General features: G+C 43.1%; 39 protein-coding genes and 1 riboswitch (2 of these 40 only partly in view). Of the genes, 16 read left to right on the top strand and 23 right to left on the bottom strand.

The window, feature by feature from the left end; all coding sequences use genetic code 11:
• From R7035_RS00975 to R7035_RS00995, 5 genes are all read right to left on the bottom strand, one after another.
• Nucleotides 1–733, bottom strand: partial view of an HlyD family type I secretion periplasmic adaptor subunit gene (locus R7035_RS00975; RefSeq protein WP_021033865.1) — the 5' portion only. The gene continues 581 nt to the left of window position 1, outside the view; 733 of the gene's 1,314 nt are visible here — the first part of the coding sequence; its start codon is at nucleotides 731–733; its stop codon lies off the left edge, out of view.
• Complete coding sequence (locus tag R7035_RS00980) at nucleotides 730–2,901, bottom strand: type I secretion system permease/ATPase (RefSeq protein ID WP_318145925.1); 2,172 nt, start codon at nucleotides 2,899–2,901, stop codon at nucleotides 730–732. The genes R7035_RS00975 and R7035_RS00980 overlap by 4 nt, the downstream gene beginning before the upstream one ends.
• Entirely contained in the window at nucleotides 2,898–15,038 is a 12,141-nt protein-coding gene (locus R7035_RS00985; protein ID WP_318145926.1) for an Ig-like domain-containing protein, read from the bottom strand. The genes R7035_RS00980 and R7035_RS00985 overlap by 4 nt, the downstream gene beginning before the upstream one ends.
• 152 nt (nucleotides 15,039–15,190) lie before the next feature.
• Nucleotides 15,191–15,466, bottom strand: coding sequence for a hypothetical protein (locus R7035_RS00990; RefSeq protein WP_262602234.1), 276 nt, complete (start codon nucleotides 15,464–15,466; stop codon nucleotides 15,191–15,193).
• A 15-nt stretch (nucleotides 15,467–15,481) separates the two neighbouring features.
• Nucleotides 15,482–16,624, bottom strand: coding sequence for a sulfatase-like hydrolase/transferase (locus R7035_RS00995; protein ID WP_318145927.1), 1,143 nt, complete (start codon nucleotides 16,622–16,624; stop codon nucleotides 15,482–15,484).
• 247 nt (nucleotides 16,625–16,871) lie between these two features.
• Here R7035_RS00995 and R7035_RS01000 point away from each other — a divergent pair, with 247 nt between their 5' ends.
• Nucleotides 16,872–18,389, top strand: coding sequence for an arylsulfatase (locus R7035_RS01000; RefSeq protein ID WP_005377761.1), 1,518 nt, complete (start codon nucleotides 16,872–16,874; stop codon nucleotides 18,387–18,389).
• Nucleotides 18,390–18,496: 107 nt separating this feature from the next.
• Here R7035_RS01000 and R7035_RS01005 read toward each other — a convergent pair whose 3' ends face one another.
• From R7035_RS01005 to R7035_RS01015, 3 genes are all read right to left on the bottom strand, one after another.
• Nucleotides 18,497–19,495, bottom strand: a complete 999-nt coding sequence (locus tag R7035_RS01005) for an HAD family hydrolase (RefSeq protein WP_213971271.1) — start codon at nucleotides 19,493–19,495, stop codon at nucleotides 18,497–18,499.
• 162 nt (nucleotides 19,496–19,657) lie between these two features.
• Nucleotides 19,658–20,755, bottom strand: a complete 1,098-nt coding sequence (locus R7035_RS01010; RefSeq protein ID WP_132936628.1) for a hypothetical protein — start codon at nucleotides 20,753–20,755, stop codon at nucleotides 19,658–19,660.
• A 53-nt stretch (nucleotides 20,756–20,808) separates the two neighbouring features.
• Entirely contained in the window at nucleotides 20,809–22,134 is a 1,326-nt protein-coding gene (locus tag R7035_RS01015) for an anaerobic sulfatase maturase (protein WP_318145928.1), read from the bottom strand.
• A gap of 238 nt (nucleotides 22,135–22,372) precedes the next feature.
• Between R7035_RS01015 and R7035_RS01020 the strand changes: the two genes are divergently transcribed.
• A complete protein-coding gene (locus R7035_RS01020; protein WP_372081184.1) occupies nucleotides 22,373–23,101 on the top strand; it encodes a formylglycine-generating enzyme family protein in 729 nt (242 codons plus the stop codon).
• A gap of 45 nt (nucleotides 23,102–23,146) precedes the next feature.
• On the opposite strand, the gene R7035_RS01025 is transcribed toward R7035_RS01020, so the two are convergent.
• A complete protein-coding gene (locus R7035_RS01025) occupies nucleotides 23,147–25,477 on the bottom strand; it encodes a tetratricopeptide repeat protein (RefSeq protein ID WP_262652065.1) in 2,331 nt (776 codons plus the stop codon).
• A gap of 389 nt (nucleotides 25,478–25,866) precedes the next feature.
• Between R7035_RS01025 and R7035_RS01030 the strand changes: the two genes are divergently transcribed.
• Complete coding sequence (locus R7035_RS01030; protein WP_318145929.1) at nucleotides 25,867–27,432, top strand: arylsulfatase; 1,566 nt, start codon at nucleotides 25,867–25,869, stop codon at nucleotides 27,430–27,432.
• Nucleotides 27,433–27,620: 188 nt separating this feature from the next.
• Here the strand turns inward: R7035_RS01030 and R7035_RS01035 are convergent, their stop codons facing one another.
• From R7035_RS01035 to R7035_RS01065, 7 genes are all read right to left on the bottom strand, one after another.
• On the bottom strand, nucleotides 27,621–29,042 hold the full coding sequence (locus R7035_RS01035) for an aspartate kinase (protein ID WP_005377768.1): 1,422 nt from the start codon (nucleotides 29,040–29,042) through the stop codon (nucleotides 27,621–27,623).
• A gap of 86 nt (nucleotides 29,043–29,128) precedes the next feature.
• The gene (locus R7035_RS01040; protein ID WP_005377769.1) at nucleotides 29,129–29,515 is read right to left on the bottom strand and encodes an ectoine synthase; all 387 of its coding nucleotides are present in this window, start codon (nucleotides 29,513–29,515) and stop codon (nucleotides 29,129–29,131) included.
• Between the two features lie 14 nt (nucleotides 29,516–29,529).
• Nucleotides 29,530–30,795 (bottom strand): diaminobutyrate--2-oxoglutarate transaminase, encoded by a 1,266-nt coding sequence (gene ectB, locus R7035_RS01045; RefSeq protein WP_017820939.1) that lies wholly within the window; start codon nucleotides 30,793–30,795, stop codon nucleotides 29,530–29,532.
• Nucleotides 30,796–30,829: 34 nt separating this feature from the next.
• Nucleotides 30,830–31,363 carry a diaminobutyrate acetyltransferase gene (gene ectA / locus R7035_RS01050; protein ID WP_005393379.1) on the bottom strand — a complete coding sequence of 178 codons (534 nt, stop codon included), beginning with the start codon at nucleotides 31,361–31,363 and terminating at the stop codon, nucleotides 30,830–30,832.
• Nucleotides 31,364–31,677: 314 nt separating this feature from the next.
• Complete coding sequence (locus R7035_RS01055) at nucleotides 31,678–33,336, bottom strand: BCCT family transporter (protein ID WP_005377772.1); 1,659 nt, start codon at nucleotides 33,334–33,336, stop codon at nucleotides 31,678–31,680.
• Nucleotides 33,337–33,528: 192 nt separating this feature from the next.
• Nucleotides 33,529–34,275 (bottom strand): 3'-5' exonuclease, encoded by a 747-nt coding sequence (locus R7035_RS01060; protein WP_005385697.1) that lies wholly within the window; start codon nucleotides 34,273–34,275, stop codon nucleotides 33,529–33,531.
• Nucleotides 34,275–36,155, bottom strand: a complete 1,881-nt coding sequence (locus R7035_RS01065) for a DUF294 nucleotidyltransferase-like domain-containing protein (protein WP_005377775.1) — start codon at nucleotides 36,153–36,155, stop codon at nucleotides 34,275–34,277. The genes R7035_RS01060 and R7035_RS01065 overlap by 1 nt, the downstream gene beginning before the upstream one ends.
• 438 nt (nucleotides 36,156–36,593) lie before the next feature.
• Between R7035_RS01065 and proV the strand changes: the two genes are divergently transcribed.
• The 6 genes from proV (at nucleotide 36,594) to R7035_RS01095 (ending at nucleotide 43,010) form a co-directional block, all read left to right on the top strand.
• Nucleotides 36,594–37,781, top strand: coding sequence for a glycine betaine/L-proline ABC transporter ATP-binding protein ProV (gene proV / locus R7035_RS01070; protein WP_017633996.1), 1,188 nt, complete (start codon nucleotides 36,594–36,596; stop codon nucleotides 37,779–37,781).
• A 4-nt stretch (nucleotides 37,782–37,785) separates the two neighbouring features.
• Nucleotides 37,786–38,871 carry a glycine betaine/L-proline ABC transporter permease ProW gene (gene proW / locus R7035_RS01075; protein WP_005377778.1) on the top strand — a complete coding sequence of 362 codons (1,086 nt, stop codon included), beginning with the start codon at nucleotides 37,786–37,788 and terminating at the stop codon, nucleotides 38,869–38,871.
• Nucleotides 38,864–39,871: a glycine betaine/L-proline ABC transporter substrate-binding protein ProX gene (gene proX, locus R7035_RS01080; protein WP_005385703.1), complete on the top strand. Its 1,008-nt coding sequence runs from the start codon at nucleotides 38,864–38,866 to the stop codon at nucleotides 39,869–39,871. Before proW ends, proX begins: the two co-directional genes overlap by 8 nt.
• Before the next feature lie 194 nt (nucleotides 39,872–40,065).
• A complete protein-coding gene (locus R7035_RS01085) occupies nucleotides 40,066–42,015 on the top strand; it encodes an LTA synthase family protein (RefSeq protein ID WP_318145930.1) in 1,950 nt (649 codons plus the stop codon).
• A gap of 146 nt (nucleotides 42,016–42,161) precedes the next feature.
• The gene (locus R7035_RS01090; RefSeq protein ID WP_005377781.1) at nucleotides 42,162–42,527 is read left to right on the top strand and encodes a VOC family protein; all 366 of its coding nucleotides are present in this window, start codon (nucleotides 42,162–42,164) and stop codon (nucleotides 42,525–42,527) included.
• Between the two features lie 99 nt (nucleotides 42,528–42,626).
• Complete coding sequence (locus tag R7035_RS01095; RefSeq protein WP_222716657.1) at nucleotides 42,627–43,010, top strand: hypothetical protein; 384 nt, start codon at nucleotides 42,627–42,629, stop codon at nucleotides 43,008–43,010.
• Between the two features lie 89 nt (nucleotides 43,011–43,099).
• Here the strand turns inward: R7035_RS01095 and R7035_RS01100 are convergent, their stop codons facing one another.
• On the bottom strand, nucleotides 43,100–43,834 hold the full coding sequence (locus tag R7035_RS01100) for a chromosome segregation ATPase (protein ID WP_017820934.1): 735 nt from the start codon (nucleotides 43,832–43,834) through the stop codon (nucleotides 43,100–43,102).
• Nucleotides 43,835–43,865: 31 nt separating this feature from the next.
• Nucleotides 43,866–44,024, bottom strand: coding sequence for a hypothetical protein (locus tag R7035_RS01105; protein ID WP_005377784.1), 159 nt, complete (start codon nucleotides 44,022–44,024; stop codon nucleotides 43,866–43,868).
• 527 nt (nucleotides 44,025–44,551) lie between these two features.
• Nucleotides 44,552–44,651, top strand: a riboswitch (glycine riboswitch).
• A gap of 122 nt (nucleotides 44,652–44,773) precedes the next feature.
• Here R7035_RS01105 and R7035_RS01110 point away from each other — a divergent pair.
• Nucleotides 44,774–46,150: an alanine/glycine:cation symporter family protein gene (locus tag R7035_RS01110; protein WP_005377785.1), complete on the top strand. Its 1,377-nt coding sequence runs from the start codon at nucleotides 44,774–44,776 to the stop codon at nucleotides 46,148–46,150.
• Nucleotides 46,151–46,268: 118 nt separating this feature from the next.
• Here R7035_RS01110 and R7035_RS01115 read toward each other — a convergent pair whose 3' ends face one another.
• Both R7035_RS01115 and R7035_RS01120 read right to left on the bottom strand, forming a co-directional pair.
• On the bottom strand, nucleotides 46,269–46,835 hold the full coding sequence (locus tag R7035_RS01115; RefSeq protein WP_053350388.1) for a hypothetical protein: 567 nt from the start codon (nucleotides 46,833–46,835) through the stop codon (nucleotides 46,269–46,271).
• Nucleotides 46,835–47,470, bottom strand: coding sequence for a LysE family translocator (locus R7035_RS01120; RefSeq protein ID WP_017820932.1), 636 nt, complete (start codon nucleotides 47,468–47,470; stop codon nucleotides 46,835–46,837). Before R7035_RS01120 ends, R7035_RS01115 begins: the two co-directional genes overlap by 1 nt.
• Nucleotides 47,471–47,693: 223 nt before the next feature.
• Here R7035_RS01120 and R7035_RS01125 point away from each other — a divergent pair, with 223 nt between their 5' ends.
• Nucleotides 47,694–49,166 carry a carboxypeptidase M32 gene (locus tag R7035_RS01125; protein ID WP_005377788.1) on the top strand — a complete coding sequence of 491 codons (1,473 nt, stop codon included), beginning with the start codon at nucleotides 47,694–47,696 and terminating at the stop codon, nucleotides 49,164–49,166.
• 70 nt (nucleotides 49,167–49,236) lie between these two features.
• On the opposite strand, the gene R7035_RS01130 is transcribed toward R7035_RS01125, so the two are convergent.
• From R7035_RS01130 to R7035_RS01140, 3 genes are all read right to left on the bottom strand, one after another.
• A complete protein-coding gene (locus R7035_RS01130; RefSeq protein ID WP_318145931.1) occupies nucleotides 49,237–50,187 on the bottom strand; it encodes an LpxL/LpxP family Kdo(2)-lipid IV(A) lauroyl/palmitoleoyl acyltransferase in 951 nt (316 codons plus the stop codon).
• A 420-nt stretch (nucleotides 50,188–50,607) separates the two neighbouring features.
• Entirely contained in the window at nucleotides 50,608–50,943 is a 336-nt protein-coding gene (locus R7035_RS01135; RefSeq protein WP_169644527.1) for a DMT family transporter, read from the bottom strand.
• Nucleotides 50,944–51,066: 123 nt separating this feature from the next.
• Nucleotides 51,067–51,453, bottom strand: coding sequence for a DUF6559 family protein (locus tag R7035_RS01140; protein ID WP_005377791.1), 387 nt, complete (start codon nucleotides 51,451–51,453; stop codon nucleotides 51,067–51,069).
• 340 nt (nucleotides 51,454–51,793) lie between these two features.
• Here R7035_RS01140 and metA point away from each other — a divergent pair, with 340 nt between their 5' ends.
• The 5 genes from metA to R7035_RS01165 all read left to right on the top strand — a co-directional run.
• The gene (gene metA / locus R7035_RS01145) at nucleotides 51,794–52,735 is read left to right on the top strand and encodes a homoserine O-acetyltransferase MetA (protein WP_005377792.1); all 942 of its coding nucleotides are present in this window, start codon (nucleotides 51,794–51,796) and stop codon (nucleotides 52,733–52,735) included.
• Between the two features lie 179 nt (nucleotides 52,736–52,914).
• Nucleotides 52,915–53,640, top strand: coding sequence for a type IV pilus biogenesis/stability protein PilW (gene pilW / locus R7035_RS01150; RefSeq protein ID WP_017820928.1), 726 nt, complete (start codon nucleotides 52,915–52,917; stop codon nucleotides 53,638–53,640).
• Between the two features lie 267 nt (nucleotides 53,641–53,907).
• A complete protein-coding gene (locus tag R7035_RS01155; RefSeq protein WP_047100670.1) occupies nucleotides 53,908–54,837 on the top strand; it encodes a phosphate/phosphite/phosphonate ABC transporter substrate-binding protein in 930 nt (309 codons plus the stop codon).
• Nucleotides 54,837–56,993 carry an EAL domain-containing protein gene (locus R7035_RS01160; RefSeq protein WP_262652052.1) on the top strand — a complete coding sequence of 719 codons (2,157 nt, stop codon included), beginning with the start codon at nucleotides 54,837–54,839 and terminating at the stop codon, nucleotides 56,991–56,993. Before R7035_RS01155 ends, R7035_RS01160 begins: the two co-directional genes overlap by 1 nt.
• A gap of 156 nt (nucleotides 56,994–57,149) precedes the next feature.
• Nucleotides 57,150–57,671, top strand: partial view of a response regulator gene (locus tag R7035_RS01165; RefSeq protein ID WP_017633988.1) — the start only. 2,655 nt of this gene lie beyond the right edge of the window; only the first 522 of its 3,177 coding nucleotides appear in the window; its start codon is at nucleotides 57,150–57,152; its stop codon lies off the right edge, out of view.

The raw sequence follows: 57,671 nt of genomic DNA on the forward strand, positions 1-57,671 counted from the left end.
CCCTTTGCTTTTGGGCAGCAGCTTGTGAACTCGCGATGTCTCCTTTGAGCTTTATAACGTCTCTATTCAGTTTTAATAATTCCACTTCAGCCACCGCGCCACTAGAAACCACCTCTCTCAACATATCTCGCTCTTTCGAGACAATAACCAGACTGCTTTTTAGTGTTTGAATGGTATTCAAGGTATCTAGATAAGCTTGCGATTGTTGCTCAATTCGCAATTTAGCCTCCTCCAGCTCAGACTCCAGTTGGCTCAACCGCTCAAGATAGTTTGCTTTGGCATTCAGATAGGCAGAGTGGCCGGTCATCGAAATATCAAATGGCTGAGGCTCGATACTCACTTGTTGTTTCCAATCCAGTTGGAGGCTATTCACTTTTACCGTTTCTAATTCAATTTGAAGCCTCTGCTTTCTGGCGAGCAAAGATTCAACTTGTTCAGAGGTCTCCGAATAGGTCGACTTAAACCTTGTATCATCCAGAATGGCGATGGTTTGCCCCTTAGTGACGCTTTCACCAGGCATGACAAGTAACTCCTTTAGAATGCCTCCCTCTAAGCTCTGAATCGTCTGAACAGACAAAGTAGGAACAACTTTTCCTTCGCCGACAACCACTTCGTCTAACCTCGCCCACGAGGCCCAAATAATCACACTCAGCACTAACGCGGCAGACAACCAAATCAACGTTCTCGAACGGTTTGCTAAATGAGCATTACTCCAACGAACTGTGCTCATCATTGACCTCCTTCGCATACAATTGATACTGCGCGTACTCTGTTCGTCTTCGCGTTAGACTGTTGTTTAGCAAAAATTTCTTGGGGCGCTCCTTCCCTCAAAATTGTGCCTTTATCAAGCACAACAATTCGATCACAAAGCGATAATAAGGAATGTTTATGAGAGCTAATAATCATCGTCGTCGAGTGCGGCAACGATTTGAGAGCATTAAACAATGCATTCTCAGCAGGCTGGTCTAAGGAACTGGTTGGCTCGTCTAAAATTAATGCTGCTGGGTTTCGATAAAAAGCTCTTGAAATCGCTACAGCTTGCCTTTGCCCCCCCGACAAATAACGCCCTCCTTCTCCGACTTGCGTTTCTAGACCATGAGGAAGGCGACTCATGTACTGGTTCAAACCCGATAATTCTATCGCACGGCGTAAACGTTCTTGATCAATAACATGATGTCCTAATACTATGTTTTCCATAATGCTGCCGTATATAAGATGCGAATCTTGGCCAACCCAACCCGTTTTCTCTCTTATCAATTCGGCGGGCCAAAGCTGACTGTCAATGTCATCAAAATAAACGCTACCCTGTAAGGTACTGAGTTGATTGGTAATAATAGAAAGGAGTGTAGACTTTCCGGCTCCTGCACTACCAATAACGCCAACGCGTTCGCCTTGCTTGATAGTAAGATTAATATCTCTCAAACATGGCATATCAACATCTGGGTATTGGAAGCTCACGTTTTCTAAACGTATATTCCCTGTAAATTCGGCAGACGTAATGACCTGACTGCGTTGCGCCTCCTGAGGTAAAGACATGATAGAATTTAAGCCTTCAACCGCTGTTTTTGTCTGTTGATAGCGAAGTAACAACATAGCTAACTGGTTAATCGCCCCTGCAGCACGACCGCTAAGCATGACAATAGCAATGAGCCCCCCCATGCTGAGCAATCCCTCAGAAATTCTGTACACGCCTGTTACAAGTAACATTACGGTAATTATCTGCTGGCTAGATTGAATGGAGTAAGCAACGATATTCGAATAGTTTCGCGATTGATTTTGCCAATCAGAAAGCATGGATACCGTTTGCTCCCAACGCTTTTGTGCTTCTCCCGTAGCGTTATTTTGCTTAATCTCTTTTAAAGAGGACAATGAATCAAACAAGTGAGCTTGTCGCTTCATGGATAGTGCAGCACTTTCCGTATGTGATTGTTCTATTTTTGCTTTTACCGCAAAGCCAAGGATCAGCAGGATAAACATGACGGCAATAGGTATGAACATCATTGCCCCACCTAGCCAACCTATTAAGACTAAAAATAACAACGTAAATGGGAGATCAACTAAGGTCACAAGAGATGCAGAAGTAAAAAAATCGCGAACACTATCAAAATCTTGTAGTTGTCGAGCGAATGCACCGACTGATGCAGGACGGTGTTCAAGTTTCATCCCCATAACTTTAGAAAAAAGTATCGAAGAAAGCTTGTTATCGATGTACTTACCCGCGGTATCAGTGACAACTCCCCTTGCTTTACGCAATAGCCAATCAAAAATAATGATGACGGAGACACCAGCGACCAAAACCCATAATGTACTGAAAGCTTGATTAGGCACTACACGATCGTAAACGTTCATAGTGAAAAGCGGAATAACTAGCGCTAGCGTATTGATAAGGAAAGAGGCAATCAAAAGATCTCGATACCACGGAGACATTTCTTTCACTACGGCGAAAAGCCAATGTTCATTATAATCCGCTTGAATAGAACTTATCCGTTTGTCCAGCTCTGGACGCATAGAAACTTGCCATGCTTGAGGCTGGAATTGATTATGCAGCTCCTCGCTCGTGACGTATTGCGTTTCACCTTGATCTTCACTAAATAACGTGACTTGATAATCGCTGTTATGTCGCTCAGATATAATAGCGGGTTGTAACGTCTTCCTATTGATTACCACCAATGGAAAGCTCAACATTGCGGTGGATTTTAAATCGATTAATGTGAGTTCAAGATCGGCTCGCTCAGCGGCTCTGATGAATAAGTCACTATCCAATCTACCCTCAACAAGAGGTAGTCCAGAAAGCACCTTTTTTGTATGGTGTCTAACCTCAAAATAACGCATCAACCAAGTTAACGATTGCCCCCAAGGATCGTTAGTCAGCTCACTTGATGAGGATGAGTGATGCTTCATGACATACCACCTACTAGCAAGTTGTTGTCATCAATCATCTTCTGTAAGACATTTTCTTCGGCTACGCCAGTCGAGTCACCTTTGTAAAGCTGATCGAGAGTGACGCCCTGCATAAGAATCTGTTGTTTTGTCCCCGTATCTTCTGGTTTTATGTGAAGCGTTACGCCATCATCATTCTCTGTTAAATCGAGCTTATTATCGACTTCTGTTATCGAGGTAGCGGTGATTATCGAGGCGATGTCAATTGTGTCATTATCATCACCAATAACGGATATTTGGAAATCGTTGATCACATCGTACGAGGGCTTTAACTCGTTACCGAGCCCTGAACTGTCAAACTGGAATACATCGCTGCCACTTCCTCCAATAAGCAAATCATTAGCATCTGTCGCAAGTAATGTTTGGCCCCCTTCTTCCACTAAGGTAACATTGACTGTCTGAGCAGCACCTTCTGCGACAGTGGCGCCCAGTGTTGCAATCGGTTTTATCGACAACGTAAAATCACTTGCACCGCTAAACCCGCCAAAGATGGAAAGATCAGCGACATCCTCTTGATCAACAGTATAAATGCCGTTCAATCTTTCACCATGACTCAACTCTAGATCTGTTGGTAATCCGCGAATCTCCACACTTCCAAACTCTTCGGGTGCAGGATTGACTAAATTCATGCTCAACCCTAAAGGAATACTCCCAGACGCTTCAGACACAATAGACTGATAATCGGCCGTTAGTGTTGGCTCATCAGCTTCAGGGGTAACAACAATGGTTAGATCGGTAGTTTGCACATCTCCAAAATCGGTTTCGAGTGTCTCTGACACTATCGCTTGATCAAACGTTCTAACATTGAGAGCAACATCCATCGTTCCAAATGCATCCTTCGGAATGAACTCCAAACCTGACACTTCATTTGCTCGCACTAATACCGTCGCCACGGCATTGCCCGCGTCATCGAAGGTAAAGGATGAGAATTGAGTTCCAATACGAATCCTACCTAAGCCTTCCAATGCAGAGGGTTCAGAGCTTGCTTTGATCAACATCGACACTTCTATATATTCGTTGCTATTTGTTTCAAAACCGCTCGCTAAAAAGTCAATCGAAATGGAATCACCTTCATCTCCAGTGAACGTGTTAGAGGTTGTATTCAACGATACATCATCGCCAATCGGTTTTACGCCGACGTTGAACTGAGAAGTGGTATAGTTATAGTCGTTTGATCCAGACTCTTGGGTAATAGCTTGCAGTGTTAATGAAATATCCCCACTAAAATCTAGTGGCGGTAGAAAGTAAACCTTATCAAGTTGTGCTTGAGTTAGCTGCCACTCCTTGCTCTCACCATCCGTTGAACCGTTATCAGGGAGTAATTCGAACGTCCCATTATTGTCCCAAACCAACACGGCTCCGTCTGGCACTCCTGTCATGACCAAAGACATCGACTCAGAACCATCTTGATCGATTAATGATGCAGATAAGTTTCCTAAATAAATATAATTATCTTCATCACCAACTACGTCTTCTGTTTCCAGAACCGCTTTATCAACCACTGGGGCAATGGTAACGGTAACTTCTGTTGATTTAGTTTGAGTATCTTTCGCACTGTCAGTACTTAAACAACTTCCCGTGACTTCATCAGTAATGTTTGCGTCAACGGAAATAACAAGCTCTCCACTGTAGTTTTCAGGTGGGATTAACTGAATTTCGTTTAGACGCGTAACATCTGTCACTACCCATGTTCCATCACCGTTGTCAATGAGTAGGCTCGGGTCCACGGCAATAAACCGCGCATTCTCGTCAGACACCGATAAAGAAACCCAATTGACACTTTCAAGGCCAGTCGCTGCGTCACCTTCTCCAGTAATGGACTGCATTGGCCCTTCACTATCGCCCAATACAAGAGCAAGATTCAGGTTGGTTATAGTATCTTCTTGAACCGTAACTTGGCTTGGTGCTATCGCGATATCATCGACAACAGGAGAGATTTGTACCGTAATGGTCTGAGAGGTTGTTTTCGAGTCACCATCGCATGGGGCCGTTTCTGTCACTTCTAAATTGAAAGTAATGCAACCAGCAAAGTCCTCATCCACGCCAGTAAGCGTCAAGGAAGACAATCCAACGCTAGAAATTGAATAGCCCAACAGATTGCCTGCATTATCATAAGCAGGTATCACACCTTCGCCAGTAAGCTCGACTCCTTCAGGTAAAGAATCTGCAGCGACAAAGAAGGAAACTAAGTTACCATCACTACTCGCCACATCAGGGTTTAAAAACGCCCCAATTGAGACATCTTCACCTTCTTTACCTACAATATCCCCACTTTGAACGCTTCCTGGTTCACCAGGATCAGCACACTGGTCTCCATCTCCTTCATGGCCAGTAATTTGAATTTGGAACTGGCCTGTGATGTATTGGGCATCCGTTCCATCTCGAACATACGCTAACACATTCACATCAAGTATCTCTGTGTTAGATGGGCTATAAATCGATGCGCCAGCAAGCAAATCTTGAGCGGTTTCCAACACGCTATCACTTGTGATTCCTTCCATTGGAATCAGCCAGTTCCCATCGGCATCTTGAGAAGCACCATTCGGATGAGTAACAATGAGGTCTTGACCCTGCGGTATCTGTAAAACGATGTAATCGAGATACTCTGAACCATCAATATCCGCTTCTGTAAATGTAATGCCTCCACTCACGTCAACAGCAGACCCATCTGTACTTGTGAATACTTCAGTCGCGCCTTCTAAACGTGTTTTGTCAATATCTTCATTACCAATATCCACTTTTCCAGAAACCACGACGCTCAAAGAGCCATTGATTGCCTTTACATCAGTCTCCAGCGTAGGAGACGTGTCTGTCACTTCGTACTGAACTTCCAGGCTAAACGTCCCACTTAGGTCTTCATTAGCTTTTACAGTGATTCGTCCACTGTTTAACAACTCAGATAATGTTGCCGAGCTACCATCAAGTAGTTCATTGAGTTCTAACGGTAAGTTACTTTCCTCTACTGCATTACCATCAAAGTAAAGTGTTAAGCCATCTGGAATGGATACAATGGTGTATCCTGTCAAGGACTCACTAGAATCTATATCTTGATTAACGACAGGCTCAAGATTTAGTGTGATGAAATTGTCCTCAATACCATTGCTTTGTAATTCTTGACCGTCAGTTTGATCAACAATAGGTGAGATTTCCATTTCCACTTTAAGAGGGGTTTCAGCAGAATCACCATCCGGCTCTGTTGAAACGACGATAACATCCATGCTCAGTGTTCCACTAAAATCTTGCTCTGTTTTGAGGTAAGTGTTTTCAAGAACAGCGTTTGAGACCTGATAAACTGGCCCCGTTATTGGGTCCACGTAAGCAATTGGAAGAACAATAGGGTCACCATTTACATCTGTCAGTTGTGTTCCCAAAGGGATGTTCTGAAGCAAGATATTAATTTCTTCTGATAGATCGTCGTCTGATGTCTGGATGATAAAATCCAGTTGTATCAGATTATCTTCGTCTAACGTAGAGAGATTACTAATTACTTTAGTCGCTTGATCATATTGCCAATTCCCCTGTCCACCATCTAGAACAATTGGTTCATCGACCACGCCTTTTAGCTTAATGTCAATGGTTGCAGATTGGCTCTCGGCGGTTTCATTAAGAGGTGCTAAGCCATCAATAGTCGACTCTGTTGAAATGGCGGTTACTTGAAGGGATAGAGATTCAGTAAATGAGCTGATATCCGATTTTGGTTGAAGTAACGCCTCCGAATTGGCTAGAGCATTGGAGGTCACTAGGTAGGTATTAATACCGATAAGCGTAATCCCAGCTCCGACAGGCAATGTCCAACCATCTTGAACTTCTATGCGATAAGACAGAGACTCCGAGCCATCTGTGTCAGTGAGCCGCCCTAGGATGTACTCTTTTAAGTCAATCGCTTGGTCTTCAAGCCCCTGAATGTTTTTAACGGTCAGCGTAGGCACATCGGCATCTGGAGATATATCGATAACAACTTGCTCAGTGATCTCCGCTGTTTTATCTTGCTCATCGGCATACACACTACCCGACTCAGTCGTTACTGCCGTCACATCAAAAGTAAATCTTCCGGCTAAGTTTTCGTTAGATGTGATTTCAATTTGATCTAACTCGGATTGGCTATACGCTTTACCTTCCTCAATAGCACTTCCATTAAGTGTTAATATAAGTCCATCTGGAATATTCGAAATTTGGTAGTGGAGCGTTTCAGAACCGTCTTGGTCAAACTTTTCAGCAACAATATTGAGTGAAAGTGATTCAACGGAATCTTCAACACTTTGATAAGAAAAGTCCGAATCACTAGACCACTCTGGCAAATCTGCAACCGGTAAAACGTTAACATTTAACGTGTTATTGCCTTGTAATACAAAACCATCTGGTTCGACATCAGATACGATTAATGCAGACACTGCTAACGAAACTTTGATAGTGTTGCCCGACAGGTTTAGCGCTGGTTGATAAGTGAGATCACCATTTGGAACGGTGAATATACCCACCCCCATTAGCTCTGTACCAGAAAGACTAATAAATCCTTCATTATCATCATCTTCAAGGCGCACTCCGTCTAAAAACAGAGCCCCTCCTTGTAGAGATTCAACAGAGATCCTTATCGCTTCAACACGCTCATTATTCTCCGTATCCCCAGGAGAAACTCTAATCGGTAACGCGACTGGCGTGGGGTCTCCACTGTTATTCGCGCCATTATCTTCTAACGTATCTACATTAACGGTTCGAATAAAGCCCCTGGCATCATCAAGAATTAATTGAGCTTCACTGCTTGCTTGGTCACCGTCTGCATCCGTCACAGTTATCGTTAGATCATCAAGCAAACCACCTACAGGCGTATTAACAATAAGCTCGGTAGTTAGCGTAAATGTCCCATCTTGAGCAATAGTCAGCGTTCCATATTTTAAGTTACCATCACTACTATTGATTAAATCGATAGTCCAAGCATCATTGCTAAATACCGAACTCGCCGTATCGTATGTTTCACCTGCATAGGTCAAACTTGAAATCAACGTGCCATCTGAACTGATTAAGTCGGCATTATTGCTAAACCAGTTTCCCGAAAACTCATCCCCCTCGGTAAGTTCAATTTCTATTGGTGAGCTTGTGTCTTCAGGGATATCATCTACTACACTAACGGTATATGTCTCAGCTTCAGACTGGTCGCCATCCTTATCAACGGCATAAATTGAAAAACTGAGTTCTAATGTGTTCTCGTCCGCTGGAACACCGTCAGGTTCATCGTGTTCAAGTGCACGGTATAGATCAAACTCGACAGTCCCATCGGTATTAAATCTAATTCTAAAGACGTCTTGCTTGCTTTCATCTCTTGCATATAACCAACCATTCGAGTCCGGTGAATCAAGCGAAACTAGGCTACCACTACTTGTTTTATAGCCGAGCGCATTGAACATATCGATATTCACGCTCACACTGGCGATAGAGTCTGAACCTTGTAATAGCGTAATGGATGGTGACGAGCCCTCGATGCCAGAATCAAGCGAATCATCATTCAGCCCGCTTTCATTGACTGTGATTCCCTCTGTAATTACTAGTTCCGGAAACAAGCCATCATAGACCAGTATGTTGGACTCCGTAGAGATCTCGCTTCCATCAGAATCTCTCGCCACGATGGGCATAGAGATCGACAATTGCGTCCCATCACCTAAAACATGGTCAAGCGAGTGATAAAGCTCTACAGTTACATTAACGGTAGACGTATCATTTGATGGCAAAGAGAAGTCACTAGGTAACGTGACCCTAAATACAACGTCTCCAGTGTCTGAAATTGCGTCAAAGCTTCCATCATTGTTATCGTACCAAGTGACAGCCTCTCCGTTATAAGTAACAGCATCACCAAGTGTAGTTTTGACAGTATCTCCATCATTTATGTCAACACCCAGATACACAATCGGATCGAATGATGACGTAACTATCACATCCGTATTCGCTATGGCTGAAACACCATCAGGAGCAATGTTTGTATCGACAGGTATTTCGGTCAACTCGACATTGCCACTATTGATTAGCGCTTGCCCATTGTCGTTATCTATCACATTAATGTCTAAAACGACCGACGTGTTATCTTGGTCTGAGTCCATTGCAGTAACAACGAGAGGTACGTTTGGATCAGTATTTTCTTGTTGGTCGAGAGCCTGAAAAAGCTCAAAGGAGTAGGTAATGTCGCTATTTGCATCAATAGGTAATGAAGCATTGAGGGTAGCTTGAAAGATGGGAATCTGAGTTTGCCCATCTTCGTCAAGAATATAACCATCAAGTGTTTTGCCATCCGCAGAGACTTGATAAAGCACAACTTGTTCACCACTCGTCAACAAGGGTTGTTCAGAGACGATGAACGACAAAGATTCGAGGTAATCACTGCCAACCTCAACTTGAAAATTCCCTGAGCTCAACACACTTCCATTTACGAGATCAGATTCTTTTACTTCTACCCCATTCAAATTATTTAAAGTTGGGTCTGCGCCATCCTTTAGAATATAGTCAATTTCATTCTCTACAAGCGGTGTGGCATCTAAATCTACGCCACCAATGGTCAACGGGAAAGTGACCGTATCACTGCTATTGAATTGATCGATAGGGTGCTCAAGAGTAAGCGAAATTGAAGCTAATACATCGTTACCCGATTCAACGCCACTCAATGTTAACGTAAATACAGTGACACCATTGGCAAATGCTGTAATTTGCTTTCCACTGGAGCTTAACGTGTAGCTAAGCTCATTATCAGAGACTGAGCTTGTAAGCCCTAATGCTTCTAACTTAGTAATAGATGACCCACCGAAATACAAACTACTCGGATCCGGATTGTCAGATCCCGCGACAATATTGACAGTTCCTTCAGAGTTCAATATCGGGCCATCCAAAGGGACTTCTGTTACGTCTATAGTCGCATTGCCTACGTAACCTGCTTGTCCATCACTAATATCAATCGTCGCGTTAGCCAAGCCATAGTCTTGGGAGTCATCTGCAGCTAAATAGCTGAAAGAAACACTTTGCTCGACCGAATGATCTAGGTTTCGACCTGCATCAAACTGCCAAGAGCCATCAGAAAATACGGTTAATTCGCCTTTTTCTAAACTAAAACTTACGGATCCCCCCTCTAGAATTGACTTCTGCTCCCCGCCAGCCTCTACAAATTTCACATAAAGTGTTCCATCAAGATCAATATCATTTTCAAGTAGATTGCCCGTAATTGTTTGATCTTCTAAGACTGAGTATGTGTCATCTCTAATCACCGGATCAGAGTCATAAATAGTAATCGTTAACGGTGCCACAACCGTCTCTTGTGTACCATCAGCATCACTTTGAGTGCTTTCAACCAATACGTTAGTCACCAGCTCATCTTGACCTACACCATGATCAATCGCTTCATAAAAAGTAATTTGAACCGTACCATCATCATTGACTTCTGCTGAGAAAACTAATCGGTCGTCAGTCGATGTTCCTTGTAAGCTCAACCCATCTTCTGCAACAACAACGTTAATAGATTGACCGACCGATGTAAGCGCGCTCAAACTTGGCTGCTCTGCATGCAGTGCTGGCACACCATTTTCTATGTTGATGGCTGCCGAGCTGCTTTGCTCACCAAAAAATCCAACGATGTTTTCAGAAAATACCGTTGAACCGGGTAGCACTATTGTCGGCATGGTATCTACCGCGTGATTGCCGGCGGTATCCAACACTTCTGCTTCAATGGTCCACGTGTTGTTTAGATTGAGAGTGTTTACGTCAATTCCGGTTACTGTCCACGAACCTGAGGCATCAACGAGGCCAGTAAAATTCAGCGTGCTGTCTCCGTCACTTACCCGAATCGTCACCGCCAGACCTTGCTCTACACCACTGGTTGTCCCTCTCATTTCCGTGACTATACCCTCACGGAAATCATCAATGGCAAGACCACCGCTAATATAAAAATCCGTATCGATATCAATGGTGGGAGCAGTGGCATCTATGGTCGTAGCCTCATCCATCGCTTTCGCTTGGTTGCCCGCCACATCATTCACGGAGGCAGATACGGTTAACGCCCCATCGGCTAACGTGGATAAGTTCGCCCCTTCGACTTGCCACATACCATCAACGACAACGGTATTGAACGAGAGCATCACCCCTGAGCTGTCTTGAACCGTGACAGAAACCGTCTGACCATTTTCAACATCACTGACTTGCCCTGACAAAGTGACAGATTGGCGCTCTTCAATGTTTAAATAGCCGTCTCCGCCATCGTCAACGTCCACCGTCACACTTGCGAGCGTATCTTTGATGATGGTGTTTTCACTGGTTGCAGGGTTGCCCGCTATATCTATACTCTCAGCAACAACGGTCAGCGTACCTTCAGACAATCCAGAAAGGTCAACGTCGTCCAGAGACCAACTTCCACCAGTCACCACCGTTTCTAAGTTTATGACCGCTCCTAACGAGTCGGTTACCGTAACTTGGATACGCTGGCCATCTTCAATGTTTTCAATCGTCCCTTCGAGGCGAGTAGTCGCGATTTCGTACTGATTTAAATACTCATCCCCTCCACCATCAAAATTGACGTTCACCGTTGCAAGCGTATCTTTAATGGTCGTATCGACGGCGTTCAGGTTATTGCCATAAATGTCAGAAACCACAGAAGTCACCGTAAGCGGCCCTTCAGCAAGAGAAGACAGATCAACGCCTGATAGGGTATACGCCTCATTCTCTACGGTCGTTGTAACAGTAATGGAATTATTGAGGCTGTCGGTAATGGTGATAGTAACAAGCCACTCATCGCTTATCTTGAGTGCGTCACCTTGAATCGTGACACTAGGAACTTCAAACTGGTTTTCGTATCCATCGCCGCCATCAAGAATATCCACCGTTAAAGAGGCATCATCGTTCAAACCTTCAATTGCCTCTAAGGTAATATCCAATGTTACGGAGGTGGTGTCACCGTCTGAATCTGTTGCATTAACTAACAATGGTATATCCAGGATTTGATCTTTTGACAGATCGAAAGAGCGATATAATTCAAAGGAATACTCTATTTCACTACTCGACTCTAAAGGTAATGTGGATAATAGTTTCGATTGAAAAATATTTACTTCCACCCCACCTTCTAAGATATAGCCAGTAATTGTCGTACCGTCATCAGACAGACGGTAAAGCAACTCACTTTCACTACTCACTAATGTGGGCTGGTTTAATTCGCTAAATCGAAGAGAGTCAACATAATCACTCCCGATATTGAGTTGAAGGCTCCCAGTCTTAAAGATTGCCCCACTTTCTAGATTAACCTCCTCCATTGCAACAACAGTCAAGTTGCTCAACGTAGGATCAACACCATCTTTCAACACGAAATCAATTTCATTCTCTACAAGCGGTGTGGAGTCTAGATCTGTCCCTCCAATGGTCAACGGGAAAGTGACCGTATCACTACTATTGAATTGATCGATAGGATGATCAAGAGTAAGCGAAATTGAAGCTAGTACATCGTTACCCGACTCAATGCCACTCAATGTTAACGTAAATACAGTGACACCATTGGCAAATGCTGTGATTTGCTTCCCACTGGAACTTAACGTGTAGCTAAGCTCAGTATCAGAGACTGAGCTTGTAAGCCCTAATGCCTCTAACTTAGTAATGGATGCATCACCAAAATACAAACTAGTCGGATCAGGGTTATCAGAGCCAGCAATCACATTAACACTGCCTTCGGTGGTTAATAATGCCGCTCCCAGAGGTACTTCTGCTGTTTTTATAGTAGCGCTGCCTACATAACCCGCTTGGCCATCTATAATGTCGATGGTCGCGGTGGCTACACCGTAATCTTTTGAATCATCGGCTGCGAGATAATCAAAAACGAGACTTTGCTCGACCGTGTGATCTAAGTTGCGACTGGCATTCAACTGCCAAGAGCCATCTGAAAATACGGTTAATTCACCCTTCTCTAGACTAAAACTTACTGAGCCACCATCAGGGACAGACTGGATCTCTCCTCCGGCTCTGACATATCGAATGTACAAGTCACCATCAATATCAATGTCATTCTCCAGTACATTGCCAGAAATGACTTGGCCTTCGGTTACACTATATGACTCATTTTCGATCACTGGATCGGCATCAAGGATGGCGATTTCTAGGGGGGCCACAACCGTCTCTTGTGTACCGTCAGCATCACTTTGAATGCTCTCAACCAATAAGTTAGTCACCAGCTCATCTTGACCTACACCATGATCAATCGCTTCATAAAAAGTAATTTGAACCGTACCATCATCATTGACTTCTGCTGAGAAAACTAATCGGTCGTCAGTCGATGTTCCTTGTAAGCTCAACCCATCTTCTGCAACAACAACGTTAATAGATTGACCGACCGATGTAAGCGCGCTCAAACTTGGCTGCTCTGCATGCAGTGCTGGCACACCATTTTCTATGTTGATGGCTGCCGAGCTGCTTTGCTCACCAAAAAATCCAACGATGTTTTCAGAAAATACCGTTGAACCGGGTAGCACTATTGTCGGCATGGTATCTACCGCGTGATTGCCGGCGGTATCCAACACTTCTGCTTCAATGGTCCACGTGTTGTTTAGATTGAGAGTGTTTACGTCAATTCCGGTTACTGTCCACGAACCTGAGGCATCAACGAGGCCAGTAAAATTCAGCGTGCTGTCTCCGTCACTTACCCGAATCGTCACCGCCAGACCTTGCTCTACACCACTGGTTGTCCCTCTCATTTCCGTGACTATACCCTCACGGAAATCATCAATGGCAAGACCACCGCTAATATAAAAATCCGTATCGATATCAATGGTGGGAGCAGTGGCATCTATGGTCGTAGCCTCATCCATCGCTTTCGCTTGGTTGCCCGCCACATCATTCACGGAGGCAGATACGGTTAACGCCCCATCGGCTAACGTGGATAAGTTCGCCCCTTCGACTTGCCACATACCATCAACGACAACGGTATTGAACGAGAGCATCACCCCTGAGCTGTCTTGAACCGTGACAGAAACCGTCTGACCATTTTCAACATCACTGACTTGCCCTGACAAAGTGACAGATTGGCGCTCTTCAATGTTTAAATAGCCGTCTCCGCCATCGTCAACGTCCACCGTCACACTTGCGAGCGTATCTTTGATGATGGTGTTTTCACTGGTTGCAGGGTTGCCCGCTATATCTATACTCTCAGCAACAACGGTCAGCGTACCTTCAGACAATCCAGAAAGGTCAACGTCGTCCAGAGACCAACTTCCACCAGTCACCACCGTTTCTAAGTTTATGACCGCTCCTAACGAGTCGGTTACCGTAACTTGGATACGCTGGCCATCTTCAATGTTTTCAATCGTCCCTTCGAGGCGAGTAGTCGCGATTTCGTACTGATTTAAATACTCATCCCCTCCACCATCAAAATTGACGTTCACCGTTGCAAGCGTATCTTTAATGGTCGTATCGACGGCGTTCAGGTTATTGCCATAAATGTCAGAAACCACAGAAGTCACCGTAAGCGGCCCTTCAGCAAGAGAAGACAGATCAACGCCTGATAGGGTATACGCCTCATTCTCTACGGTCGTTGTAACAGTAATGGAATTATTGAGGCTGTCGGTAATGGTGATAGTAACAAGCCACTCATCGCTTATCTTGAGTGCGTCACCTTGAATCGTGACACTAGGAACTTCAAACTGGTTTTCGTATCCATCGCCGCCATCAAGAATATCCACCGTTAATATAGCATCGGGATTCAACCGCTCAGGAGCCTGAGTCTCAGAAGTTGGGTTCTCTCTTTCTTGCACTGCTGGCCTAGTAACATAGCCATTAGAAACGAGTTGCTCAGGTAAAACAGCGCGAATATAGGCAACAAAACTTAACCCACCAGAAGACTCACTAAAATCTCGAACGCTCTGATTAAAAGTGGATTCAATACCGTTTTGAGATGCAATTAAAAGATCATTCGAACTCGATTCATCCTCACTTGTTGTATCTTCATTAAATGCAATATCGAGAATGTCAGTATTAAGAACAACCACCTCTACTTCTGGAACTAATTGTTCGTTAGGCAACATTTGGCTCCAAGAACCGTCACTTAAAACAGCCCAAAGAACATTGCCGACTTGAATGTAGAGTATTGGCTGCATAATTCGCCCCATATGAAACAACGAACTTTAAGTATGGTCGACGAATGTGACTGTTCAAATGAAAGTAGAAAAAACATGGCCCTAAATACCTCTAATGAGATATTGAACCAAAAACATACCTCATGTACGCGAGAAAGAGCCATTGGGGTAAACTACTTCTGGCGTAATCCATCCACTGGAAATTGATTGAAATTCCCCTTGCTACAATCGGGCTTATATCCAAATGGAGCAGGGAAAGGAATCGTATCGCAGCTTGTTGAAACGGAAGATTCAAACTTTACTCTCTTTCCTATCATGATAGGAAATAACCATGTGGCATTATTTCTTAAATCAAACTCCTCTTTAGGGTCATCAATCAAATTGTATATTTCAGGGATCTGTAATGGGCGCCCTTTCTCCGGCATGATATCTTGATCAATAAAGTGCATCTTGTAATTTTCCCACTAAGCGTAGGTTTCAGAGCCATTGTTAACGATAAAACCATCTCGATTAGACTTTTCACGATCTCCCTTTAAAAAGGCCCACTGATCAATACTATCTATTGTTCTATCGCTTGGTAATTTGTATCCACCGACATGAGAAAGTGAGGCAAATAGATCCACAACATGGATAATTTCATCACTCACTCTGCCCGGTTTGATGTGGTTAGGCCAAGAGGCAATAAATGGTGTTCGGAGAGAGCCTTCAAGAGCCGTAAAGTACGCACCACGCCATGGTCCGCTAGAGCCTTGGTATGGCATATGCCACTCTGGACCGTTGTCAGAAAACCAAATCACTAGTGTATTGTCTTTAATTCCTGCTTTTTCTATTGCACCAATAACTTGCCCAGCTCGAAAATCTATCTCAGCTAACACATCTGAGTAATTTCCTTTGCCTGTTTTACCAATAAAATCAGGATGAGGTAGCGTCGGTAAATGCGGTTGAGTAAAAGTAATTACAGAGAAAAATGGCTTATTCTCTTTCACATTTCGATTTATAAAATCTGTGGCATGTTCAACTAGCTCACTGTCAATCGTTCTACGTGAGTCCAAATTATATTCTTTGACCCCTTTAGGGTCCTGCCCTGCTCTAGCTGAAAGGATTTGAGGTTTAGGTAATATAGCTTTATAACCGGGTTGAGAGCTATATTCTGACTCATCCGTCGTATTTGCAATGCCATACCATTCATCAAAGCCTTGATCCGTTGGAAAGCGCCCTTTTTGGTCTCCCAAATGCCATTTCCCGTAAAGGCTCGTGTTATATCCTTGTTCCTTAAACTTCTCTGCAATGGTTATCTCCCAGTTCACCATACCGTAAGGCACTCCCCAAACAACCTTATCTGTCCCAGATCTAAGCGCTCGCCTCCCCGTCATGAATGAGGAGCGAGTTGGCGTGCATTGCGGTTCCACATTAAAATTAGTAAGGCGTACACCTTCTCTAGCAAGTTGATCTAAGTTTTTAGTTTCAACACCTCTGGTACTCCCATAGGAACTTAGTTCCCCCCACCCAAGGTTATCAACCAACATTACCACGACATTTGGTGTCTCTTCCGCAACCACTTCTAACGGGATACATAGAAACAGGATAGTTGCTAGTTTATTTTTCATAGTGTCGCCTTTCATTGAAATTCAATCCTGTAAGTGCGTCTTATCACACTTAAAACACACTAAAGTCTAGTCCATGTTAGTTAACATTTTTTAAAAACAGGGGTTACTTGGAAGCAACAAAAAACCTCTACTATATTCAACTGACTACATTGTCTCATTTGGTGTCATCTCACTCGACTTCGCCATGATGAACACAATTAGTAACGTTATATAACGATAATGGATTCATTTATCGCGGAGGATTTTCATGCGAAACTCGATTAAAAAGGTAATGGCATTGGTCGGTACATTAGCTGCGTCCACAGCCTTTGCTGCCGATAAGCCCAACATCCTTGTGTTCTGGGGTGACGATGTAGGTGTATACAACATTAGTGCGTATCACAATGGTATGATGGGAGGGAAGACTCCTAACATTGATAAAATCGCCAATGAAGGTGCCATTTTCACAGACGCTTACGCACAACAGAGTTGTACTGCCGGACGAGCCTCATTTATTCTGGGTCAACATCCGTTTCGTACCGGTCTATTGACTATTGGTATGCCCGGCGCAAAAGAGGGTATTCAATCGAAAGATCCTACTATCGCAGAGTTACTTAAAAATCACGGCTATGTGTCTGGTCAGTTTGGTAAAAACCACCTTGGTGATCAAGATGAGCACCTACCAACTAACCATGGGTTTGATGAGTTCTTTGGTAACCTATACCATTTAAACGCGGAAGAAGAGCCTGAGTCTGAGTTTTATCCAAAAGATCCAGAGTTTCGTAAAAAATTCGGACCTCGAGGCGTGTTGAAGGCGACTGCGGATGGCAAAATCGAGGACACAGGTCCCCTTACTCGTAAGCGTATGGAAAACGTAGACCGAGAGTTCATGGATGCTAGCTTGGCCTTTATGGAAAAAGCAGTAAAAGAAGACAAACCATTCTTTATTTGGCATAACTCAACCCGTATGCACGTCTGGACACATTTGAGTGAAGAATATCAAGGGAAGTCAGGTTACGGCTTATACGCCGATGGCATGATGGACCTAGATGATCAAGTAGGTGTCATGCTTGATAAACTTGAAGAGCTAGGCGTAGCAGATAACACCATTGTTGTTTTTAGTACCGATAATGGCGCTGAGAAATTTACCTGGCCAGATGGTGGTACTACACCGTTCAAGGGCGAAAAAGGTACGACTTGGGAAGGCGGATTCCGCGTTCCGATGATGGTACGCTGGCCTGGAAACATTAAACCAGGAACGGTTATCAACGATATCTTTTCACAAGAAGACTGGATGCCAACTCTACTCGCAGCTGTGGGCGAACCAGATGTGAAAGAAAAACTATTGAAGGGTCATAAAGCAGCGGGCAAAACCTTTAAAGCACATTTAGATGGCTACAACCAACTTGATCTGCTGACTGGTAAAGCTGATGAAGGCGCACGCAAAGAAATCTTTTACTTCGATGCTGGTGGTAATTTAAACGCCGTTCGTTATAAAGACTGGAAGATCCACTTCAGTATTATGGAGGGTGCCATTAATGAGGCATACCGCAAAACACCTAGTTGGCCTTTGATTGTAAACCTTCGTATGGACCCATTCGAGGTCGGTCCAGATGCAGCACTTTACGTCAGACATTTTTACGCTGATCAAATGTGGATGTTCGTTCCTGCTCAAGCTATCGTGCGTAAGTTCCTAGAGACATTTAAGGAGTTCCCTGCAACGAAAGGTAGCTCGTTAAGTATTGAAAAAGTGGTAGAAACAATGACACAGCAACCTAGAAACTAGACCCTAGGTATCGAAGCTACTGTGGAATTAACTAAGGCCTCAATTGTGAGGCCTTTTATTTCGTTGCAATTGTTTGGTTGCAGCAATTTATGGTCAAACAAAGATTATCATTTAGTGCTCTCTTTAAACACTTGATTCCAATCTTGTTTCATATCGACAAATAGCCAACCTTGCTCTTCACCTACTTTAAACGATTTATCTAACTTGCCAACATGAGAATCTTTATCATACGCCCATTCACGCTTGTCATCCGTGTGATGGATAATCGCAGAAAATCTTGGACCTGAACCTGCTTTCGTCCACTCTAACATCTGTAAATCACCATCAGAATTACCAAACGCCATTACCGGACGTTTGCCAATGAAGTTTTGAATCGTCACAGGCTTTACTGCTTTGTCATTGGCAAAGTCTATTTCCGGCATGCGTTGGATGGTAGGTTTTCCATCAACACTTTGATATTCCGCCTTTAACGTCGTTCCCACGATGTTTTGCGTTGGAATGCCGTATACTTCCGGCGCCCAAACGCGCATAAATTCAATTCCGCCTCCAGAAACGATGTAGGTCTGATAGTCGTTCGCTCTTAAATAGTCGAGCAGTTCGAGCATAGGTTGATATACCATTTCAGTGTATGGTCTACCCGTTGTTGGATGGACAGCCGTTTTCAACCATTCCTTAACTTCTTGATGAAACTGTTCAGTAGACATTCCAGAATGGGTTGCCATAACAAGCTTCATTACACCTTCGAGTCCTTGTTTACCAATCCCCTCCATGTCACCTTTTAATGCGGAAGCAAAGGGTTCGGTTATCTTCCAATCAGGATGCTCAGAGGCCATTTCTTTTACTCTATCGATCGCAAAAAACAACTGTAGATAAACAGGCTTTTCTGCCCAAAGTGTTCCATCATTATCAAACGTCGCGATTCGTTGGCTTTCAGGAACATAGGAATCCGAACCTTGGGTCGTTGTTTTCGTAACAAACGCCATAATAGCTTGCTTAGCGTCAGTGTTGTTCCATGACGGAAGTGGATCTTGCATATCAGCAGCAACAGCGTAACTAGACAGAGCAAAACCTGTTGCTAAGACAATCGTCTTTAACTTTATAGCCATCTTAATTCCTTATATTGAGGTGCTAGGTGCGAATCCAATCAAAAGTATAGTTCAATTGAAACAGGCGCATATTGAACTGACATATCCAACGGCCACCAAAGAGTGACGCCGTCACTAAATTGGTTCACTATTTTATTGAAATAGGAACATGGAATTTACCGATTAGAGTTTAAATTCATTGGCTTCAACTGATGTAGAGGCACTTTTACGTCCCTTTTTCTGATTGAGCTCTTCAATAACATAGTCGGGAGCGACCTTCGTTAGCTCTGTTAAACAGTCATCCGTTTTAGGGTTGCCGTATCTGACATAGATGTCACACACGGCATACAATTGTTCTGGAGCACCGGATATCAAATACGCTTGCTCAAAAGCGTTGACAGACTTCTTCAAGTCTAACTCTTCTTGCAGAACACCACTTAAATACCAAAAGTAACTGTTCGTCTTTGCCATCGTCGCAGCTTTGTCTATTTCAAACGCCGCTTCTTTCTTTTTGTCTAATCTAACCAAAGCGAGAGATTTAGAATAATGCAGCGAGGCATCTTCTGAATTTAGCTTGATACCCTCGTCAAGCACGTTGATAGCTTTTTGGTCTAGCTGTTGCGCTCGGAAGTTGTCTGCATAGCTTAACCAAACTTGAGGGTTGTTTGGCTCAAGCTTAGTTAACTCTGGGTATATCAGTGCCGCTTTATCCCAATCACGATGCCAACGGTAAACGTCTGCAAGTAATAACTTGGAAACATTATCGTTCTTACTGGACAAGTGTGCTGTCAGCTCTGAAACAGGCCCCTCAAGTGACTGCTGTTGCTCCGAACTCAAATTGGCGTAATCTCGAACGAGGTTAATCGCTGCTGTAATTCGCACCATGGCGGCGTCATCACTCAATAATGGTGAAATCAAACGCCAACGGTGCTCAATCATATATGGCTGTGCTCCCACGATCGCAGCTTCGCGAATACCTGCATCTTCATCCTGCAACCCACGCGCAACTGCAACCAACGCATTTTGGCTTGGATAGTTGGCTAACTCACGTAAAGCATCAATACGTTTTTCTGAAGACAACTTTTTATTTTGCGCATCATAAGACAGCTTTTCGACTCGTTGCGCCGGTGTCATTTGAGCTTCTTGTGGAGTGACAACCGTTGTCGGCGATACCTGGTCTGGGTCTAGCAATGTTGTTTCTTGTGCCACTGCTGTTTGACTCGCAGCAATGCCGATCGAGATCACGAGTAATGATTTAGAGAGCAGCTTAATTTTTTGCATTCAATAACCTATATTCTTTCATTTCCGGGCCTGTAGCAGGCGTAGTGACTATCTTAAAACTTCGTTTCAAACACAGTCTGTGTTTGAGTAGCTTGCTGGCGTAGAATCTGGTCACTGTATTTACCGTGAACCACTGGGTTACCTGTCGCTCGTAAGATGTACGCCATCGACTGATCAACATAGGTAAAAAACTTCTTCCAACCCGCGCAGAGATAATTAAGACCAGGCTCACCTTGCCTAGTACGGATAAAACGGTTTTTGGGACATTCTCCAAAACATGCAAATTGATAATCACATTGAAGGCACTGTTGGGGCAGCGTACGACTTTTAGCAAACCCAAATTTCTGCTGCTCAGAGCTATAAGCGAGCGTATCGAGCTTTTCGTGATGAATGTTTCCAACCTTATATTCTGGGTACACGTAATGATCACACGCAAACACATCACCATTAGGCTCCATTGCTAAGCCCTTCCCGCAGATTTCACCTAACGTACACAGTGGGTTTTTTCTGCCCATCCAGGTTTCGATACTGGCTTCAAAGTACTGCACAAACACGTTGCCGATATCGTGTAAAACCCATTCATTGAAAATCGCGATCAGAAAATTTCCCCATGCTTCATCCGCAACGCAAAAAGGCTCAATAACGGCATCTTTATGACCTGGGATCAACCGTTTATCTCCTTGCTTTAGTTGCTCGTTTGGCTCCCAAGTTTGAGGGGCGGTTGTTCTGAATGTTTTCTGCTCAACTATTGGAATAAACTGCATTTGAGGGGAGCGTACTTCATCTCGCAAGAATCGGTACACTTCAAGTGGGTTACGTCCGGTCAAGTTGTTAACACAAGTGAGCGTAGCAAACTTTACTTCGTGCTTATGTAATAATTCAACCGCATTCATAACTTGCCGGAATGTGCCTCTACCAGCTCGGTTTGTTCGGTAAGCGTTGTGCATCATTTCTGGGCCATCAATGCTTAAACCGACGAGAAAGTTGTTCGCCTTTAAAAACTCACACCATTCATCGTTAAGCAGTGTGCCATTAGTCTGGAGATCATTGGAGATCGTAATGCCATCGGGACGGTATTTATTCTGTACCTCAACAATTGTCTTGAAATAATCCAAACCTAGCATTGTCGGCTCACCACCCTGCCAAGAGAAAATGATTTCAGGTGTATTTTGTCCCGCTATATATTGACGGATATAGGTCTCTAGCGTTTCCTCATCCATGACTGGTGAGCAGCCTGGCTTGTACTCAAGTAAATCTTGTTTGTTTAGGTAATAACAATAGGTGCAATCGATATTGCACACTGCACCGATAGGTTTCGCCATGACATGTAATCGCTTGGATGCTTTTCCATTGAACTGCGGACCTTGAGTTATGTGCATTCATCACCTTCTTAGTTGCTAGCCTGTGCCCAACGGCGTTAAGACTAATCATTAAGTTAATCGCCTAGTGTGATGATAATGTTCAATTATTCGTGGCGCTTGTTATAGTGTGTATAACTGTTTTTCATAGACTTGCTTGATAAAATTCTTTGATCATAAATGTTGATGGAGCTCCCCTATGAAGCATTCCAAAAGTAATACTCTTTACCTTGGTGCCGCTATTTCGATTTCGCTAATTATGACTGGATGTGCAACAACACAACCTAGCCCTCTTGCTCAAAAAATCGCTCAAGATATGGTTCTTATTGAAGGTGGACAATTTATGATGGGCTCGGATAATCCATCAGCAAATAAATCCGAGCGCCCGGCTCGCACCGTTCGCGTGGATGATTTCTATTTGGCAAAATTTGAGGTAACCCAAGAGTTATTCGAATCGGTTACAGGCTCTTCTCTGAGTTATTTTAGAAACCCAAATACGCCCGTGAATAACATTAGCTGGCAACAAGCTAATTATTTTATAAAGAAATTGAATGAAAAAACGGGAGAGCACTATCGTTTACCCACCGAAGCAGAATGGGAGTTTGCAGCGAAAGGGGGGAATCTAAGTCAAGGATTCACTTACGCGGGGTCTGATGATATTAACGACGTTGCCTGGTATGCCAGTAACTCAAACAATAAGGCACACAAGGTAGGTCAGAAAAAACCGAATGAGCTTGGCTTATACGATATGACGGGTAATGTTGGTGAGTTTGTTATTGATGCGTTTGATGAAGGCTATTACAAATCAGCACCAAGTGATAATCCGGTAAACGCAAAAGATGAAAAAGAAAGCCTGGCACACAAGTCTGTACGAGGTGGTAGCTTTGCCTATGATGCTGACGAATCCGAAAACTATCGTCGCGATTTTGCTAGCCAGTCAGTCATCATGTCCGACATGGGGCTGAGATTAGCGAAAGACGCTGATTAAACCAAGTAAGAAAAAGTGGAGCGATAAAAGCTCCACTTTTGGTAATTAGCTCCTATTGACCCCAACAATAGAGGCTTTAAGCTGATCAATAGCTTGTTTAGGTGCATAGTGACTAAGCTCTTGTATGCACCTATCGAAAGCAAAAGCGACAGCACCTTTTTTATGATTTCTCGCTAGAACCTCGCATTGAGCAAACAAGTGTTGTGGATTGCCACCGACTTCAAATGCTGTATGCAACGCTTTACTGGCTTCTAGAACATTGCTTTTTTCTAAAGCTAGACCGTACACGTACCAATAATGCGCATTAGTTTCACCAATTTCTGCGGCGCGTCTAAGTAGCTTTTTCGCATCATCGGCTTTGCCTTGACGTAACAAAGAAAGACCTGCGCTGTATGGTAATGTGCTGGATTTAGGTTGAGCTTTCATCCCTTGTTGTAGCACCGTGATCGCAGCTTCTTTTTTACCTAGGTGGCGATACAAATCTGCTAGGTTAACGTAGCTATTTTCGAAGTAGGGTTCGATGCTGATCGCTTGTTTATACAGCTCGGCCGCTTTGTCGATTTCACCTAAGCTGCGGTACACATTCGCCAAATTGGTTCTTCCGAAACCACGATCGGCATTAAACTCTTGAATTTCCATGTACTCTTCTAAAGGCGATTTAATTATATCTTTTTGTAAAGGGGTCATTTGTGCGTAGTTCGCTACCAGCGCCGAGGCAGCTTCCGCTCTCACTGAAAGCACCGGGTCACCAAGTAATGGCTCTAGAATCCGCCACCGGTCATGAAATTCATAACCAGACGAGCCTGAAATTGCCCCTAATCGAACCATTTCATTCTCATTCTTAACGGCCCTAGCCAAAGATACTGTTGTATTTTGGTCAGTGTTGCCCCCCATTCTCTCCAGGGCTGAAGCACGAATAATGTCTTTTAACGACGAATCCTGAGCAGAGTATGCCAACGCATTTGCTGCTCCTTGATGACCAATTGAATCCGCATAAAATGCGACAGCAAAATGTTGTTGATTACGATACTTCGAATTCGGGTACCATTCTGCTATCTGTTCATCGGCCCATTGATTGCTTTTATCTTCATGGCATGACATGCAAACATTGGGCGTTCCAATGTGTTTGCTCAAATCCGGTCGTGGAATATGCCAACTGTGGTCTCTACGAGGATCGACTTGCATGTAAGTCGTTTCTGGCATGTGACAAGTCGTACATTGCGATGCTTCAGATTCAGCCTTATGAAAGGTATGCTTTTCAGGTGTATATTCCGATGCAATATGGCATTGCGAACATACTGCCTCTTCTGGGATCGTTAACTCTGCCGTGTGTGGATCATGGCAATTAGTGCACGTGACCCCTTTCTCCGCCATTTCAGATTGAAGAAACGAACCATAAACATAATCTTCGTCGTAAATCTGTCCATCATGATAGTAGAGTTCAGGTGTTATAAGGCTTAAGCGATATTTATCAAAAAAGGAACCTTTAACATGATCACCTGTTTCATTTAACTGGGTTCGGCGACTATGGCATTGAGCGCATGTTTGCACTTGATTGGTTGCTTCAATTGATTTCGGCTGTAACGTACTATGGCCTTCCTCAAACACCCAATCCAACACTGCTTTAGACAAATTTCGATCAAAGCCATAATGGCTGTCATGCTCAAAAGAAGTGCCAGCATTTTTGTATTTCTTGGCCAGTTCTATGTGCTGACTAGCGGGACCATGGCATGCTTCGCATCCCACATTAATCTCTGACCATGAGCTGTTGTAAGTGTTTTTGTCAGCGTCGTAATTCTTCTTTAGGTTCGTTGAATGGCAATCAGCACACATAAAGTTCCAATTTTGCCCGGTATTGGTCCAATAGAATTCATCCGTTGTTGTCGTTTCTGGATAAAGATGAAACCAACGCTGTCCCCCTTCAACTTTAGCTCTTGTGTCCCAAGCAAAAGGAATAAGCTGCACGCGGCCATCTTCAAACTCGACCATGTACTGCTGTAATGGCTCCCAACCAAATGTATAGCTGATCTTATAGTCATGCCATTGCCCGTCAGCACCTTGAATATTGACCCAAAATTCGTCGCCTTTTTTAAAAAAACGATTAGGCATTCCTTTGTGTGTTACAACATGGTTATCAAAATTACCACGCACAGAGGTTGTACTTGCATGCTTCATGGCCATATCGTGATGTGACCCTTTCCAGGCCTCCACTTCGTTTTGGTGGCAATCTATACAAGCTTGTGTGCCAGCATATTCTGGATTTAAGCCTGAAGGAATATTTGGTTTCTCTGTTAATAACTCTTGAGAAAAAGCCATAAAACTGACAACAACGTTGACCAGCAATAAAATGCGAAACCGGCCTGCCCACTGACTCATAGATATCCTTATATTTATAATGTACAACCTAAATCAATATAGACACTAAATCACTGGTTATACAAATAATTACAAGCAATACATAACGACTTTAGTATTGCTTTAGGGCCGTAAAACAAGCGAGCACCCTATTGTTTTTCATTTCCATCCCCCTCTTCTACTACGCAATAAAAATAAGGCTCTTCAGTGATCTAAATCTACTTTACGAATCTCTACAAACTAACAGAACAATCCTATTTCTTCTTAATTAACAAATGGTTACAACCTAGCAATAACTTATGGTTATATCGAGTATAAGAGGATTTTTCTATATACATCATTAACTTATGCAGCAACTAAGCATAAGGCTCACTTGTGCTTATCTTTACTCTCAACAATCTGGAGTTTTTATGGCAAATCAATTGAGCAAAATCGCTGTAGGCGCAGGACTGTTAGCGGCGTCCAGTGCTGCTATGGCAGCCGACAAACCGAATATTCTGGCAATTTTTGGTGACGATATCGGCTACTGGAATATCAGCGCATACAACCAAGGTATGATGAGTTACAAAACGCCAAACATCGACCGTATCGCGAATGAAGGTGCGTTGTTCACAGATCACTACGGACAACCGTCTTGTACTGCTGGTCGCGCGGCCTTTATTACGGGTGAAGAGCCATTTCGTACGGGTTTGTTAACAATTGGTATGCCAGGCTCTGACCACGGCATACCTGATTGGGCGCCAACCATTGCAGATCTGTTAAAAGAACAAGGTTACATGACGGGTCAATTTGGTAAAAACCACTTAGGTGACCAAGATAAGCACTTACCGACAAAACACGGCTTTGACGAATTCTTCGGTAACTTATATCACCTAAACGCAGAAGAAGAGCCTGAAACTTATTACTACCCTAAAGACCCAGAGTTTCGTAAAAACTATGGCCCTCGTGGTGTCATTAAGTCTTATGCCGACGGTAAGATTGAAGACACTGGCCCGATGACACGAAAACGTATGGAGCACGCAGATGAAGAGTTCCTAGAGAGCTCTTTGGCATTTATGGAAAAAGCAGTTAAGGCGGATAAACCCTTCTTTATTTGGCATAACGCCACTCGTATGCACGTTTGGACTCGCTTGCAGGAAAAATACCAAGGTAAATCAGGTGTAAGCATTTATGCCGATGGTATGCTGGAACACGATGATCATGTAGGTGTTTTACTCGACAAGCTGGATGAGCTAGGTGTTGCAGACAACACTATCGTTATCTACTCAACGGACAACGGCGCAGAAACCATGACTTGGCCAGATGGTGGCGCAACACCATTCCATGGTGAAAAAGGTACAACTTGGGAAGGCGGTATGCGTGTTCCTCAACTGGTTCGTTGGCCAGGCGTCATTAAGCCAGGAACCAAGATCAATGAAATGATGGCACACCAAGACTGGTTGCCTACATTATTGGCAGCTGCTGGCGTACCTGATGTAAAAGAAAAACTGGCAGAAGGCTACAAAGCAAATGGCAAAGAATGGCGTGTGCATTTAGATGGTTACAACTTCATGCCATACTTTGAAGGTAAGGAAGAAAAAGGCCCTCGTGAGTCGCTGCTTTACTTTACGTCTAATGGTGAATTAAACGCTGTCCGCTGGAATGACTGGAAACTTCACTTTGCAACGCTTGAAGGGAACCTAAGTAACGCAGTTCGTTTTGCTCCGAACTGGCCTAAAATCATCCACCTACGCGCTGACCCATTCGAAAAAGGCCCAAGCGAATCACAAATGTACTTGCGTTGGATGGCTGACAACATGTGGCTATTTGTACCTGTACAAGACGTTGTGGGAGAGTTCTTTAAAACACTTCCAGAATACCCAATGCAACGTGGCACAGCGATGAACCCTGCTTCACTAAACTACGACTCTCTAAAAATGCAAGAGAAGCTGCAACAACTAGACAAAGTTGAACAAGAAATCAGCAAGTTTAAGTAAACTAAGTTAACGTTAGTTAATCAGTAACATAAGCCAGCAGACCATTCTGCTGGCTTATGTGTATCGCCACATAGGAACTTACTTAAATCGCCTGTTTAGCCTATACAAAGTGGGCATTGTGAGTACAAACTGAAAAACAAAAAAAGGAGAGCTAACCTGCTCTCCTTTGTATTTTAACCGTGGATAAACTAAGCCACATTAACCGATTTAGCTAAACTGCTACTTTGGAAAAACTCATCATGCAATGCGCAAATCGCGTGCTGGTATTCCTTATCACCGACAACAAATTGAACATTTACATTTCTCAATGATGAGTGCAGTGCAACTGGCGTAACGCCATTATTCATCAATGCAAGCACACCTTTCGCCAACGTCTTATTGGTATCAATTTGAGAACCGATGGCTGAGATAAGCGCGACCATACGGCCTTTAATCGAGGCATTCGGATAACGTTTCTCTGCTTTGTACAATACTTTGTTTAAGCTATCAGTACTGCCACCTAGATAGTAAGTAATAGAGTTCGCGTTCATCTCTTTACCAACCAAACTTACACGAGCATCGGAGATGATTTCCATCAATTCGTAACTAACGTTATCGGCTTTTCCTACCATTGCTTGGTCAAACAAATGCAGTGCAAATACTTTTTCTTTACCTGCGATGATCTCGACTTTGTCTTCTTCCGGACGATAGCTTGAAGAGATCAAAGTACCTTCGTGTTCAGGTTCGAATGTATTTTTAATCTGTAGCTCAATACCACTTTCACGCAAACCCGCAGCGGCATTTGGGTGAATCGCTTCCATGCCAAGGTTGGCAAGTTGGTCTGCTACGTCATAGTTTGTACTACCAATTGGTAATACTTTTTCAGGGCCAACAACGCGTGGGTCCGCTGAGCTCAAGTGGTACTCTTTGTGAATTACTGCTAAATCCGCTTTTGTTATTGCTGCAATTCGGCTAAATGTCATCTCACTATAACCTCGGTCATAAGTGTGCATTAGGCCCTCTTTACAGTAAGCATAACCTGTCACGATTGGCAGTTCTTTTGATACATCGATATCAGCAAACGCGTCACTGATCGACTCATCAAGGCTTCTTGGCGCTTGATTATCCCAACCAGACAGGTCAACGAACTTAGCGTTAATACCCATATTTTTTAGTTTTAGTGCTGTGTTGTAAGCACTATGTGCCTCACCGATAGACGAGAGAAACTCTCGAATTTGAGGCAAGTACTGGCGCAACGAAAATTGACCGTACTGACAGGTTTCTAAAATATTCGCGATACAGTTTTTCGCTTCAGCAATACGGGAGCGAATGAATTTATCCGCACGGATACGATTCATTGGGTCCGCAAAAATATTTTCATTGGTCAGCAACATACGGCTTTCAACGTACGCTAACGCTTCTTCCCATTTGTCGTCGCGTTTCGCGATAAGCTGATAAACGCCTGGTTTACTGGTTTTTTTACACTCGAGCAGCGCATCGGTCATACCACCGTATGCAGATACGACAAAAATACGATTGTATGGTGTTTTGGGACGAAGAATAATATTGTCGAGAACAGCATCAAATGCTGTCATTGATGTACCGCCGATTTTTTCTACGGTAAATGTCATGATAAGCCTTTTTTGATTGGTAACTTTAAAAAGAAAAAAGAAGAGATAGTAAAGTGTGGGGTGGCAAAGCACCCCACCATCATCTTTTAGTCAACGAGAGGATAAACACCGTTTTCATCGTGCACTTCAGCGCCAGTAATCGGTGGGTTAAACACGCACGCCATTACCATTTCTTTATTCTTATAAGCTCTCAAGTAGTGCTCATCGTGTTTATCAAGGATGTATAATGTACCTGGTTTGATTGGGTACGTTTCTCCACCTACAACTTCAATCTCACCTTCACCACTCATACAAAACACCGATTCAAGGTGGTTTTGATAGTGAATATGAGTTTCTGTATCTTCATAAATCGTTGTGATGTGGAAAGAGAAACCCATGTTGTCGTCTTTCAACAACATGCGGACACTTTCCCAGTTATCTGAAACAACACGTCGTTCGCTGTTGCGGCATTCATCTAGAGTTCTGACGATCATAATTAAAATCCTTATTAAGATGCTTGTTTGAAATGTTTCGCAGCGATAGTCTCTACTGCATTTTCAAAGATGCTTAGTCCTTGATCTAGCTCTGATTCGCTGATGGTTAGTGGACAGAAGAACTTCACAACTTCATCGTCTGGACCCGCTGTCTCTATCACCATTCCATTCTCGAAACAGTTTTTCGCAATTTCAGATGCCATGTCACCATTGATACATTCAATACCAACCATCATGCCGCGGCCTTTTTTCTGCACAAACATTTGTGGAAAGCGACGAACACAACGGTCAATAACTGCACTCACCTTGTCTGAACACTGCTTGATGTGTGTTTCAAAATCATCGTTTGCCCAGTAAATTTCTAGTGCTTTTGCAGCAGTAATAAAGGCGTGATTATTGCCACGGAACGTACCGTTATGCTCGCCTGGCTTCCACTGGTCAAGCTCAGGCTTAAGTAATACGACAGCCATCGGCAAACCGTAACCACCGATCGACTTCGATAGCGTCACGATATCCGGTTGGATACCAGACGGCTCGAAACTAAAGAAAGTACCGGTACGTCCACAACCTGCTTGAATGTCATCGACAATCACAAGAATGTCATTGGCTTTACAGATTTTGCTCAAACGTTGTAACCACTCGTTTGAAGCAGCATTTAAACCACCTTCACCCTGCACAGTTTCAAGAAGTACAGCAGCTGGTTTATCCATACCTGCAGAGTTATCATTTAGCATGGTTTCGAACAGCGCGAGACCATCTACGCCAGCGTAACCTTCAAATGGAATACGAGTGACGTTACTTAGGCTAGAGCCGTTACCTTGTCTGTGGTGCTGGTTACCCGTTGCAGCCAGTGCGCCAGCAGTACAACCATGGAAACCGTTAGTAAACGCAACGACGCTGTCGCGGCCTTTTACTTTTTTAGCCAGCTTCAATGCCGCCTCAACAGCGTTAGTACCTGTTGGGCCCGTAAACTGAACCTTGTAATCCAAGTTTCTTGGTTTAAGGATGTAAGTATCCAACGCTTCCAGAAACGATGCTTTCGCTTCTGAGTGCATATCCAAACCGTGAGTAATACCGTCCATTTCAATGTACTCAAGCAACGCTTGTTTTAGTACTGGATTGTTATGGCCGTAATTTAGAGATCCCGCTCCAGCAAGGAAGTCTAAGTATCGTTCACCTTGTTCTGTTTCTAGCCAGCAGCCTTTCGCTTTACGAAAAACGACCGGGAAATTGTTTGAATATGAGCGTACGTTGGATTCCTGCTTTTTGAAAATATCCATGATGAGACCGTTTTTAATTCCTATTGTTTGAGGATTATTTGAGGGGAATGCGATACAAATATTCTGTATCGTGTTTGCCTTTAAAGTGGGCTTCTTCATCCAAAAATGTGCTTACTTGGCCAGAATTGCCGTTCATCGCATCTAACTTTTTGAACAGTGCCCAAGAGGCTTTATTATCTTCCGTGATGGTAGTTTCTACCGATTTAACACCGCCTAATTCCTCTCGGGTGAGAAGTTCTTTCAACATGCGGAATGCTAAACCATGACCTCTAAAGCGAGGTGAGACTGCAACTTGCCAGACAAATAAAACGTCTTGCTCGTCTGGTTTCTGATAACCGGAAATGAAACCTGCGATTTCGCCTTTTTGCTCAACCAAAATACTGGTTTTGCTGAAATGCGTAGACTGTAGGAAATTGCAATAAGATGAGTTCATGTCCAATGGAGGACAGTCTGCAATCAAGCTGTAAATGTCGTCACCATCAGAGATTTTAGGCTCACGAAAAATCCATTTTTTACTTGAGTCTTCTCCAATCTCTGGATAAAGGACCCAAGGTGCTGATGTGATCATGTGAAAATACATATCCTTTGAGGTCTAATTAAATTTCCTTTTTATTATGGCCATCCCTCGCGACTAAAAATCAAATAATCCGCCTTTTTATCGGTATTTTTGTGATACAGATCACAAAAATAAACCTATTAACCAAAAATTAAAATAGTTCGAGGTCTAATTTATTAAATAGTCACCTAAATGCACAGTACAAAAAACAACCAGAATAAGACCATTTTCCATGCTGTTCATTTCTCAGAGAAAAATAGAAATCCAAAAAAAAGCGGCATGCTTTCGCATACCGCTTTTATCAATAATTTAACTGCTGATACTAGTTATTTTGATTTCTTAGAAACCGCCTTTGGACGAGGTTCATCCATCAAACCTTTTATCAAAGATACCGTTGCAACAAGCAAAACAATAGTAAATGGTAAACCAGTCGTCACCGCCATTGCTTGAGCAGCAGCTAGACCACCACCCAACATCAATGCAATCGCAACCAGACCTTCAAACGTACACCAGAACACGCGTTGTGGCGTTGGTGCATCGACCTTACCGCCCGCAGCAATAGTATCAATAACCAGTGATCCTGAGTCAGAAGAGGTAATGAAGAACACCACGACTAAGATAATGCCGACAAAAGATGTTATCTCAGCCAATGGCATAACATCTAACATGGCAAAAAGTTTTAAAGGCAGTTCTGCGTTAAACACCGCCTCATAGCCATCATTAACGTATTGGCTAATTGCGTTACCGCCAAAAGCCGTCATCCATAACACACAAACTGAAGATGGGATAAGAATAACGCAAATAATAAACTCACGAACCGAACGACCGCGAGACACACGTGCGATGAACATACCCACAAATGGTGACCAAGAAATCCACCACGCCCAGTAAAACGCCGTCCAGCCTTGAGAGTAATTCACATCCTCTCGTCCAAATGGCATAGATAAGGCAGGGATATTAGCCACATAGGAAACGATGTTCTCGAAGAAACCAGTTAAAATCGCAATCGTCGGGCCAACAACAATAACAAATAGCAATAGCAGCGCTGCAAGACCCATGTTGATTTCAGATAAGATTTTCACGCCCTTATCGAGTCCAGCCACAACAGAGATTAAAGCGAGCGCAGTAATACCAATAATCAATATAACCTGCGTGGTATTGGTCATTGGGACATCAAACAGGAAGTTCAAACCCGTTGCGGCTTGAGACGCACCGTAGCCTAGCGATGTTGCTAAACCAAAAACCGTCGCTACCACTGCAAGAATATCGATAATATGACCAGTCCAACCCCATACACGCTCACCAAACAAAGGGTAAAAAATTGAGCGCATGGTGAGTGGCAAACCTTTGTTAAATGAAAAGATAGCCAGTCCAAGAGCCAAGAGCGCGTATATTGACCACGGATGAAGTGCCCAGTGGTAAATCGTCGCAGCCATCCCTAATGCCGAAGCTGCAGTTGCATCGCCCTCTGCACCACCTAGCGGTGCCCAGTCAGTACGTACACCATTCTCAACGCTCACGCCACCAATCGCAGAACTAAAATGGGACATCGGTTCTGATACACCGAAGAATACGAGACCAATGCCCATACCTGCAGCAAATAGCATTGCCAACCATCCGGCATAGGAGTAATCCGGTGTTGCTTCAGTACCACCGATTCGCACACGGCCCAATGGTGTGAAGATCAATCCGACACAGACAATGACAAAAATATTACCTGAAGCGAGAAAAAACCAGTCTAAATTGTGTAACAAACCCGCTCGTAGGTCTGCAAAAAACGGCTCTACCTGTTCTCGGAATAATAGTGTTATCACAACAAACATGACGATTGCTAAGCCAGAAATTGCAAAAACACGGTTGTGAATATCAAGGCCAAATGGGCCTACCTTTAGCGCAACGTTATCCTGACCAATTTGATAGTCAGTATCTATTGCGTTTACTTTTCCATCGGGGCGTTGAATGCCACCGTTATTATCGGTGCTCACGGATAATCTCCTTAAAAATACGTGACCAAGTTTAAATTACTTTCGTCGGAGTTCGAGTAATGAAACGTCTTCATCACTACCAAGCACATGTTCATAAAACATTGTTCTTATAAGCGGTTACTCAATCCGCCATCATAATCTTAAAGCCCCCTATCTCTCATTGCATTTTATTGTTTTCACCATAAATAACGCCTATTGCCAAACCGAAGATATTGGCATGTTTCGATTAAAGTGATACTGCAGTTGTGCTTGAAACAGCTCCGCAGTTGCTAACGCATCCGTCAGGGCATGGTGAGGTTGATAAGCAGGGAGGCCATATCTTTCACGAGCGTACCCTAATCGTACAGAACCGGGTTTCTTGCCTTTCAACTTATTGATAAAACCTCTGCATTCACGGCGTTGTATCGCATACTCAATATCTAACGTATCAACAACAGGAAACTGTATCCCCTCTCCGATGCTATTTAGCAAGGCGTTATTAAAGAACTGCCTTTCAATGTTCTTGTAGTGAACAAGTACCACTTTGCCTGACAACGCATCCAATATTTCACCCAAGATCTGAGACAGCTGCGGCGCGTTTTTAACCTCAGAGTCAGTGATACCGTGAATAATGACAGACTCGTGGTTTAACTCTCTGTTTGGGTTAACGACCCAATGAGCAGAACCATTACATTGAACACGATCAATAGTGAACGGCACAAGTCCGATCGTGAGAATGACATCCTCTTCCGAGTTCAATCCTGTTGTCTCAAAGTCTACCGAGACAAATGGCACTTGTTCAATTGGTGTTTCCCCATTAACCATCGGTGTCGAATAGTAGCGTTTGAGCCTCTCGTCTTTCGCTTCTTTAGCTAGTTGTTTGAACAACATTGACCACTCTGGCGTCTGGGATGTATCCAACAACGGCTGTTCTTTTTCTACTTTTTTTGAGAACCACATTATTTGCTACTTCTCTGGTATCGAAACTTAATGAAGTTCTGAGCGTTACTTAGAATTTGAAATGCTGCTTTTAAGTTTCGACGTTCAAATTCAGACATGTTCTCCGGCTCAATATTGTTGTCTGGCTCTTCTCCATTTTCTATATCAAGGGCTTGGTGACGAATTCGAACCATGTAGATTAGCTCCATCGCATCCCTTAAATCCAAACCTCGACCTTTCGGTAAAATGCCAGCATCATTAATGTCATCTAAACGGTCGAAAGAGTTTTGCGATCGCGAACCGATTGCCAGAGAATGCACCCGTATTAAATCGGCCAACGGAGCCGTCCCCCTTCGCTTCAAGTTAATCGAGTTGCGATGACGACCATCTTTCTCCATCACAAAGTCTTTGAAAAAGCCCAGTGGAGGCGTCCTACGTATTGCGTTATACGCCATACAAGCAAGAAAGCGGTTATTTCTTTTCGCTCGTCTCACAATAAAGCTGCTTAATTGCTCCGCCCATTTCACTCGCCCATGCACACCGAGGAGATCAAAAAAGATATTACTATTTAACAATCTCTCAGGGGTTGGATTGTCTATCCAGTTTCCAAAGCATTCTTCCCATTCTGCACGAGTTTTTCGCCATTCTGGGTTGGTAGCCATAATGTCTCCAGTACAATAAGCATAGCCGCATGCCGCTAAACCATCACAAACAAATTTAGCAAACTTTTCAAAGTACTCTCCGTGAATCTCAACGTCATAACTGTTATCGAGAATAAGCGCGTTATCTTGATCCGTTACAATTAGCTGCTCATCCCTCGCCATTGAACCCATTGCGACTAAACAATAAGGAATGGGCGCTGGGCCGAACTCTTGCTCAGCTAATTCAGCGAGGCGTTGTTTGAAACTACTGCCTATAACCGACATGGCTCGACCAATCATGTGCGCGTTGGCATCTTCATTGACCATTCTTACGAAACAGTCTTTTACTTGTTCAGAAACCTGCTTGAGATCCTCGACACTGGTTTGCTGAAAAATAGAGCTCACTAGCAATAGGCTGTTCTGAGATTCGTAACGAACGATGTCCGTCATGCCAATAATTCCTATCGGCTTTTTATCTTTTAAAATTGGTAAATGATGCACGTTGTAACGCAACATAGTTAACATGGCCTCAAACACATAGGCGTTATAATCCAATGAAACAACGTCATAACTCATGACCTCACTCACTGGAATATTGGTATCAATACCTTGAGCTAGTACGCGAATGCAAAGATCGCGATCAGTCAATATTCCAAGCAGCTGTTCGTCATCTTCTTCTGTGAGCTCCTCTGTCGGGCGAATAATGAGCAGAGAGGTGACATTCTCCTCTGCCATGAGTATTGCAGCTTCCTGAATTGAAGCCGTTGCCTCTAGAGTTACTGGATCTCTTGCTAAGATTTTACGTGCCTTAGCGGTGGTAAAGTCATTGCTTTCAGATCGGCTAGATATTGCGCTTCGCAAACGCGCGCTATCTTCCAGTTCCATGTAGTCCGCAAAGTTTTCAAACTCATCACAAAGTTCATTGAAGATGTTTTCCGGAATACAGTAAACGAGAGTGTCTTCTATCGCTTTGGCTGGCATCCGTACGCGGTTGTTCATCAACAACCCCATCTGACCAAACAGTCCACCAGCATCAATCCTGTTGTAAAGTTCACCTTTACGCCGATAAATCTCTACCGCCCCACTTCTCACCATATACAAGTCGCGGATCGTATCTCCGAAGTTAAGGATTTTTGTTCCTTGCCGAAAGTATGCAACCTCGGCATTGAGAGCGATTTTTCTAAGCTGCTCTTCAGGTAGGTCATCAAAAGGTGGGTACTGGCTAATGAAATTGAGCACTTCTAACTGTTCGGCTTCCATTTTTTATTCCATACGTTGCCTAAACTACAGCGATAAATATCACCCTGAGTGAAATCAAGCAATAAATAAATCTAAGGATAACAGTACCTAACCGATTTCACAGGACCAAGCCTTAACCAAAAATTAGAGCTCTAACCTTTTTATATGTAGAGTTCTAAGCTATCACAGCTTATATCTATGCAAGCGAGTTGAGTTGAAATGTACAAAAAAATTCAAAATAAATTCAACCCTACGTCAGGGCAACGTTATGGCGGATAAAAACACATCACAAGCAATTGTTTTAAATATAAAAAATAAGAATTGAACATACCTTGCTCAACGAGTTCTCTATGCACGGCAGAACTAGTTAACCAACCCCCTTTCGTTGAAAGTTGAACTAAAATTAATTAGAGTACAAATCGTTAAACAGTTATAAACACACGAAAAAGGACAGATAACATGGATCCCATACTGGAAGTTAAGGGACTGTATAAAGTGTTTGGAGAAGACCCAGAGAGAGCCTTCTCGCTTATCGACAAAGGCGTCGATAAAGACGGTATTTTTGAACAGACAGGTTTAACAGTCGGCGTAAACGATGTATCTCTCACCATAAATGAAGGGGAAATTTTCGTAATCATGGGCCTTTCTGGCTCCGGGAAATCCACCCTTGTTCGACTTCTTAACCGGCTCATTGAGCCGACTAAAGGTAGTGTTTATCTCAAAGGAAGAGATATCGCCCACATCTCCGAGAATGAACTTCGAGAAGTTCGTCGTAATAATATCTCAATGGTGTTTCAAAGTTTCGCACTCATGCCACACATGACGGTGATTGAAAATGCCGCCTTTGGTTTAGAACTTGCCGGCATCGATGTTAATGAGCGTCAGAAAAGTGCCCTTTCCGCCTTAGAAAGAGTGGGTTTAGACCCTTATGCAGAATCTTTCCCTGACGAATTATCCGGTGGTATGAAACAGCGCGTTGGTTTAGCGAGAGCGTTAGCCTGTGATCCTGACATCCTATTAATGGACGAGGCGTTTTCCGCTTTAGACCCATTGATCCGTTCTGAGATGCAAGATGAGCTTATTCGTCTACAGAACGATGACAAACGCACAATTGTCTTCATTTCTCATGATTTGGATGAAGCAATGCGCATTGGCGACCGTATCGCCATCATGCAAAACGGTGAGGTTGTTCAGGTTGGTACACCTGATGAAATATTACACAGTCCAGCAAATGATTATGTCGAAGCATTTTTCCGCGGCGTAAACATCGCAAGTGTCTTGACAGCAAAAGATATCGCGCGCAAGAAGCCAGCGGCTGTTTTTAAGAAATCGGAAAATGACGGTCCAGGCTCTGCGATGCAGATTCTGATGGATCACGACCGTGATTACGGTATTGTCGTCGATAAATCTAGCCGATATTCCGGCATCGTATCTCTTGATTCACTACGTTTGGCTCATAAAGAAAACCGTTCGTTAGCCAGTGCTCAATTACCGGATGAAGTTACTCTTCAGCCTGATCAGTCAATTAATGACATTTTGGGTCTGGTTGCTGGTGTTCCTTATGCCGTGCCTGTCGTAGATGAGCAAGGAACTTACTTTGGTGTCGTGACTAAATCACGTCTTCTACAAACACTAGATAAGGATTAACACGATGTCTTCAGAGCAAACTAACAATGATCCCTGGTCAAATACTGCTCCTGCGCAAGATGATCCTTGGTCGCAAGGTACAGAGGCCGCGCCAAGTAATGATTGGCTCAACTCAGAAACTGTAGAGCAAGCGCCATTCGATATTATGAACCCATTCCAAGATGCGGTTTTACCCCTCGATAGCTGGGTAGAATCCGGTTTGAACTGGCTGGTGGAACATGGTCGACCTGTTTTCCAAGCAATACGAGTTCCAATCGACTTTATTCTAACGTCGTTTGAAACTGCTTTGGTGTCTACACCTGCGCCTATAATGGTACTCATTTTATTTTTGCTAGCGTGGCAGTTTTCCAATGTAAAACTTGGTTTTTCTACTCTTGTATCCCTTGTTTTCATTGGCCTAATTGGTGCGTGGTCACAAGCGATGACAACGCTAGCACTGGTGTTAACCGCCGTTTTCTTCTGTTTGCTTATAGGGCTACCAATGGGGATATGGTTGGCAAGGAGCCAAACCGCTGCCAAATTTGTTAGGCCAATATTAGATGCAATGCAAACGACTCCCGCGTTCGTTTACCTTGTACCAATTGTTATGTTGTTTGGTATTGGTAACGTTCCTGGCGTAGTAGTAACGATCATTTTCGCCCTGCCTCCCGTTGTGCGCCTGACTATTTTGGGTATTCAACAAGTACCTGAAGAGCTTATCGAAGCTGGCCACTCTTTCGGGGCAAACAAAAAACAGATGCTTTATCGCATCCAGTTACCGTTGGCGTTACCAACTATCATGGCAGGTGTAAACCAAACCTTAATGCTGTCACTTTCTATGGTAGTGATTGCTTCAATGATTGCTGTTGGCGGCTTAGGCCAAATGGTACTTCGTGGTATTGGCCGACTTGATATGGGTCTTGCTGCCGTTGGTGGCTTAGGCATCGTTATTCTTGCGATTTTGTTAGACCGTATCACCCAGGTGTTAGGGGTTAATGCGGGCAACACTAAACTTCGCTGGTATCACACAGGTCCTGTTTCATACCTATTAAAACTGAAAACAAAGACGAACCAAGACGATCTAAAACTTAGGAGAAACATCAATGAATAATTCATGGAAGAAAGCGCTCTCTGTTGGAGCTCTAAGTACTATCGCATTTTCAACTTATGGTGTGGCAAGTGAACTACCGGGTGAAGGTGTCACTGTTCAGCCTGTTCAATCAACCGTTGCAGAAGAAACATTTCAAACGTTGATCGTAAACCGCGCACTTGAAGAGCTTGGTTACGATGTTAAACCGACCAAAGAAGTGGACTACAACGTAGGCTACACCTCTATTGCTAAAGGTGATGCTACTTTCTTAGCGGTTGGTTGGTTCCCTCTTCACGCCGATAAGTACACGATGTCTGGCGGTGATGATAAGTTCTTCCGTAAAGGCCAATACGTAAGTGGTGCTGCGCAAGGTTATTTGATCGATAAGAAAACAGCGGAAAAATATAACATCACTAACATTGGTCAGTTAAAAGATCCAAAATTGGCGAAGCTATTCGATGCAAACGGCGATGGCAAAGCGGACTTAACTGGTTGTAACCCAGGTTGGGGTTGTGAAATGGTTGTTGAGCATCAGTTGGATGCTTTCAAACTCCGTGACACAGTAACACACAACCAAGGTAACTACGCAGCGATTATCGCTGATACGATCTCACGTTACAAAAAAGGCGATCCGATTCTTTACTACACTTGGACACCGTACTGGGTAAGTGGCGTTTTAGTTCCGGGGAAAGATGTTGTGTGGTTAGAAGTGCCATTCTCTTCACTTCCTGGTGAGCGTAAGGACATTGATACAACACTAGAGAACGGTAAGAACTACGGCTTCGAGATGAACTCTATGCGCATCGTTGCCAATAAAGAGTTTACAGAAAACAACCCTGCTGCTGCAAAGCTGTTTGAAATCATCAAACTAAATATCAATGATGTTAGTGCTCAGAATATGATGATGAGCCAAGGTAAGAACAGCTCAGCGGACATCGAGTCTCATGTAAATGGTTGGATCAAAGCGAACCAGAAAAAGTTCGACGCTTGGGTCGAAGAAGCGAAGAAAGCCGCAATGTAATCATGCCTTTATCAACCTCTAGAGCCAGTTGGTGTTATCAACTGGCTCTTTTTTTACACAAACGCCCCTCCCCCTTACATAGACATACCAACACTTACACTACTCGACCATAAACCCACATTATAATTCACGTTTATTTCACGCTTGCTTTGCTAAAAACAACACAACATAACAATTAAACTATTCGAATAAATATGAAAAACTTATCAAAGAGCTCTGTGTGGGGGCCTTTGCAGCCAATTGCTGCCTTTTCTTTGTTTTCGCTTCTATTTCTGTCTATCTCAAGAGTTTTGCTAGCTTTTTGGCAGATTGACCGTATTGACTCTCTAAACGACTTAATTTACATCCTAGGTCAAGGTTTGCGCGTAGATATTGCAACGCTTTGCTGGTTATTTATTCTTCCAGCACTGTTTTCAACCTTCATGCCATTAACCGGTAAGATGGGAGAGTGTTGGAAGCGAATATTACGCATATGGATGGTTTTAGGGCTTTGGGTGCTTGTATACATGGAGCTAGCAACAGCGCCATTCATTCAGGAATACGACCTACGTCCAAACCGCCTGTTTGTGGAATACTTAATCTACCCAAAAGAAGTCTTGAGTATGCTCTGGACTGGCTACAAATTAGAACTGTTTATTGGTGCGTTAGGTACAGTTTTAACCATCACTTTAGGTTGGAAGTGGAGTAAGAAACTGACCGATAAGGCGCAGCAGGTCAACTGGAAATGGCGACCACTATTGGCACTTTTCGTTGTTCTTTTTGGGGTTGCAGGTGCTCGCTCATCTTTAGGGCACCGCCCGCTAAATCCTGCTATGGTCGCCTTTTCTAACGATCCACTGCTTAACGACTTAGCACTGAACTCATCTTACTCATTGTTGTTTGCGGTTAATAGCATGAAGTCAGAAAAGAGCGCGGAGCAGTTCTACGGAAAAATGGACACTCAAAAGATGTTGGAATTAGTTCGCACTTCATCAACAAAGTCCGACTTCACCCCTTCATTACTCCCAACCATGAACAGTAACCCCGCGACTTACCAAGGTAAACATAAAAACTTAGTGATTTTGCTACAAGAAAGCTTAGGCGCCCAATTTGTCGGTGCTTTGGGTGGTTTGCCTCTAACACCAAACCTTGATGAACTCATGAAGGAAGGTTGGCAGTTCACACAAATGTACGCCACTGGTACTCGTTCTGTTCGTGGAATTGAAGCCGTAACCACGGGCTTTCCTCCATCTCCATCTCGCGCGGTAGTGAAGCTGAGTAAAAGCCAAACGGGTTTCTTTACCATCGCGGACTTACTGAAAGCTCAAGGCTATCACACGCAATTTATTTACGGCGGTGAAGCCAACTTTGACAACATGAAAACTTTCTTCTTTGGTAACGGTTTTGATCAAATAGTAGAAGAAGATGATTATAACAACCCAAGCTTTGTTGGCTCTTGGGGTGTTAGTGATGAAGATCTATATAACAAAGCAAACGAAGAGTTTGAACGCCTTTCAAAAAGCGACAAACCTTTCTTTAGCTTAGTTTTTACGTCAAGTAATCATAGCCCTTATGAGTATCCGAAAGGCAAAATTGAGCCATACGATTCAGAATATATGACGCGTAACAACGCCGTAAAATATTCCGATTACGCCTTGGGCACTTTCTTTGAAAAGGCGAAAAAGTCATCTTATTGGGATGATACCATTTTCATTGTAATTGCAGATCATGATGCGCGTGTTTCTGGCGCTAACCTTGTTCCGGTTAAGCACTTTCACATTCCAGCATTGATCCTTGGTAAAGGCATTCAACCACGTAAAGATGACCGCATAGCAAACAACATAGACATGCCGCCTACACTGTTATCTCTGATTGGGGTAGATGCTAAAACACCGATGATTGGTCGTGATTTAACGAAGCCACTGGCTCGCGAAGATGAACGCGCAATGATGCAATACGACAAAAACTTTGGTTATTTAACGCGCGACAATCTCGTTGTGCTTTCCCCTGGTGAAAAGGTATCGACCCTGGCGTACGACTTTAAAGACCAAACCATGAAGCCGCTAGAGGTGGACGAGTCTATTATCGAGCGTGCAAAAGCAAACGCATTATTTGCATCTAAAGCGTATCAAAACAACTGGTATTCTTCCAAACACACTCATTAATACCAATGATTACGCTGATAAAAAGGAGCTAAACGGCTCCTTTTTCTTATCCTTTCACTTACCTTCGAGAATGTGCTACTGACAACTCCTGTCGTTCCTTTCCGTTAGATTGCCCCTACTATTTCTAATTGATTAAGGAACAAACCATGCTGACTATCAATTCATTCGTTCTCTACGTTGAGGACATCCACATAAGCCAAGTTTTTTATTCGAAACTGTTCGAACGCAAAGTCACGCAGTTGTCTCCAACCTTCGCCGCTATTCCACTGACCGAAGGCTTAACGTTGACACTCAAGCAAAGAGATAATCTTTCACCCTACAGCGGCATTCGAGGTGGTGGTACCGAGTTGTCTTTATCAGTGCCCAATAGTCATATGCTAGAGCGCATTTACAAGCGCTGGAAAGACCTAGGTGTTGAGTTTGTTCAACCACCAGCGACATCAGTGTATGGGTTAAATTTTATGGCTATCGATCCAGATAAGCATCGCATTCGTGTTTTCATAAATGAATAAAAATGCGTTAAAAATGCTTTTTACCCATTCCCAATGTGACTTCAATAAATTAGACTCAAGGAAACATCAAAAGCGGCGTAGTAATAAGAAGGAATGCCCATGAGCTCAAGTATGATCCTTAGCGAATCCCTAATCGAGAGCGGAAGAGATATCCCCCTCAAAGAACTGCTTTATGCAAAGCGCGTGCTGGATAACTACATGGCAGTAGCCAAAGAAAGTAGCCCGCTTGAGCTATTAACTGAGATGAAATCGGCAGCAAAGCAAGTAGAATACTTTACAACGACGAGTAACCCGTGTGAGGCTCGTAATGTCATCAGTCAGATGATTGATAAAATCGACACCGCGGAATCTTTTGCTTCGTTCAAAGCATTAGCAGATAAGCCATCTCAAGCACTCAATGAACTAATTGAAGATCGAGCTCAGCTGATTAAACACGAACGAGAGCTCCTGCTCGCCTCAGGCTATGACGCCTCACGAATCTAATATACGAGCAGCCTTAAAGTCATAGCTAACAACGAAAAAGGAGCTCTTAAAGAGCTCCTTTTGCTTTTCAAAAATCGGATACAAAAGACTTAAAGGCCGATATCTTCCGTTATTGCTTTGATTTGTTTGAGGTCCATTTTATAGACTTCAATCATTTGATCGACCTGACTTAGTCGTGAATTAGCTTCGTCATGTTTATCACACGCGTCCGACTTCACGTCCCAAGATTTGCCTTCTAAAAATACGTCACACTCTTTCTTGAGTTTCTCAATCTTAGGTAATAATTTCGACCGTTCTTTCTCGAGAGACTCTAATTCTTGCGAAATTTTTAGCTCTTTCTGGAATACTTCGCGGGACCGCTCAAACATAGTCGCTTGCATATCCGCTTGACGACTCAACTTTTCATTTTCTGACTTCGTCGTGTTGATCTTATCTGCCTGCTGCTTCAATTGAGACTCTAGTGACAAGTTAACCTTCTCGACCTCAGTCAATTGCTTTTGCAACTTCTTAAGTGCTTTCTGATGAGCTTCATCTTTCGCGGCGAGTAACTCACTAACTTGGTTTTGTATCTCTTGGTCAAGCGCCTCTTCACGCACTTTTACTTGAGATGCCAACTGGGTTTTATCTTGCGTTAGTGCTTGATACTTTTCTTCTAATACGTGGTAAGTCGATTCCCACTTGTTCGCAGTGACAACCGATCCAACAAGGCCACCAAATGCCAAGCCTAACACCGCAGCGATTGCGATATAGATATGCGTACGTTTGTCACGCTCTTCAATGACAACTACGTCGTCTTGCTCTTCCATTTTGTTCTGAGAACTCACCGTATACTACTCCAAGGACTCTTTTACTTTGCTAGCGGATCAATTCCGCAAACATAATTGATGCTGTATAAATCAGAAATGCGCCAATTAATGTTATAACGGTCGCTTTTTGGACTTTTTCATTGGTTCGATAACGAAACAGCACAAATGCTACTGCAATCAACACCGCAATGGCTAATAATCTGGTCATACCGCCTCCTTGTCCACTCATGAAAAACTGCCTAGGTCCGTAGACTGTTTCACAAAGGTTCATTGTAACCCATTTATACGTACCATAAGGTCAACTTAGCGTAGATTTTAAAATAAGTGCTCCGATTTTAATCAATTTTGTGTCCTTAATTGAATAACTTATGTCGTAACGATCGAAACACATTTATCGTTCTGAAGTGTTTTTGGGTTCCATTCCCTAACCCAATAAATTTTATTTATGCCGTGACTCGCACAAAAAGATTGGCAAACATACCTTCATGAAAATTGATGAGGTTATTTCATTAAAAATAAATTGACATAGGGTGTTGAAATGGACCAAAAACATGATAGAGTTCACACGTTAATGATGACCAGCATCATTAACTAACCTTTACTCATTTAATTGAGTAATTGTTCCGATGAAGACTGCAGGAGAGTGGTTATTAATCAAATTTTAACATTTGATTAGCATAACTCGCCGAAGAATTAACTATTTCAGGTGCTACCTAGGTAGCGGGGACTGTAGTTGGAGGAACCTCTGGAGAGAACCGTTAAATCGGTCGCCGAAGGAGCAAGTCTTGCACTCACGCAAGGTGAAACTCTCAGGCAAAAGGACAGAGGAGTGGAAAGTTACAACCTAACTATTTTGCTTGGCCTTCCCGCCTACAACCAATAGCTTAGTTCTTTTAGAGATCGTTGATCTCGTCCTTTCCCTCTTCTCCTTATTAGTTGTTTTATTAAGGGGAAATCATGAACAACCTACAATCTTTACTACAAACCATCGATAATTTTGTCTGGGGTCCACCGCTGCTTATTTTGCTAGTAGGTACAGGTGTTTACTTCACTTTTAGCCTTGGCTTGATCCAGTTTAAACACCTCCCAACAGCGCTAGCGATGGTATTCAGTAAAGATAAGTCATCTAATACTCAAGGTGACGTTTCTAGCTTTGCAGCTCTTTGTACTGCGCTCTCAGCAACAATTGGTACTGGTAACATTGTTGGTGTTGCCACAGCAATCAAACTCGGTGGACCAGGCGCTCTATTCTGGATGTGGCTCGCTGCCCTTTTCGGAATGGCGACTAAATACGCCGAATGTTTGTTGGCGGTTAAGTACCGAAGAGTCGATGATAAAGGCCAAATGATTGGTGGCCCAATGTATTACTTGCAATACGGTGTTGGCTCAAAAGCTCTCGCGATCATGTTTGCAGTGTTTGCTTTGGGTGTTGCTTGTTTTGGTATCGGTACGTTTCCACAAGTAAACGCGATTCTGGATGCAAGTGAGATATCTCTTGGTGTTAACCGTGAGCTATCTGCCTTTGTACTAACTCTTTTGGTTGCTTTCGTAACTTTGGGTGGCATCAAATCCATTGCTAACGTTGCAGGAAAAGTGGTTCCTACCATGGCTGTATTTTATGTGTTGGCGTGTTTAAGCGTGATCATCATGAATGCAGACCAATTGTTCAATGCCGTTGAATTAGTGCTGGTTTCAGCCTTTACATCAACAGCAGCGACTGGTGGTTTTTTAGGTGCAAGCATCATGCTGGCAATCCAATCAGGTATCGCTCGCGGTGTGTTCTCAAATGAATCAGGTTTGGGTAGCGCGCCTATGGCAGCAGCAGCAGCGAAGACAGACTCTTGTGTTAAACAAGGCCTAATTTCAATGACGGGTACCTTTTTCGATACCATCATTATTTGTACCATGACAGGCCTTGCTCTAATCCTGACCGGTGCATGGCAAAGTGACCTAGCAGGCGCCGCGATGACGACTCATGCTTTTGCGGTGGGTTTAAATGCAGATACATTTGGCCCTATGCTCGTCTCAATCGGTTTGATGTTCTTCGCTTTTACCACCATTCTTGGTTGGAACTACTACGGTGAGCGTTGCGTTGTGTTCCTGTTCGGAACTAAAGCTGTGCTTCCATACAAACTGATTTTCGTTGGCTTGGTGGCATCTGGTGCATTCCTTCACCTCGATATGATTTGGCTACTGGCTGATATCGTAAACGGTCTGATGGCAATTCCTAACCTGATTGGTTTGATCGCACTGCGTCACGTCGTACTGGCAGAAACCAAACTGTTCTTTAGCTCAACATCGCAATCAGGTGAAGTTGAAGCAGTGAAAGCTTAGTGAAACGACAGCTGTTCGGTCACAAACTACCAGTAACGGAGAGCAAAGCACATTAGAAATGGTAAAAACATAAAGCCCGCTATTATTTAGCGGGCTTTATTTATCTTCGGTTAAATGGTTAATCTCTCAACCATTGATGCTCAACGTTTTCTCCACGTTCTTCAAAAAACTTCGCATTTTTTTGCTTGAATTGATCCGCTTTCAACTCTGATAGCGGCCAGTCTAAAAATGCTTCTGTTATAAACGAGTCGCCGACACCAACCTCAATCGATTCCAGATGTTTCCCGATGTAGCGATAAAAGTAGCCTTGCCCAAACGCATCGCACACCATAGGTACATGCCTGACACGTTGATGATTGACAGAGACCGAAGCCCAAGTCGTCGTTTTAGGTTCACAGGTTTGCTCTTTTACAACGTCGACCTCAAATTTATTGTCCATAGTTGTCGAAACAAAAACGACAATAGCGTCATGCAAATACACACGCCTGAGCAATAACTGTTTAGTGTCTTGAGTTCGCGTTTGTTGTATTCCATTAGCAAAAGGCTCGAAGTAGCCCCAGTGCCAAGACCAGATCATGCCGCGTTGCGCAAACTGTACTTGTGGCCACGTATGCCAAGCAACAGCGGCACCTATCCCCACAATAAATACAGCGAGTAGTATCAACAATCGATAAATATTACGCATTAAACGGGTTTTTCAATCAATAACTTCACACCAAGTGCGACTAATACTGCGCCCGTCGCGCCTTCCATCCACTTCATAAAACTTGCATTCTTTAGTAGATTTTTAGCCGAGTTGAGCGCGCCAGCTAAACCACACTGCCAAACCATCGCAATAGCAAAGTGTACAGATGCCATCATCATTGATTGAAGCAAGGGTGAACCTTCTGGATTCACAAACTGTGGCAAGAAAGCCAAATAGAAGACCGCCGTTTTCGGGTTCAAGACGTTAGAAAGAAAGCCCTCTCTAAAAGAGCGCTTACCATTAAACACTTCGTGAATCTGCTCGGTCACGGTCAATCCATCTTTCGACGACATTAGCGCTTTTAAACTGCTCAAACCAAGCCAGATAAGATAAGCCGCGCCAATCATTTTTACGATTTGGAACAACTCTGCTGATTGCGCAAGAATCGCCGAGATACCAACCGCAGAAAAAAAAGCATGTACGAATAAGCCAAAGCAAATCCCTAGACTGGTTGTACATCCATCTTTTAGGCCCGATCGGCTAGTGTTACGGATAACAAGTGCAGTATCTAAACCTGGCGTTAACGTTAAAATCGTAATGGCAATAATAAATGCCTCGAAATTCAAAATATCCATATTATCGTGATAATTAATTGTCAATCCTTCATCAATACCGCCAATCCACAAGATTCGCAAGCTTCTTTTTTAAGAGAGCTATACAACTGGGTGAGTTTATGGACAATGGGTTGGAGTTAATTGTTAATTATTAGTAAATTAACGCAGGTTGCTTAGTGCAACACCATATGAAGGACCCGTTATCGGGTGTTTAGGGAAAGAACAAAAGAATAAGAGTAGTCACATGAACGCATTTACAAAACTCGTTGAACATTCCAAAAAAGTGGCAAATTTTGAGCATCTATCTGCCATCATAGATTGGGATCAAGCAGCGGTCATGCCACCTGGTGGCGCTGAAGCACGCTCGAATGCCACGGCAGAGCTCGATGTACATATCCATTCTTTAATGACTCAACCGCACTTGGGAGAGCTTTTCGCTCAGGCAGAAGAAGAGACGCTGTCTACAAAAGAAAAATCTATCCTAAGAGAAATGAAGCGTGGGTGGCAGCAAGCTAACTTACTACCAGAATCATTAGTTCAAGCTCAATCTCTTGCTGGCTCCAAATGTGAACATGCATGGCGTACGCAACGTGGAGAAAATGACTGGGCTGGTTTTGAAAAGAACTGGGCTGAAGTAGTAAAGCTATCGCAGGAAGAAGCGCAAATTAGAGCCGAAGCAAATGGCACGACTCCTTATGATGCCATGCTCGATGTTTATGAACCTGGCACAACGTCTGCGTCGTTAGACATTCTTTTTGCTGACGTGAAAACCTGGCTTCCTACTTTGATCGATGAAGCGCTTGAAAAACAACAATCAGACAACATCTTATTGCCAACTGCACACTACCCTGCGGAAAAGCAAAAAGCGCTCGGTTTGGAAGTCATGAAGCTACTTCAATTCGATTTTGAACACGGTCGACTTGATGAGAGTACCCACCCATTTTGTGGCGGTGTACCGACAGATGTGCGTATTACGACACGTTATAATGAAAACGAGTTTGTCCAATCATTGATGGGGATTGTCCACGAAACTGGCCATGCTCGATACGAGCAAGGGCTACCAAAAGATTTATCAGGAACACCCGCGGGAGAAGCTCGCTCTATGGGTATTCATGAATCACAATCACTCTTCTTTGAAATGCAAATAGGACGAAGCAGCGCGTTTATCGATCACCTCGCTCGACTGGCTTCTAACCATTTTTCTGGTAGTGAATTCGAAAAAGACAATTTAGCCAAAATTTACACTCGCGTAGAAAAAGGCTTTATTCGCGTAGATGCTGACGAACTAACATATCCTGCTCACGTTATTCTTCGATATGAAATTGAGCGAGATCTCATGAACGGCGTCATCAAACATACAGATGTACCAGAACTCTGGAACGAAAAGATGAAAGCGTACTTGGGGCTATCAACCGAAGGAAACTTCAAAAATGGCTGTATGCAAGATATCCATTGGACAGACGGAAGTTTTGGCTATTTCCCGTCCTACACGCTCGGTGCGATGTACGCTGCACAATTTATGGCAGCAATGAAACAAACCGTCGATGTAGATGCGGTTATTCGTTCTGGCGACTTAGCTCCGATATTCAATTGGCTCTCGGAAAACATCTGGAGTAAAGGTAGCTTATTCACCACTGATGAGTTGGTAAAACAAGCCACGGGTGAAACACTGAATGCTAAACACTTTCAAGCTCACCTAAAAGATCGCTACTTGTAAAGCGAAAAGAATAGAAAGTAAAAGCCCAAGGTTCGTATGTTCCTTGGGCTTTTTGTAGGCTCTCTATGTGTTATGACAAGCTAGGGATGAGCCTAGGCTTGTACAAACAGTCCTCACCCTCTGGTCTAGTTTTAAACCGACGATGAAGCCACATATACTGGCTCGGACTTGCCATGATTGATGTTTCAACTATTTGATTCACGAATGCGGCGGCGCGTTGAAGATCCTCTTTCGGGAAACCGTCGACGGGCGCACTAATGGTTAGGGTATAGTGTCCGTCTTTTCCTCTTACCATCGTAAAAGGCACAATGGCGCAATCTGTAGAATCAACCAACAAACTTGTACCTGTCGTAGTACAAGCATTTTTAACGGCAAATAACGGTGCAAATGTCGAGCGTCGGTTACCATAATCGTGGTCCGGTGCATACCAAACCGGCTCACCCGTTTTAAGTGCTTCAAGCATGGCTTTGACGTTTTTACGATCAATCAGTGTACGATTAGAGCGAGAGCGTCCCTTATACTGAAAATAATCAAAGCACGGATTATTGTTTGGGCGATAAACACCGGTTCCAGACTTTTTAATGCCAAAAGCTCGAGCACCTAACTCTAGATTCATTGAGTGTACGGCCAACATTAACGCACCTTTGCCTGACTTCTCTAAAGCCTCTAGATGCTCCATGCCTTTTATCGTGACGTGTTTGTTTACCCGTTTATCTGACCAAAACCATGCCATTGCGGTCTCAAAAAGTGCGATGCCAGTATTGTCGATGTTGTCTTTTAGAATTGCTTCGCGTTGGCATTCTTCCATATGAGGGAAGCAAAGCTCAAGATTGCGTCTGATCGTAACTTGACGTTTTCTCATGAGTCGCATAGCTAAACGACCAATGTTGCGTCCCAAAGCTAGTTGAACTTTAAAAGGAAGGAGGCTAAGTAAGTACATCACGCTAATGATAATTAACGTTCCCCAGTAACGAGGCAAAAGAAATTCGGCCTTGAATGCAGGCTTTTTGTATTTGTTCATGTAAGTATTGTCAGATGTGCCCATCTATAAGTGATAAAAACAATGATAATGGACTGCACTTTTATCATTGATAACGCTAATAACATAAATTAAAGCGCGCGGATTCTATGGTTCTTCGACACACTACACAATAAGAACTTTGCAGAAATATGTAGGGAATGAAAAAGCAGTAAAGATGAGTCGCCACGTTAACATCTATCGGATTGATTTATCTACTGCCCTTTCCTAAAGTTTGAAGAAACATAACTTTGTATTTTCAATGCGCTAAATAATGCCTGTTTTTCAATCACATAATGCGACCGTGATGAATGCAACAATAAGACATCATATCAATACTCGCCATTAGCGATTGAATTTGCACTAAAAAGCCGCAGCAATTTCTCGCTGCGGCTTCTTATTCACTTAACAAGTAGAGTGGCGTTATTCGTACCCTACTGTTTTGGATAATAAATTTACGATCAACACACCAGCGATGATAAACCCAATACCAACTAGGGCTGGTAAGTCTAGACGCTGTCCGTAAACAAAGTAACCAACCGTCGCAACCAAAACGATCCCAGCACCACTCCATATGGCATAAACAACCCCGACAGGCATTGTTTGCACTGTGACGGAAAGCAAGAAGAAAGCGATGCCGTAACCAATCAAAACGACTGTGCTCGGCATTACTTTCGTAAATTGCTCTGTTTTGGGAATATAAGAAGTGGCAATCACTTCACATACAATCGCTATCGACAGCGCCAACATTGGTGGCATAGAGACAAGCATTTTGAACATAAGGCATTAACGCTCAACAGAAATGTAACCGACAACATGTCCGGATAATTAGGCCGCGCATTATACCCAACTCATCTCACGATGGAATACCACTAACGATGTTTACACACCATCACTTTCGCTTACTTTTTGATGACCAGGTGAAAGGCTGACGTTTTGGTGCTGACGAGAAATTTCAAAGTAGATATGCATATCAATCGGCTCAGGTGTATTGAGTAGCATCTTACCTACTTCACGTTGGAAATGACCATAATTACCTAGCTCATCCGTTAGTTCTAGGAGCTCGTAAGAGGCTTCATCGGCAAACATTCCATACGCATACTGATAATGACTGATATCCTTGCTCTTATCATAACCCAGCTTTTGAAGAGCTTGATCAATCTCTTCCGGCGTATAAATGTCTTTATCACCAAACGAATGCAGTAGCACGCAAGGAACTTCTTGAGCTATGCTCTGAATCTTTGTCTTTCTCTTGAAAATACCGAACATAATGTCCTCCACTGACGATGTTTCCAAATATGCACATTAATGCAAAATGGTGAGCTGATTGTTTTTAGTATGGCTCATTAATTTGAGACTTCCTTAATACGAAGTCACCTTCACATATTAACGTGATCGCATAATTACCAGCAAATAGTACACACTGCGTTTCAAACCTATCTCATCAGAAACTCTGCTTTAGTCACAATTGTGTGACAACCCCGAGTACGGTTTACCATAATGTAAAGAGTAGATTGAAAAGTCGGATTTCGTATCGACATCTAAACTTAATTAAGTTAGCTTTAGAAGTATAGACGTCTAGATTGACTATACTTAGGGAGAGAAAGTCGTGCCAATTAGAATTCCAGATCAATTACCAGCTACCGATGTATTAAGGACAGAAAACATCTTCGTGATGAGTGAAACGCGTGCAGCGAGTCAGGAAATACGTCCTTTAAGAGTACTGATCCTTAATCTGATGCCAAAAAAAATAGAGACTGAAACTCAGTTTCTGCGTCTACTCTCAAACAGCCCACTACAGGTTAACGTCGAATTACTGCGCATTGATAACCGCCCGAGTAAAAATACGCCAACTGAACATTTAGACACGTTTTATCGCCAATTTGAAATGGTGCGAGATAAAAACTTCGATGGCATGATCATTACTGGGGCTCCATTAGGTTTGGTGCAATTTGAAGATGTCATTTATTGGGATCATCTCAAAACCATCATGGAGTGGGCAAAAGATCATGTGACATCCACTCTTTATGTTTGCTGGGCTGCGCAAGCAGGGTTAAAGCTACTCTACGATCTACCTAAAAAAACGCGTAAAGAAAAACTTTCAGGCGTGTATCATCATCAAATCCATCATCAATTTCACCCTATCTTACGCGGATTTGATGACACGTTTTTGGCTCCTCACTCGCGTTACGCAGATTTTTCGCCTCACTTTCTAGAAGAGCATACTGACTTAGACATTTTAGCGACATCGGATGTCGCAGGTGTGTACTTGGCCACCACAAAAGACAAACGCAATGTCTTTGTCACAGGACACCCTGAGTATGATTCTCACACCTTACATAATGAATATATCCGAGATTTAAGCGAAGGTATGGAGCCCGCTATTCCTGTCAACTATTACCCAAACAACAACCCAGATAACCCACCAATTGCAAGCTGGAGAAGCCATGGACACCTCCTCTTTTTAAACTGGCTGAACTACTGTGTTTATCAGCAAACACCGTACGATCTCGATCACTTCAGTGAAGATGCTTTCACTAAAGACGATTAGCTTCAAAATAAGCAAACAAAGCACTCATCATTACCGAAATGTAATATGTGAACCAAGCCGCCATATGGCGGCTTTTTCATAACAGTTTGCAAACCTGATCGCATAGTGTTTTTTCCTCAATAGGTTTTTGCTAAGTAATTCATATCATGCAGAAAGATTCAGGGATGTAGGGATAAAGAATGAAAACAGCAAAGCTCGGTGCACTAATATTATTGTCTCAGTTTGCACTCGTGGGTTGCGTGACGGTGAAAGAAGATGGAAGCCCTGTCGTTAAAGCCGATCCTGTGGCAATGGCAGAATCACGTATCGCACTTGGCTTAGGTTATTTAGACGGCGGTAACATGATTCGCGCGCATGATAACTTACAGCAAGCCTTAAACCACGCACCTCAATACTATCGCGCGCAATTATCTATGGCTCACTACTACGAAACGGTTGGTGAAGATATTAAAGCCGAACAGATGTATAAACGCTCTCTACGCCAACACACTAAAAACGGAAATGTGCTCAATAACTACGGTACTTTTCTTTGCAAGCGAGGTGACTTCGAAAAAGCCGATCAGATGTTTAATCGAGCCATTGAGCAGCCTTATTACTACCTTATTCCAGCAAGCTATGAGAATGCAGCTTTTTGTGCGCTAAAATCACAAGATAAAGACAAAGCGAGATACTACTTTACTAGAGCTATCGATCATGACCCTCATAGACCAAAATCGATTTTGCAACTCGCTAAAATAGAAATTGATAGCGGTGATTATACTGAAGCTAGAATTCGATTAATGAGATTCAATCAAATGTATGGCGTGAAGAAGCCCTCTTTGCAACTCATGATTCAACTTGAACGTGCAGCAGGCAATGAAGCTCTCGAGAAAAAGTATCAAAAACAATTGGAAAAATTTTCTTAGTACAAAATAGCGATACATAAGGCGCATTAGCTCACAGCCAATACAGCGCTTGACCAAGAATCCAGTGAATTCAGACTCACGGTGATACATTCATCCTGTACATAAACGTCAAATTCGGTACTATTTGAACGGAATAAGTGACCAAGTCACATTATAAAAAGTGCGCACACAACGAAATTTGTACATCATACTGTTTTTAAGATTGATTTCGGCACATTGATAAATACTAAATATTACTGACATGCACCAGAAGGAAGTTGAAGCCGGATGAAACCTGCCTGCACTCTGTTATTACTCACTTTGCTGAGTTCACCTTTTGTCGTCAGTGCACAAGAAAATATTGAGAAAACATTCACATTTGGCATTGTGTCCAATAAAGCCCAAAGCAAAATCAAAAAAGCGACGCCCCTTACTCAGTATGTAACTGAAAATATGGCTGAATATGGTTACGCAAAAGGGGCGGTAAAGGTATTTAAAAATTATCGTCAGCTCGCGGTTGCGCTTGAAAATGGCACCGTTCAAATTGCAACGGCGACCCCCTTTAATGCGATGACCTTAGAAAAGGAGTCTAATAGCCAAGTCCTCGCTATACGATGGAAAAAAGGCCTGCAAAAATATCATACGGTGTTCTTTACTAATAAAGAGAGTGGCATTGAGTCATTTTCTGACCTGCGCGGGAAAACGCTTGTTTTCGAAAAGCGCACGTCTACCAGCAGCTATTACCTACCTGCGATTACATTGCTGAATCACGGAGAAAAACTGCAATACCTTCCCTCTCCTGATGACAAACCGGCCAAAGACAGTATTGGTTATTTATTCCTTGATGAGCAACTCGCTCAGTCAAATGAAATCAACCTATCTGTATGGGTATATAAACAGAGAGTTGCAGCAGGAGCATTCAGTAACTTCAACTGGAACAATCCCAAAGATTTGCCAGAGAACATGAAAGACAAACTAGCGATTTTTTCTCGTTCTGTTGAAATACCCAGGGATTTGATTCTCGCTTCTCCAAGCATGAGCCTAGAGCAACAGCGTAAAATCACGTCCATACTGCTTGATATGGATACAACTCACGAAGGCTCTCTCGCACTTAAAAAGTTTCAGAACACCAAAAAATTCAGCGCGCTTACTCCAGAAATGCGAGCCTCCTTAAGTACAGTGCGCAAGTCAGTTCACTTGTTACCGAAGGTGGATTGATGTTTCAAAAGCTCTCACTCGAAACCAAATACATTTGCTCGACAATGTTCGTTGTCTTGTTTGTTGTGGTGATAAATCTTGCGTTATACATGCACGGTTACGATGCGTATTCAAATAGCTTAACTCAACAAATCACGAACAACTCTCAAGAAAAAACAGAATCTTACGTTAAGCAAAAAGGGTTGGTTTATGCAGAGCTATTATCAAAACAGCTTTTTGATCCACTCTATACAGACAATATCAGTCAAGCGTATGAGCAAATTAAGGCAACATTGAGCCAGCCAGATGTCTCGAAAATACATGTTGTTGACAATGAAGGGCTAATCTTTCACGACGGCACTACTCAGCTAAGGATGTTTGCCCAACCTCATTACCGCTCTCCTTTTATTTTGAAAGCAATAGAAGAATCTAGAACTCTCGTTTCCTTTTCCAAGCATCAGTTGGAGATCGCAGCGCCGATTCAGCAATCAAACATTACTCTTGGGGCGGTGTATCTTGAGCTTAACTTGATACATCTACTGGAAGAGAAAGAACAGAATATTGAACAAGTCCAAGCGATTACCTCAAACGATAAACAGAAGATGTTTAACTTGCTGCTAACGATCAGTGGGATATCCGTTCTATTCGGTAGCATCATCGCTTATGCTTTGGGGCGGTCGTTAACTAAGCCACTCAAGCAACTAAAAGATCAATTTTCAGAGTCAAATACCCAAGCGCTGCCAGTCACCGACATACAAAGCAAAGATGAAGTGGGAGAACTTATTTCGGCGTACAACAAAATGTCAAACAAAGTGAACCGATACACCAGCCGAGTTGAGTTCATGGCGTACCACGATATTCTGACTTCCCTGCCAAACCGAGAAAAGTTACTCATTGATATTCAAACGCAAATAACTGACCACAAATCCCCCTCACTCGCGGTTGTGTTTATTGACTTGGATGACTTTAAGCACATTAACGATAACTATGGACATAACATTGGGGATAAATTGCTAGGCCATCTTGCCTCAGAGCTTCAAGGCCGTTTGCCGAGTTATTTTAAGCCGCTTTACCGCCTTTCTACCATCGTAAGTCGAGTAGGTGCGGATGAATTTGTACTGGCCTTTCCGTGCTCGGACAATCATGAAGCTAGAGAAAAAGCGAACGATATTCATCGCCAACTACTCTCTCCCTTTAGTTTGGAAGAGAACGATATTCAAATTACGGCAAGCCTCGGAATTGCTGTGTATCCAGAATTTGGTTCAAACGCTGAGTCTCTTTTACAGCTTTCCTCTCTTGCGGCGCAGGAATCTAAAAGACGCGGTAAAGACATTATGACGATATACGATTCCACGTTTGATGAAACGATTAAACAACGTTTATACATAGAACGAGAACTGCGTCGTTCAGTACGTGACTTGTCTCAATTCGAGCTGTGGTATCAACCACAATTTGATCTAAAAACCTATCGCCTAATTGGGGTCGAAGCATTGGTTAGGTGGAATCATCCCGAGAAAGGCTATATCAGTCCAGAATCGTTTATCCCGATCGCAGAGCAAAGTGATTTAATATTGGAGCTTGGAGAACATATCATTGAGACGGCAATTGCTAAGCGGGCAATGTGGGCAGAACATTTCGGTACGGATTTTCACATCGCATTAAACTTGTCCCCAAGACAAATCTATCGCCAAGATTTAAGTCAATTATTTTCTAAGTATTTACGACGACATGATGTCGCCCCTCAAACCATTCATGTTGAAGTGACAGAGTCACTTTTTATTGATGATACAGAGAAAGCTCAATATGTGCTTAAAAAACTACAAAGTATCGGAGTGGAAGTTTGGCTAGATGACTTTGGTACGGGGTATTCAGCCCTTGCCTACCTACAACATATGGCTTTTGACGGGCTCAAGATTGATCGTTCATTTATCGCTCAAATCCGAAAAAGCGATCAAGACGATTCATTAGTTCGCGCGATTGTATCCATGGCTCACAACCTAAGAATGAAAGTAGTAGCCGAAGGCGTAGAAACTCAAACTCAACTCACACGAATGGAGTCTCTCCACTGTGACGTCGTACAAGGTTTTTTCTTAGGTAGACCTGTACCTGCCGAGGAATTGATTGCATTTGAATACCAACGAGGGAGTGGCGCTCAAAGCGTCAATCACTTTGCTTAGAACGCCGTTTTGTTAACTATTGCCGCTTAGCGCGTTAGTACTCGTAATGCAATATCGGTCACACTTCCCCCACCTCATTAATATGAATTTTCTCTTAAAATCTAACATCTGAGATAAATAAACTACACTTTTCATATCAACTTCTTGGATATGGAAATGCGCGTGGTAGGAATCTTTTCTTGGAACAACCTGTCGGTAAAACAAAAGCTATTTGGGTTGGTTTTGCTGCCAATTTTATTGTTGCTTGTCCTCGCGGGTAAACATGTACAAAGCCTTTCTATCCAGGCTCAGGAACTACAAAAAGCACAGTTATTCTCTGTCTACATAGACCGCGTATCTTCGCTTTATCACCTACCGAATAACCCTGATGTAATAGATAAGCAACTAAAAACTCAGCAGATATCTCAATTGTTACGCGACACTGCAGCACCAGTATTCGGTGAAAACGCTGAGATACTAAACCAGTTGACAAGCTTTGAGGAAGCAACCCTCTCGATGCTCTCTTCGCAAAATCAAGAAGAAAAGTTAGATGCGGCAGAGTGGCGCGCTGATACGTTCAAAGAAATCCTCATGAGCTTAGACAAAGTCTATTTTAGAAATGTGAGTTATGAAACAAACACTCACCTTTCTTCTTTGATGCAACTTGAATGGTTGATGTTTTGGTCCACTGAAGAGCAT

This window comes from Vibrio sp. 1731 (genome assembly GCF_033339955.1).
Taxonomy (GTDB): domain Bacteria; phylum Pseudomonadota; class Gammaproteobacteria; order Enterobacterales; family Vibrionaceae; genus Vibrio; species Vibrio alginolyticus.

What these genes read in the sequence shown, in the direction of transcription:
- R7035_RS01040 (WP_005377769.1), bottom strand. Translation starts at nt 29,515, where the DNA reads ATGATCGTCAGAACTCTAGATGAATGCCGCAACAGCGAACGACGTGTT.
- R7035_RS01005 (WP_213971271.1), bottom strand. Translation starts at nt 19,495, where the DNA reads ATGGCTATAAAGTTAAAGACGATTGTCTTAGCAACAGGTTTTGCTCTG.
- R7035_RS01010 (WP_132936628.1), bottom strand. Translation starts at nt 20,755, where the DNA reads ATGCAAAAAATTAAGCTGCTCTCTAAATCATTACTCGTGATCTCGATC.
- R7035_RS01120 (WP_017820932.1), bottom strand. Translation starts at nt 47,470, where the DNA reads ATGGATATTTTGAATTTCGAGGCATTTATTATTGCCATTACGATTTTA.
- R7035_RS01135 (WP_169644527.1), bottom strand. Translation starts at nt 50,943, where the DNA reads ATGCCACCAATGTTGGCGCTGTCGATAGCGATTGTATGTGAAGTGATT.
- R7035_RS01000 (WP_005377761.1), top strand. Translation starts at nt 16,872, where the DNA reads ATGCGAAACTCGATTAAAAAGGTAATGGCATTGGTCGGTACATTAGCT.
- R7035_RS01090 (WP_005377781.1), top strand. Translation starts at nt 42,162, where the DNA reads ATGCTGACTATCAATTCATTCGTTCTCTACGTTGAGGACATCCACATA.
- R7035_RS01160 (WP_262652052.1), top strand. Translation starts at nt 54,837, where the DNA reads ATGTTTCAAAAGCTCTCACTCGAAACCAAATACATTTGCTCGACAATG.
- R7035_RS00995 (WP_318145927.1), bottom strand. Translation starts at nt 16,624, where the DNA reads ATGAAAAATAAACTAGCAACTATCCTGTTTCTATGTATCCCGTTAGAA.
- R7035_RS01105 (WP_005377784.1), bottom strand. Translation starts at nt 44,024, where the DNA reads ATGACCAGATTATTAGCCATTGCGGTGTTGATTGCAGTAGCATTTGTG.
- proX (WP_005385703.1), top strand. Translation starts at nt 38,864, where the DNA reads ATGAATAATTCATGGAAGAAAGCGCTCTCTGTTGGAGCTCTAAGTACT.
- ectA (WP_005393379.1), bottom strand. Translation starts at nt 31,363, where the DNA reads ATGATCACATCAGCACCTTGGGTCCTTTATCCAGAGATTGGAGAAGAC.
- proV (WP_017633996.1), top strand. Translation starts at nt 36,594, where the DNA reads ATGGATCCCATACTGGAAGTTAAGGGACTGTATAAAGTGTTTGGAGAA.
- pilW (WP_017820928.1), top strand. Translation starts at nt 52,915, where the DNA reads ATGAAAACAGCAAAGCTCGGTGCACTAATATTATTGTCTCAGTTTGCA.
- R7035_RS01035 (WP_005377768.1), bottom strand. Translation starts at nt 29,042, where the DNA reads ATGACATTTACCGTAGAAAAAATCGGCGGTACATCAATGACAGCATTT.
- R7035_RS01015 (WP_318145928.1), bottom strand. Translation starts at nt 22,134, where the DNA reads ATGCACATAACTCAAGGTCCGCAGTTCAATGGAAAAGCATCCAAGCGA.
- R7035_RS01125 (WP_005377788.1), top strand. Translation starts at nt 47,694, where the DNA reads ATGAACGCATTTACAAAACTCGTTGAACATTCCAAAAAAGTGGCAAAT.
- R7035_RS01155 (WP_047100670.1), top strand. Translation starts at nt 53,908, where the DNA reads ATGAAACCTGCCTGCACTCTGTTATTACTCACTTTGCTGAGTTCACCT.
- R7035_RS00990 (WP_262602234.1), bottom strand. Translation starts at nt 15,466, where the DNA reads ATGCACTTTATTGATCAAGATATCATGCCGGAGAAAGGGCGCCCATTA.
- R7035_RS00980 (WP_318145925.1), bottom strand. Translation starts at nt 2,901, where the DNA reads ATGAAGCATCACTCATCCTCATCAAGTGAGCTGACTAACGATCCTTGG.
- R7035_RS01115 (WP_053350388.1), bottom strand. Translation starts at nt 46,835, where the DNA reads ATGCGTAATATTTATCGATTGTTGATACTACTCGCTGTATTTATTGTG.
- R7035_RS01065 (WP_005377775.1), bottom strand. Translation starts at nt 36,155, where the DNA reads ATGGAAGCCGAACAGTTAGAAGTGCTCAATTTCATTAGCCAGTACCCA.
- R7035_RS01030 (WP_318145929.1), top strand. Translation starts at nt 25,867, where the DNA reads ATGGCAAATCAATTGAGCAAAATCGCTGTAGGCGCAGGACTGTTAGCG.
- R7035_RS01020 (WP_372081184.1), top strand. Translation starts at nt 22,373, where the DNA reads ATGACTGGATGTGCAACAACACAACCTAGCCCTCTTGCTCAAAAAATC.
- R7035_RS00985 (WP_318145926.1), bottom strand. Translation starts at nt 15,038, where the DNA reads ATGCAGCCAATACTCTACATTCAAGTCGGCAATGTTCTTTGGGCTGTT.
- R7035_RS01095 (WP_222716657.1), top strand. Translation starts at nt 42,627, where the DNA reads ATGAGCTCAAGTATGATCCTTAGCGAATCCCTAATCGAGAGCGGAAGA.
- proW (WP_005377778.1), top strand. Translation starts at nt 37,786, where the DNA reads ATGTCTTCAGAGCAAACTAACAATGATCCCTGGTCAAATACTGCTCCT.
- R7035_RS01110 (WP_005377785.1), top strand. Translation starts at nt 44,774, where the DNA reads ATGAACAACCTACAATCTTTACTACAAACCATCGATAATTTTGTCTGG.
- ectB (WP_017820939.1), bottom strand. Translation starts at nt 30,795, where the DNA reads ATGGATATTTTCAAAAAGCAGGAATCCAACGTACGCTCATATTCAAAC.
- R7035_RS01085 (WP_318145930.1), top strand. Translation starts at nt 40,066, where the DNA reads ATGAAAAACTTATCAAAGAGCTCTGTGTGGGGGCCTTTGCAGCCAATT.
- R7035_RS01060 (WP_005385697.1), bottom strand. Translation starts at nt 34,275, where the DNA reads ATGTGGTTCTCAAAAAAAGTAGAAAAAGAACAGCCGTTGTTGGATACA.
- R7035_RS01140 (WP_005377791.1), bottom strand. Translation starts at nt 51,453, where the DNA reads ATGTTCGGTATTTTCAAGAGAAAGACAAAGATTCAGAGCATAGCTCAA.
- R7035_RS01130 (WP_318145931.1), bottom strand. Translation starts at nt 50,187, where the DNA reads ATGAACAAATACAAAAAGCCTGCATTCAAGGCCGAATTTCTTTTGCCT.
- R7035_RS01025 (WP_262652065.1), bottom strand. Translation starts at nt 25,477, where the DNA reads ATGAGTCAGTGGGCAGGCCGGTTTCGCATTTTATTGCTGGTCAACGTT.